Origin of the sequence: Actinoplanes sp. NPDC049599 (assembly GCF_044465625.1) — a bacterium.
In the GTDB taxonomy this organism is placed as follows: domain Bacteria; phylum Actinomycetota; class Actinomycetes; order Mycobacteriales; family Micromonosporaceae; genus Actinoplanes.
In genome coordinates this window covers 208,042-263,375 of the sequence record NZ_JBITLX010000003.1, presented here as the reverse complement: position 1 = coordinate 263,375, position 55,334 = coordinate 208,042, and the positions used below count along the sequence as shown (strand labels likewise).

Genomic DNA, 55,334 nt, shown 5'->3' with positions numbered 1-55,334 from the left:
CGGCCCCGCACCTGTTCATCGAACAATCCCTGAGCCCCCTTGAAGGGGAGGAATCGTCGTGCCCAAGTCTACTCGCCGGGCCATGTTCGGCTCGACCAACAAGGGCCAGACCGTCACGGTCATCGAGGCCCCTACCCGCTACAGCCAGCGCCGTAAGGCCATCATCGCGTTCTGGGTCACCCTGTTCACCGTCGGTCTGCTGACCGGCACGGTCGCCGCGCACTACATGCACCCGATCCTCGGTGGCCTGCTCGGCATTGTCGCCGGTGTCGTGCTCGGTGCGGTCCTGTTCGCGCTGATCGTGGCGTGGCCGGTGTTGCGGATCATCTGGCACTGGCTGCCCGAGATCGGGCTGAGCCTGGCCGTCGTGTACGGCTGGACGTGGCTGATGTCAGCCACCCCGCTGTGGCTCGCCCTGGTCCTCGTCGCCGTCGGCGTCGGCGTCCCGGCGGCGTTCGCCAAGTCTCGGTACTGGGTGCTGGCGCCGCTGTGGTGCCTGATCGTGCGGCATCGGCTGCGGATGTGCTTCGCCGCGTTCATCGCCACCAACCGCACCGGCACGCTGCCGCTGATCCTGCTCGCCCGGCCCACCCCGGCCGGTGAACGCGTGTGGGTGTGGCTGCGTCCCGGCCTGTCGATCCGTGATCTGGAGCAGGACGGCCAGGTGCAGAAGCTGGCCGTCGCGTGCTGGGCCAACGAGGCCCGCGTCACCCGGGCGTCGCGTAAGTACGCCGCGCTGCTGCGGGTGGACATCACCCGCCGTGAACCCTTGGCCGCGACGATCGTCTCGCCGCTGCCCGACTACGTCCCCGACGACATGCCGGCCACCGCGCCGGTCTCTCCCGCGCTGCCGCCGACCGGCGTGAACCTGGTCGACGTTCCGGCTCAGAGCCTCAAGCGCTCACCTGATGACAACAGCGCCGAGTCCCGGCCGCGACGCGCGCGTAAACCGGAACCGCCCGCAGACGAGTACGACGCGAGCGACTACGCCTGACCGCCCTTGACACGTAGGTGTCAAACCCCTTACCCGTGCGCTCCGGCGTGGCCTCGACAACCCGTCACCAGTGCCACGCCGGACACACCCGTCTATCCGATCGGAGCCCGACCAATGACCAACCCACTGGCCGCCCGGCCGAGTGTCCCGGTCGGCACGCTGATGTCCATCTTCGACCCGGTGTTCCTCGGCATCGACGAGTTTGGCCACCCGGTCTACCTGCCGATGATCTACAAGAACATCCTCATCGGTGGCGAGCCCGGCGCCGGTAAGTCGGCCCTGCTGAACACCATCGTCGGCACCGCCGCCCTGTGCCACGACGTGAACCTGTGCCTGCTCGACGGCAAACAGGTCGAACTCGGCCTGTACATGGACTGCGCCGACGTGTTCGTCGGCCCGGACCTGGAACTGGCCATCGCCACCCTGGAACGGGTTCAGGCGGTGATGGACAACCGATCGACGTTCCTGCTGGGCAACAAGCGCCGCAAGGTCCTGCGTGGCGACACCTTCTTCACGCAGATCCTCGTCGCCATCGACGAGATCGCCTACTTCTCGGCCACTGCGGGCGACAAGCCCCGCCGGGAACGGTTCTCCGAACTGCTCCGCGACATCGTCTCCCGGGGCCGCGCTTTCGGTGTCATCGTCGCCGCCGCCACCCAGCGCCCGTCGTCGGACATCATCCCGCCGTCGCTGCGGGACCTGTTCGCCTGGCGGTTCGCCGGCCGCTGCACCAACGACGTGTCCTCCGACATCGTCCTTGGTCACGGCTGGGCCGCCCGAGGGTTCTCCTCCAACACCGTCGACCCCAACAACCAGGGCTGCGGGCTACTCATCGCTGAAGGCGGCATCCCCGCCTTGGTCAAGGCCGCCTACATGACCGACACCGACATCATCCGCGTCGCTGACTACGCCGCCCGAGTGCGGCGCACCGCCCGCGACAACCAGCTCACCACCGAACTGAGGGCCGTCGCATGACCAGCATCGCCGCGCTGATCCCGCGCATCCGTATCGACCGGACGGCTCGCGTCGTCGCTATCCGCTGCGCGTCCTGCCGGACCTGGCGCAAGCCCTGGCACTTCGCCCGCAACACGAACACCTGCCGCCGCTGCCCGACCGGCCGCCTCGGCAGATACCTCGCCACCCGCGCGGCCACCGGCCGCTGAACCGGCACCACCAGCACGACCCCATAGGAACAGCCGACGAACCGGCCCCAAAGCCCTGAGAAAGCCGGACCGGCCCGTCGGCCACCACCACCGCCCACGAAAGGACGTGGCGTCATGCACCGTACCCAAAACCTGACCGCTCCCGCCGCCGACACCGACGGACTCGCTGCCGTCACCCCGGCTGACATCCTGCGCGGAGCAGCCCGATACCTCGAAGAGCATGGCTGGCACCGGGGCGCCTACTACGGCGGCACCGACACCAACCCGTTTCCTCCCGCCGATGTCATCGGCGCTATCGCCATGGCCGCCTACGGCGACCGTCAGGGCCTCTACCACCCACTCGCCTGTGCTGAGGCGACCCGTGACTTCCGCCGCGCCGCCAACGTGTTCTGCGACTACCTCGCCCGCACCGAACCGATGTGCCGGCTGTCCGGTGACCAAGACATCGACCTGGACCTGGAGCTGTCGCCGTTCGTCTGGAACGACGACCCGCACCGCCACGGCCTGCACGTCGTCCTGGCACTCAACGCCGCCGCCAAGGACTACGACCGCATCCACGGCGGCACCCGATGACCATCGAAATCGCTGATGTGACACGTACGTGTCAACCGACCTTCACCACCGCCGGTCTGCTCACCGCGTTGGAGACCGCCTGGGCCGCGATCCGTGCCCGTCACCCTGAGGTTCCCGACGCTGTTCTGATCGTCGGTTCCGGCTCGCCTGCCACAGGCAGCCAGTCGATGAAGTGGGGCCACTTCGCCTCACTGCGCTGGCAGTCCGGCGACACCCAACTCCCCGAAGTCCTGGTCTCCGGTGAGGGCCTGTCCCGCACCCCGGCAGAGGTCTTCACGACCCTGCTGCACGAGGCCACCCACGGCCTTGCCGACACGCGCGGCATCCAGGACACCTCCCGCCAAGGCCGGTGGCACAACAAGAAGTTCGCCACCCTCGCCGCCGAGCTCGGCCTGTCGGCTCGTAAGGACGACAAGCTCGGCTACTCACCCTGCACCCTCACCGACACGGCGTCGGCCGACTACGCCACCACCATCGGCGCTCTCGGTGCCGCTCTGCGCGCCTACCGGCACCCCGAACCGACCGGGGACGGCAAACAGCGCACGAACAACAACAACGGCGTGTCCGCCGAGTGCGAGTGCCCCCGCAAGATCCGGCTCTCCGCAACGGTTTTCGAACTCGGCCCGATCGTCTGCGGCGTCTGCGAATCCGCGTTCCTGCCCGAGGGCATCGACCGCGACACCTACGAATTCCCCTCGTTCGGCCAGCCGTGCAACCACGGCGACGACCAGGCCGACACCGCGCCGGCCGATGAATCGGAGGACCCGATGGTGTTCTACGACCCCACCGGCGAACGGTTCGGCATCCCGACCTATCCGTTCAAGTTCGCCCCCGACGGCTACGCCACCCTGCGCCAACTCCACGCCCGGAACCTGCGTCCCGGCGGGCAGTCCGTTGCCGCGCAACTGATGTGGCGTCGCGGCAAGCGCGTCGCCTACCTCTACCGCATCGACCTCGCGCTCCCCAAGCGGACCGCGACCGCCGCCCAACTGGCGGCCCTGGACAAGGCCAACCGCGCCAAGCGCGTCTGCCCAGCCTGCGACCAGCTCAAGCCCTACCAAATCCCGCGCCGGACCGGCGCCTGCCTCGACTGCACCCCCGGAGGTGTCTCATGAGCCAGCTCGTCAACCTGACCCCGCACCCGATGCACCTCTACCCCGTCGGCACCCCGGACCGGGTGGACCCCGCCACGGTCACCGCCATCGCGGTCATCCCGCCGTCCCCTGAACACCGCACCGTCCGGTTCGGACAACGCGACCTCGGCCCCGACCCTGCCGACATCGGCTACCCGGTACACCGGGTGGCCCTGGGTGTCTCCGACACCGACAACACCGTTCTACCCGAGCCGTGCACCGACACCTGGTACATCGTCTCCACCCTCGTCGCGCTGGCCCACCCCGACCGGGCCGACCTGCTCATGCCCTACGGCACCATCCGCGACCTCGACGGCAGCACCATCGGCGCTACCGGCTTCGCCCGCGCCGCACGCCCGGACGGAGACCACCGATGAGTCTCCTCAATCAGCAACGCGTCCGCGTCGCCGCGACCTACGCCTACGGCGACCCGTGGTCGCCCGCCACCTCGAAGCAATTCCTCGCCTGGACGGTCTTCTGCCCGTGCTGCGCCTTCGGCAGCGCGTTCCCGACCTGGCTGCAAGCCATGGCCGCCGGACTGCTGCACGCCCAACTCTTCCACTGCCGGTTCTGCATCGACCGGCAGATGCCCGCCGGACGCGACGACGTCCTCGGCGAACTCTACGAACGTTGCCCCGCCTGCGGTCCCGCCTGCGAGGACTGCGACGGCATCGCCGTCTACCCCGCCAACTACGACACCCCGGCCGACCTGGCCGCCGACCTCGAAACCTTCAAACTCGCCGCCGTCTTCTGCGACGGCTGCCACGGCGTTGTCGCCGTCATCCCCCTCGACCCGGAGGTCTACGCATGACCACCAACCACACCCCGCCAACGGCCGCCGACGACGGCGGACACCTCGACGTGCTCCGCGACGAACTCAAAACCCTCAAGGACGAACAACGCGACCGCATCCGCGCCCGCGACAACCTCATCTACTCCCTCATCGTGGCGATCGCCGCCGTGGCCGGCGGTACCAAGTTCGCCGGATCGTCGGTGGCGCTGCTGCTGCCACCTGTCGCCCTCGCCCTGGGCTGGACGTATCTGGTCAACGACCAGAAAGTCACCGCCATCGGCGCCTACCTGCGCACCGATCTCGCACCCCGCCTCAGCGCCCTGACCGGCGCTGACGTTCTGCGCTGGGAAACCGCGCACCGCAGCGACCACCGCCGCCGCCAACGCAAAAGCATCCAACTCGGCGTCGACCTGACCGTCTTCATCCTCCCGGCGGCCACCGCCATCGGCTGGTACTGGGCCACCGGCCCCACCCACCCCGCACTCATCGCGGCCTCTGTCATCGAGGCCATCGCCGTGGCCCTCGCCACCTGGCAAGTCATCGCCTACGCCGACCTCACCGCCTGACCGCAAGGACGGCCCACCATGCCTCGCTACTACATCTCCTTCGCCTACCAAAACGACCAGGGCTTCGGCATGGCCGGAGTCGACTTCAACTTCAAGTGGCGTATCGCCGCCATGGAAGAACTCGCCTGCGTTCACGAAGAACTCGCCCGGCAGGGCTACCACAACATCACCATTCTCGGCTTCTCCCTCTACGCCGACACCACCGACACCGCTGCCGCCCGCCCGCATAACACCCCGGCACCCCGGCCGCAGCAGCCTCCGCATCGCCGTCCGTCGCCTCGCCCCGGACGGCACACATGACCACCACACCCGTGCACCGCACGGACACCCAACCTGCCCGCGCCGACCGTCTCCAGGACGGCGTCCTGCTCCTGATCGTGCTGCTCGTCGGCCTCATGGCCGGAGCAGCCTCCTTCACCCACGTCCACGACTGGACCCTCGCCCACAGTCCCGCCGACACCCCCGACTGGTTCGGCTGGGCCAACGCCATCATCAGCGAACTCATCCCGATGGCCGCTCTGATCGAGATCGGCCGCCGACGCCGTGCCAACCGTCACGCGTCGGTGCGGTACTCGATGTGCCTGCTCGTGGCCGCCGTCGGCGTCTCGCTGACCGCGCAGCTCGCCGTCGCTGAGAAGTCCCCGTTCGGCTGGATGGTCTCCGCGCTGCCCGCGCTGGCCTTCTTCGCTCTGTCCAAGCTCGTCTTCACCGCCACCGCACCACCCCGGCCCACCCTCAACCCGGTCACGGCTGACACGCCGGCCACCTCCCCTGCCACGTCTTCCGACACCACGCAGGCACAGGTCCGCCCGGCCGCCGCACCCAAGAAGACCAGGGCCACACCCGTCAAGAAAGCAACCCCGGCGAAGAAGACACCCGCACGGACACCGGCCAAGAAGTCCACCGCACCCGCAACCGCGGACAACACCCCGGCCGCACCCGCGACCCTCCCAGCCCCGGCACCGGCCGCGCCGGTCGATCAGCGATTCCCGGAGCTACTGCTGTCCAACGCACGCACCATCGTCGCCTCGCACCGCGACGAACACGGCGAAGACATCAACCCCAACCAACTTGCGGTCCGACTCCGCGTACCCACCCCGATCGCTACCGACATTCTGACCCGACTCCGTGACAACCCGCCGACGGCGGCCACCACCCGGCCGCACAACGGCAGCACTGTCGGAGCCAATGCATGACCAGCTCGACGCTGCCTCTCGCGCCCACAACATCTGTTGTGGGCACGGGGGAGAACGCCGAGACCTGGCCGTGGGCTACCCCCACCGCCAGCACCTCGCCGCACCCGGACGCCCGGCTCGGCTTCGACCCCGGCGAAGTCATCACCGCCCGCCGCCGTGCCCGAACGAGCGACTACCCCGAATGGCTCGACCACGTCCAGGGCGCCGCCGCCTGCAAACACCCGATCCGGCTCACCGGCCAGATCGACGTGAAGAACCCCGACGGCAGCCTCATGCACTCCATCGACACCGACACCATGCCCGACGGCGCCATCTACACCCCGTGCGGCAACCGCCGCGCCAGCGTCTGCCCGTCCTGCGCCGAGGTCTACCGCCGCGACACCTACCACCTCATCGCCGCCGGACTCCGTGGCGACCGCTGGGGCCTGCCGCCACTGGGCCAGCACCTCGCCGTGTTCCTCACCGCCACCGCCCCCTCCTTCGGCACGGTGCACCACCGGGTGGTCAAGACCCACGCGGCCGACTGCCGCAGCAAGGACACCTGCACCTGCCGGCCATCGGTATGCCACCCGTTCGGCAAACCCTGCCCTCACAGCATCGAGACACGCTGCACCGCCCGGCACAAGGCATCCGATCCGACCCTCGGCCAACCGTTGTGCCTGGACTGCTACGACTACGCCGGACAGGTCGTCTGGAACCACGAAGCCCGTGAACTGTGGCGACGCACCATCCAGGAAGCCGACCGCGACCTGCAACGCCTCGGCAAGCGTCTCGGCGTCACCCTGCGCCGCCGCTACGTCAAGGTCTACGAATGGCAGGCACGCGGCGTCATCCACTACCACGCGGTGATCCGCCTCGACGGCTACCACCCGGATTGCCCCACGGCGATCGTGCCCGCCGACCAGGTCGTCACCCGGGCCATGTTCGCCGAGGTCCTGGAAACCGCGTTCCGCAAAACCTCGTATGTCAGCGCCCCGCACCCGGCCAACGGTGGCAAGGGCTGGCGCATCGCCTGGGGCAGGCAAGGCCTGGACCTCAAGCACATCAACGCCCCCGGCGGTGACGAGAACCTCGCCAAGCTGACCGGCTATCTCGCCAAGTACGTCACTAAGAGCACCGAAGTCACCGGGCAAGTGTTCCGCCGCATCGATGACCTGACCATTGAGCTGCACGCCACCCCGGACACTCACCTCGGCCGCCTCATTCAAGCGTGCTGGGACCTCGGCACCGCCGACGGCTGGCACCGGCTACGCCGCTACGCCCACCAGTTCGGCTGCGGCGGGCACATCACCACCAAGAGTCGCGGTTTCTCCGTCACCTACGGCTTCATCCGCCATCAGCGCACCATCTGGCGGCGCACCCAAGGGTTCCCGCACCTGTGGGACGAGCAGGAAGCCGACCTCGTCGTGTACCGGCTTGGCTACCACGCCACCGGCTGGATCACCACCGGCGACGCCCTGCTCGCCAACTCAGCCGCCGACGCCGCCCGCCGACGAGCCGACGCTGCCCGCGACTACGCCGACGACGACACCGTCACCTCGGCACTCCCTCTCGCAGCCTGACACGTACGTGTCAACCGTTCCTTGACAACTGCACAGCGACACAGATTAACCAGCCCACCCCATGTCTGAGGGAGAAGCCATGCCCGCACGGCCCCGACCCATCCTCGCTGTCCGGCTCATCGGCCCGGCCGATGTCGTCACCGCCCAACGGGCCGCGCTCGTCGCCCAGCTCACCACCGCCTACGGCGACCGCGCGACCTGCCGCACCAGCACCCACCACGCCAGCCGCACCGGCGAGATTCGCGTCTACATCACCGTCACCGCGAAGGGAGACGAATGACCAGACTGACCGCGCTCGAAGCGCTCTGGGACATCGACCAGGTCGCCGAATACCTCGGCGTCCCTGTCCAAACGCTCTACGCCTGGCGCAAACGCCACTACGGCCCGCCCGCCGGACGGGTTGGCCGGCACCTTCGATACGACCCCACCGCCGTCCGGGAATGGTTCGCGGCGCTGACCCGGGAGGCCGCGTAGATGGGACACATCGAAGACCGCTGGTTCAGAACCGTTGCGGTAGATGACGATAAGCCGGTAAGGGTAAAGACGGCGCTGCATGGGAAAGGGCTGCGGTATCGCGTGCGCTACCAGGGTCCTGACGGCAGGGAGCGGTCGAAATCCTTCCCCGATCGGCACAAGAAGGCCGCCGAGGACTACCTCACCGACGTTGAGTCGCGTCGACTCCGAGGTTCCTTCGTGGATCCGATCGCCGGACGGATCACATTCGCCGAGTATGCACAGCGCTGGATGGAACAACAGACGTTCGACGAGTCGACGCGAGAAGTAACCGAGCGGCGGCTACGGCGACACATCATCCCGAAGCTCGGCCATCTCGAGTTGGCCGCTGTCCGGCCCGAACATATCCGACAGTTTGACCGCAGTCTTCAAGTGGCTGGGCTGTCGGACGGGTTCCGATCGGTGGCATTCAGCAACGTCTCGTCCATCCTCAACGCTGCGGTTGACGACGACCGTATAACGAAGAACCCGTGTAGGGCGCGCAGTGCCAAACCGCCCAAGCTTCGTTCTGTCCGCGTCGTGCCCTGGAAGCTTGAGCACGTTGAAGCGCTGAGAAGCAATCTCCCTCGCCGCTACAAAGTGCTGATCGACTTGGGTGCAGGTTGCGGTATGCGGCAAGGAGAGGTCCTGGGCCTTGCTCTGGACGACATCGACTTCGACAAGGAAATCGTCCGCGTCCGGAGGCAAATCAAGATTGTTCGCGCAAAGTTGGCATTCGCGGAGCCTAAAGGCCGCAAGACCCGCGAGGTTCCGCTTCCCTCGTCGGTTGCCGAACGGCTTCGCGAACACATCGCGGAGTTTCTGCCACGATCGATCGCATTGCCGTGGGAAACGCCGACGGGTAAGCCGGTCGCGGCAGACCTGATCATCTACGGGGTCCATGGCGGGGCCATCAATCGGGGTGATCTCAATAAGAAGATCTGGTGGCCCGCCGCCACCCGGGCCGGTATCCCGCAGGACAGGAAGAACGGGATGCATGCCCTACGTCACTTCTACGCCTCCACGTTGCTTGACGCAGGTGAGTCGATCAAGGCCCTCGCGAACTACCTGGGCCATGCCGACCCCGGTTTCACACTGCGGACCTATACGCATCTCATGCCGAGCAGCGAGGAACGGACGCGCAAGGCGATCGACCAAGCGTTCGGCTACCGGTCGGCCAGGCGGCCTGATGACGGCCTGGACCCCGCCAACACGGAAGAAACCGCAGCATAGTGGCATGATCGAACCAGTTGGTCCCGTACCGGCGGCCCACCTCATGTCGGACGTGCAGCAGTCGTGACCAGTGTTACCCGCGCGCAACGCGTCGCCCGTAGGGTCAGGCCATGGCGGATCTTTTCGAGGAGTACCGCCTCGGCCCCGGCTGGGACGAGATGTTCAGCGAGCTCGGCATGCCTCGGGAGAACTACGAGGCCCTGCACGCCACGCTGCAGCCGCTGTCGAGCGCTGAGCTGGGCGTTCGGGCCGAGGTGCTGGCCCGGGCCTTCCTGGACCAGGGCATCACGTTCGCGCTCAAGGGCGTCGAACGGCCGTTCCCCCTCGACATCGTCCCGCGGATCATCGCCGCCGCCGAGTGGCGCTCGGTCGAGCTGGGCGTCGCGCAGCGCATCCGGGCCCTGGAGGCCTTCCTCGCCGACGTGTACGGCCCCGGCCAGGTGCTCGCGGACGGCGTGGTGCCCCGGCGGATCATCGCCACCAGCGCGCACTTCCTGCGTGCCGCGGCCGGCATCAACCCGCCCAACGGCGTCCGGATCCACGTCGCCGGGGTCGACCTGATCCGCGACGAGCAGGGCACCTTCCGGGTGCTGGAGGACAACGTCCGGATCCCGTCCGGGGTCAGCTATGTGATGGAGAACCGCCGGGCGATGGCCCAGGTGCTGCCGGAGGTCTTCGCCGCCAGCCGGATCCTGCCGGTGGAGTCGTACCCGGGGATGCTGCTGCGGGCCCTGCGCGCCGCCGCCCCGATCGGCGTCAGCGACCCGACCGTGGTGGTGCTCAGCCCCGGCGTCTACAACTCCGCCTACTTCGAGCACGCGCTGATCGCCCGGGAGATGGGCGTCGAGCTGGTCGAGGGCCGCGACCTGGTCTGCGTCGGCAACGACGTGGCGATGCGGACCACCGCCGGCGAGCAGCGGGTGGACGTCATCTACCGGCGCATCGACGACGACTTCCTGGATCCGGTGCACTTCCGCGCCGACTCGGTGATCGGCGTGGCCGGGCTGCTCAACGCGGCGCGGGCCGGGCGGGTCACCATCGCCAACGCGGTCGGCAACGGGGTCGCCGACGACAAGCTGCTCTACACGTACGTGCCCGACCTGATCCGGTACTACCTCAACGAAGAGCCGCTGCTGCCCAACGTGGACACGTACCGGCTGGACGAGCCGGGGGTGCTGGCGGAGGTCATGCCCCGGGTGGGCGAGCTGGTGCTCAAGCCGGTCGACGGGGCCGGCGGCGCGGGCATCGTGATCGGCTCGCAGGCCACCGAGGCCGAGCTGGCCGCGGTCAGCGCGAAGATCATCGCCGATCCGCGGGGCTGGATCGCCCAGCGCGAGGTGAAGCTGTCGATGGTGCCGACGCTGATCGGCAACCGGCTCCGCGGCCGGCACGTCGACCTGCGGCCGTTCGCGGTCAACGACGGCGACAAGATCTGGGTGCTGCCCGGCGGGCTCACCCGGGTGGCGCTGCCCGAGGGCGCCCTGGTCGTGAACTCCAGCCAGGGCGGCGGCTCCAAGGACACCTGGGTGCTGGCCGATGCCGACGACACGTCGCCGTTCGAGGTGCCGCACCTGTCGGCCGAGCCGGCGTCGCTGCCCACGGCGTCCAGCCCGGACCCGGGCCCGGGCGCCGGCGCGGCCGACTCCCAGCAGCAACAGCAACAGCAGCAACAGGAAGGGCCGCCGCGATGCTGAGCCGGATCGCCGAGTCGCTCTACTGGATCGGCCGCTACGTGGAGCGCGCCGAGGACACCGCCCGCATCCTGGACGTGCACCTGCAGCGCATCCTGGCCGACCCGTGGACCAGCGAGGACCAGGCCTGCCGGTCGTTGCTCGCGGTGATGGGCATGCCGACCGCGGACGAGCCGTTCACCGCGGCCCGGGTGGTCGGCCTGCTCGGCCTGGACGAGCGCAGCCCCAGCTCGGTGGTCGGCGCGCTGGCCGCGGCCCGGGAGAACGCCCGCGGCGCCCGCGAGACGGTCTCGTCGGAGATGTGGGAGTGTCTCAACTCGACCTGGCACGGGCTGCCCAACGCTCGCCGGCGGGTCGAGCAGCAGGGCGTGCACTCGTTCTTCCGCTGGGTCCGCGAGCGGTGCGCGGTGATGGCCGGGCTGACCGACGCCACCATGAGCCGGGACGAGGGCTGGCTGTTCCTGGTGCTGGGGCGCAGCGTGGAACGGGTGGACATGACCGCGCGGCTGCTGCGGACGCACGAGCGGGCCGGCGGGAGCATTCCGTCGTGGCTGACGCTGTTGCGGTCCTGCGGGGCCTGGGAGACGTTTCTGCGGACGTACCGTGGCTCGCTGGACGACCGCCACGCGGCGGAGTTCCTGCTGCTGGACCGGCTCTTCCCACGCTCGGTCTTCGCCGCGCTCTCCACCGCCGAGGGCTGCCTGACCGATCTGGAGCCGGACCCGGGCCGGGCCGGGGTGGCCACGGACGCGCAGCGGATCGTCGGCCGGGCCCGCACCAACCTGGAGTTCCGCGGCGCGGACGAGCTGATCGACGACCTCGGGCCGGTGCTGGCCAGCCTGGAGAAGACCTGCTCGCAGGTCAACGAGGCGGTCTCGCGGCGCTACTTCCGGCAGACGACGGCGGTCAACTGGGTCCGCGGAGTGGTGGTCACGTGAGCATTCCGGTGGTGGACAGCTGGCGGTTGAAGATCGAGCACCGCAGCGGGTTCGACTACGCCGGGCCGGTGTCGTCGTCCTACAACGAGGCCCGGATGTGGCCGCGCAACGAGACCCACCAGGCCGTGCTGGACGCCCGGGTCGAGGTGTGGCCGCCGGCGCGGACGTACCGCTACGAGGACTACTGGGGCACCGTGGTGACCGCGTTCGACGTGCACGCCAAGCATGAGGCGCTGACCGTCACGGCCACGTCCACCGTGGAGACCCTGCCGCCGGGCGACCTGATCGAGCAGGGCGAGGGCGCGGCCTGGGAGGAACTGGCGGTGGCGGAGAATATCGACCGCTGGTACGAGCTGCTGCTGGCGACCAAGCGGACCGGCCTGAACGACGAGCTGACCGGGATCGCGGCCGACATCCGCGGCGCCCACGCGACACCGCACGCCGCGGCGCTGGCCGTCTGCGAGTTCGTCCGCGGCGAGGTGACCTATCAGCCGGGCGCCACCGGCGTGCAGAGCGACGCGCTGCACGCCTGGGAGCAGCGCAAGGGCGTGTGCCAGGACATCAGCCACCTGACCGTCGGGCTGCTGCGGGAGATGGGGCTGCCGGCCCGGTACGTGTCCGGCTACCTGCACCCGAAGCCGTCGGCGGCGATCGGGGACAGCGTGGTCGGCCAGAGTCACGCCTGGGTGGAGTGGTGGGTGGGCCGCTGGACGGCCTTCGACCCGACCAACGGCGTCCCGGTCGGGGAGCGGCACGTGGTGGTCGGCCGGGGCCGGGAGTACGGCGATGTGCCGCCGCTGAAGGGCGTCTACGCGGGGCCGGCCAGCACCGGGCAAGGCGTCGAGGTGACGATCACCCGGCTGCGCTGACTGTCAGAGCCGCGGCAATCTTGTCAATGGAAAGTTTAGACTGGTGGCATGGCGAAGGAGAGCTACCACCACGGCGACCTGCGGCGTGCCCTGCTCGACGCGGCCGCGGCGGCGATCGCCGAGGACGGGCCGGCGGCGCTGAGCCTGCGGGATCTCGCGCGCCGGGCCGGCGTCTCGCACGCGGCGCCGACGCACCACTTCGGAGACAAGAAGGGACTGCTCACGGCGCTGGCGGCGGAGGGGTTCGACCAGCTGGCGACGGCCCTGCGGGAGACCCGGGCGGCGACCGGCAGCTTCCTGGAGCTGGGGGTCACCTACGTCCGCTTCGCCGCGGCGCACCGGGCCCACTTCGAGGTGATGTGGCGCCCGGACCTCTACCACGGTGACGACCCGGCGCTGACGGCCGCCCGCGAGCGGGCCGGCGACGCGCTCTACTCAGGAGTCGCCGAGCTGCCGGACGGCCACGGAGCGGCGGACGCGCAGGAGGCGGGGCTGGCCGCCTGGTCGCTGGCGCACGGATTCGCCACGCTCTGGCTCAGCGGCGCCCTGCCGGACATGCCGGACCTGCCGGACGAGGCGGCCCGCGCCGTCCTGCGCCACCTCACCCACGGCGGCTGAGCGCGGTCAGGCGATCTCGCAGATCGTGGTGCCGGCCGTCACGGTGGCGCCGACCTCAACCGACAGCTCGGAGACCGTGCCCGCCCGGTGCGCCTGGAGCGGCTGCTCCATCTTCATCGCCTCGACGACCACGATCACGTCGCCCTCCGCGACGGTGTCACCGTTCTGGGCGGCCACCTTGACGATCGTGCCCTGCATCGGGGCGGTCAGCGCGGCGGCACCGCCCGCTCCGGCGGCCTGGGCTCCGGCGCCCGAGCGGCGTGCAGGTGGGCGGGCTGGGTTGACTGTGCGCGTACCGGAAAATGCGCCTGCCGGGAGGCGCACTTCCAGGCGCTTGCCGGCGACCTCGACCACGACGGTTTCGCGTTCCGCTGTTTCGGCCGGCGGGGCGGCGCCGGCGAACGGCGGCACGCCGCCCTGCCACTCGGTCTCGATCCAGTTGGTGTGCACGGTGAAGTCGATGAACGCCTGGTCGCGGACGACCAGGCGGTGGAACGGCAGCACCGTGGCCAGGCCCGCGATGACCGTCTCGTCGAGCACCCGGCGGGCGCGCTCCAACGCCTGGGTGCGGTCGGCGCCGGTCACGATGATCTTCGCGAGCAGGGAGTCGAAGTTGCCGCCGATCACGCTGCCGGCCTCGACGCCCGTGTCCACCCGCACGCCCGGGCCGGACGGCCAGCTCAGCGTGGTGACCTGGCCGGGCGCGGGCAGGAAGTTGCGGCCCGGGTCCTCGCCGTTGATCCGGAACTCGATCGCGTGGCCGCGCGGGGCCGGATCCTCGTCGGACGGCAGGCGCTCGCCGGCGGCGATGCGGAACTGCTCGCGCACCAGATCGAGCCCGGTGGTCTCCTCGCTGACCGGGTGCTCGACCTGGAGCCGCGTGTTGACCTCGAGGAACGAGATGGTGCCGTCCTGGCCGACCAGGTATTCGACCGTGCCCGCGCCGTGATAGCCGGCCTCGCGGCAGATCGCCTTGGCGCTGGTGTGGATGCGCTCGCGCTGCTCGTCGCTGAGGAACGGCGCCGGCGCCTCCTCGACGAGCTTCTGGTGGCGGCGCTGCAGGGAGCAGTCGCGGGTGCCGACCACGATCACGGTGCCGTGGGTGTCGGCCAGGACCTGCGCCTCGACGTGCCGGGGGCGGTCCAGATAGCGCTCGACGAAGCACTCGCCGCGGCCGAACGCGGCCACCGCCTCGCGGGTCGCCGACTCGAACAGCGCCGGGATCTCCTCGAAGGTGCGGGCGACCTTGAGACCGCGGCCGCCACCGCCGAACGCCGCCTTGATCGCGACCGGCAGGCCGTGCTCGCGGGCGAACGTGATGATCTCGTCGGCGCCCCGGACCGGCTCGGGCGTGCCCGGCACCAGCGGCGCGCCCGCGCGCTGCGCGATGTGCCGCGCGGTGACCTTGTCGCCCAGGTCGCGGATCGCCTGCGGGGTGGGGCCGATCCAGGTCAGGCCCGCATCCTGGACGGCCTGGGCGAAGTCGGCGTTTTCCGACAGGAAGCCGTAGCCGGGGTGGACCGCGTCGGCGCCGCTGCGGGCGGCGACCTCGAGCAGCTTGTCGATGCGCAGGTAGGTGTCGGCCGCGGTCTCGCCCGCCAGCGCGTAGGCCTCGTCGGCGAGCCGCGCGGGCAGCCCGTCGCGATCGGCCTCCGCATAGACGGCGACACTGATCAGGCCCGCGTCCTTGCAGGCCCGGATGACTCGGACGGCGATCTCGCCGCGGTTAGCGATCAATACCTTGCGCACCGGCTGAGCCTATCGTCACGCACCGACAAAATTCGCTCAGTCAAGTTTGGCTATTAATCTGGTGGCATGTCGGCGACCCGCATGATGATCCTCGGTCTGGTCCAGTGGATGCAGCCGGTGCACGGCTACGACGTGCGCCGGGAGCTGCTGAGCTGGAGCGCCGACAAGTGGGCGAACGTGCAGCCCGGCTCGATCTACCACGCCCTGCGTAAGCTCAGCGAGGAAGAGCTGCTGCGCGAGGTGGCGACCGAGCAGGTGGGCGCGCGGCCGGCCCGCACCACGTACGAGATCACCGAGAAGGGCGCCGCCGAGTTCCAGTCGCTGCTGCGTGGCAACTGGTGGTCGGTCGCCACGCCGCCGGATCCGTTCATGGCGGCGTTCTCGTTCCTGCCCGCCCTCCCGCGCGCCGAGGCGACCGCCGCGCTGCGCAATCGCGCGGTGCAGCTGGGCGCCGGCGTCACGCAGTTGCAGGCGCTGATCGGCGCCGACTGGGCCGACAACAAGCCGGTCTACGTGAGCTGGATGTGGGAGTTGTCGATCGAGCGGGCGGAGGCGGAGATCCGCTGGTGCGAGCGCATCGCGGCGCGGATCGAGAAGGACGAGCCGTATTTCCGCGTCCCGGCGGAGCAGCCGGCCGGCTGAGTTGATCTCTGAATAATCAAGTTTGACTAGGGTCATCGACGGTCCTACGCTGCCTTTCGACCGGTGGCGGGCATCCGTCCGCCCACGACTGGGGGTCACCATGATCGAAACGCGGGGGCTACGGAAGTCCTTCATGTCCCGCCAGGGCCGCGAGAAGAAGACCGTCGACGCCGTCCGCGGCGTCGACCTGACCGTCGCCGAGGGGGAGATCTTCGGCTTCCTCGGCCCGAACGGCGCCGGCAAGACCACCACGCTGCGGATGCTCGCCACGCTCATCGAGCCGGACGGCGGCGACGCCACCATCGCCGGCGCCGACCTGCGCAAGGACCCGGGCGAGGTCCGGCGCCGGATCGGGTACGTGGCCCAGGGCGGCAGCACCTGGGACGACTCGACGGCCCGCGAGGAGCTGGTGCTCCAGGCCCGCCTCTACGGCATCTCGAAGTCGGCCGCCACCGCCCGGGCGGCGCGCGTGCTGGAGGGCTTCCAGCTCAGCGAGTATGCCGACCGCAAGTGCAAGACCTACTCCGGTGGCCAGCGCCGCCGCGTCGACATCGCGCTCGGCATCATCCACGAGCCGAAGGTGGTCTTCCTGGACGAGCCGACCACCGGCCTCGACCCGCAGAGCCGCGCGCACATGTGGGACGAGGTCCGCCGGCTGCGCGCCGAGGGCATGACGGTCTTCATCACCACGCACTACCTGGACGAGGCGGACGCGCTCTGCGACCGCATCTCGATCATGGACAACGGCGAGATCGTCGCGTCCGGCACCCCGGCGGAGCTCAAGCGCGAGATCTCCGGCGACGTGGTCCGGGTCGGCGTGGCCGCACCGGCCCGCGCGGCCGAGGCGCTGGGCTCGGCCGACTTCGTCAACAAGCTGGAGACCCACGAGGACAGCGTCCGGCTGTACGTGGACGAGGGCGCGAGCACCATCCCGCTGATCCTGCGGGCGCTGGACAACGCCGGGGTGCCGCTGGAGACGATCGAGCTGCACCGGCCCAGCCTCGACGACGTGTTCCTGACCAAGACCGGCCGATCGCTGCGGGAGAGCTGAGCCGTGAAACTGCTGCGCGACACCTACCTGATCTTCCAGCGGCAGATGCAGCTGCTGCTGCGCAACCCGGTCTGGATCCTCGTCGGCATCTTCCAGCCGGTGATGTACCTGCTGCTGTTCGCCCCGCTGCTGAAGCCGGCGCTGGGCGTGCGGACCAACGCCGAGGCGTACGAGATCTTCGTGCCCGGCCTGCTGGTGCTGCTGGCCATCTTCGGCGGCCTGTTCCAGGGCTTCGGCCTGATCGCGGAGCTGCGGGCGGGCGTGATCGAGCGCTCCCGGGTCACCCCGGTCAGCCGGTTCGCCCTGCTGCTGGGCCGGTCGCTGCGGGACACGGTGTCCCTGCTGGCCCAGGCCGTGATCATCACGCTGCTGGCGCTCGTGTTCGACCTGCGGGTGTTCATCGGCTACCTGCTGCTGGCGTACCTGATGCTGGCCCTGATCTCGCTGATGACCTCGGCGGTGTCCTACGGGGTGGCGCTGGCGGTCAAGAGCGAGGACGCGCTGGCGCCGCTGATGAACACGGTGGCCCAGCCCGTCCTGCTGCTCTCCGGGATCCTGCTGCCGTTGACCTTCGCCCCGGGCTGGCTGCAGGCCATCGCCGACTGGAACCCGTTCTCCTGGGCGGTGAACGGGGTGCGGGCGCTGTTCCTCGGCGACCTGGGCGCCCCCGCGGTCTGGCAGGGGCTGCTCATCATGGCCGCGCTGGCCGCACTGGCCCTGTTCTGGGCGGCGCGGCTGTTCGCCCGCAGCGTGCGCTGAGCCGGCTCAGCCGTTCCGGCGGCGGGCCATCGTCAGCCCGTCGGCGATCGGCAGGATGACCAGCTCGACCCGCGGGTCATCGCGGGCCAGGTCGTTGAAGGTGGTGATGGTCCGGTCGTCCTCGCTCCGCGGATCGAGGACCCGGCCGGACCACAACACGTTGTCGACCAGCAGGACACCGCCGGGCCGCACCCGGGGGACCAGCTCGTTCCAGTAGGTCGGATAACCGGCCTTGTCGGCATCGATGAAAACCAGATCCAGGTACGCCTCGGACGGCAGCTCCCGGAGCCGCTCGGCGGCCGGCCCGACCCGCAACTCGATCCGGTCCTCGACACCGGCCCGCTTCCAGTAGCGCCGGGCGATCCCGGTGAACTCCTCGGAGATGTCAAAACAGGTCACCTTCCCGCCCTCGGCGAGACCCCGCGCGATGGACAGCGAGGAAAGCCCGGTGAAGGTGCCGACCTCAACCGCCTGCCGTACGCCCATGAGCGAGGTCAACAACCGCAGAAAGGCGGCCTGCTCGGGCGCGACCTGCATGCTCGCCTCCCCGGGCAGCGCGGCCCGGGTCTCGGCAATGAGCTCAGCGGTGACCTGGTCGGGCGGCGTGCTGTGGTCCAGCAGGTACTGGTGCAGCTCAGGCGTGAGCGCCAACGGCTCGTAGCTCATGCTTCCTCGTTCCTCCACAACTGCGGCACGGTGACGCCGAAGGTCATGAGCAGCCGCCGGAACAACGGCAGCGACAAGCCGATGACGTTCCCGGCGTCCCCCTCGATCCGGTCGACGAAGGCCCCACCCTTGCCGTCGATGGTGAACGCCCCGGCAACCTGCAACGGCTCGCCGGAAGCGACGTACCTGGAGACCTCGTCATCGGTGAGATCGGCGAAGTGCACGACGGTGGCGCCGACCTCCTCGGCCTGCTTGCCGGTGACCAGATCGGTGAGGTGATGCCCGGTGTAGAGCACACCGGACCGTCCCCGCATGGCGTGCCAGCGCTTGACGGCCTCGGCGGGGGTGTGCGGCTTACCGAGGATCTCGCCACCGAAGGCGAGCACGGAATCGCAGCCGAGCACCAGAACGCCGGGATCCGCGGGAAGGGCGGCGGCGACGGCCCGCGCCTTCAGCCGCGCCAGCGCCAGACAGAGATCGGCGGGATCGTCGGTCTCCACCACGGACTCGTCAACGCCACTGACATGCACGTCAACATCGATACCGGCGGCGTGGAGCAGGGCGCGCCGAGCGGGACTGGCCGAGGCGAGCACCAGGCGGGGGGTGTTGTCGGTTTGCACGAGGAGTAACGCTACAAGCCCCGAGCCCGGCGACGGGCGAGGAGGAAGGCGACGAGGCCGCCGAGCAGGACAAGCACGGCGACGCCGCCGGCGATGAGGGGAGTGTTGCTGCCGGCGGGCTTGGTTTCGGCCTGGGGCGCGGGCGCGGCGGTCGTGGTGGGCGCCGGCGCGGGGGACGCCGACGGGGCAGCGGTGGCGGCAGGGTCACTCAGGGCGGCAACGATGTTGATGATGCCGTGCCCGTAGTCCGGATCGACGCCCGGAGCGCCCTTGTCGACTGCGGTGGACTCCAGGCGTTTGACGACCTCGGTGGCGCTCATGTTCGGGTATTTGCTGCGCAGGAGAGCGGCCGCGCCGGAAACGATGGCCGCGGCGTCGGAGGTGCCGTCCTGACCGACGATGTAGCCGCCCGTGCGGCCGGTGCTCGCGATGTCTTGTCCGGGCGCAGTGAGGTCGAGCGCCTTTCCGGAAACGGAGATTGCAGCCTTCTTGCCGTTGCGATCCACCGCGCCCACGGCGACCACACTTTCGAGGAACGCCGGCGCCGCGACGGAGACGGAGTCAGGCTTGTTGCCCGCTCCCGCGATGACCACCACATCGGCTTCCTGGGCTTCCTGGATGCCCTTGATGTCGTCCGGGTCGATGCCGCCAGCTAGGGAGATGTTGATGACCTTCGCACCATGGGCGATCGCATAGCGAAGAGCCGGGCCGAGGCTGTTCAGAGTTCGGCCTTTGCCAAGTACCCGGATCGGGATGATCTTCGCATCGGGCGCGATCCCCAGGGCGCGTTCGCGGCTGCCGCCATGCGCGGCGATCAAGCCGGCCATGCTCGTGCCGTGTCCGGTCAGATCGGTGCGCCCATCGCCGCCGGGCTTGAACAGGTCGGTGCCGCTCACCACGCCGGGAAGGTCACGGTGTTTCGCGATGCCCGAGTCGATCACGGCTACGGTGACGCCTTTTCCGGTGCTGAGGCGGTGCGCTTCCTCGATGTGCAGATAGCCGAGATGCCATTGGTCGCCCCGGAGGTCCGCGAAAGCGGGTGTCCCGTAAGCGGCGGCACCGGCTCCGGCCAGCGCCGCCGCGAACAAAGCGATGAGCTTCCGGATCATCTCGAATGGCCGATGGCGGGCCCAGGATCGATGGGGCCGTAGTCGTCCGGCGGAAGCACGACCGGATCGACGCCTTTCTCGATCGACCACGGATTGTCCGGGTCCCAGCGCTCCTGCTCGCCGTCCTGGCGTCCGCCGCGTCCGCGGCCCGGGGCACCCGCCATGGGGCCGTTCTGCGGAGGCAAACCATGGGCTGACACTCCGGCACGAGCACCCTGCTGGCCGATGACACCACCGACCGGGTTCACCCGTCCGGCGCCGGGCGCCCGACCGCCGGAAGTGTTGGCCGGCATCTGCCCGATCATTCCGCTGCCCGGGTTGGCGCCGATGACGCCTCCCGACGGCATCGTCATGCGGCCGGTGCCGGGAGGAATTCCAGGCTTGACGAGGCCGGATTGCGGCGGCCTCGTGCCGGTCGGCGGGACCCCGCCCGGCGGCAGGAGCCCGCTCGCGCCTGGGGTCCCGATGACTCCGGGCACCGGACCCAGCCCGGGAGCGGGCGGTGCGGGTGCCGGACCCGGCGCCGGCAGCCCAGGGCTGGGCGGGGAGATGACCGGCGGGTTGCCGACCCCGCCGAGAATCGGACCGGTGCCCACGCCGCCGACTGGGGTGTGCGTTGTCGGCGACGCCGGGCCTGTTGGCGACAAGGAGCCAGGGCTGACTGATCCTCCTGAGGATCCGCCGCCGGGGGCCGGGATGACCGGGGGAGCGGCGAAGCCACCGGCGCCGCCATCGGTGCCTCGGTCGTCTTCCCCGCCGCCGACCTGCCCTTGCCGAGGGTCATACGGCTTCGGCTTCTGGAGGGCGGAGTGGCCGCTCAGCACCGTGCTGCTCAGGTCGTACATGATGACGCGGGCCTGGCGGTTCAGCTCTTCCTGCTGCGCCGATGACACCGGCGGGACGTTGCGGGCACCCGACGGCGAGGGTGACGGTGTCGGCGTGGGTGACTTCTCCGCCGCCTCCTGCTTCTGCTGCCAGACGAAGTTCTGCTTGGCGTTGCTCTCGTACGTGTTGTAGAGCGCCTTCAGCTTGTGCCGGGCCAGGCTCAGGGTCAGCGTCACCGTGGAGAATGCCGTGTAGTTTGCGGACGCCGCGTCGTGGGTTGCCTGGAGGTCGGCCATCAGCTTGTCCAGGCGGGCGATGTAGGCCGCTGCGGCAGGGCTCTTCGCCGGCGGCCACACGCTGGCCAGGTTGTCGCGGTAGACCCGCACCTGCGCGAGGTGGGCGAGCGTCAGGTCTGCTGTCTTGCTCCAGCCGCCGACCACCTGGTAGTGGGCTTCGGTGTCCTGGTTGGCGATGGCCGCCCACATGGCCGGGACTTCCTTCGCGACCCAGTGGGTGCCGCCGTAGCCGCCGCCTCCGTCAGCGATCAGCATCAGCCGTTCTCCCCCGATCCGGTCTCGCTAAGCAGCGGGTTGGCCGCCGCGTCGAAGCCGTCGTTGACGTCGCGGACTCTCGCGCGGGCGAAGGCGTCGCTGGACGCGTACTCCTCGCTGATCGACTTCGCGACCACGGCGAAGTGGTTCGTGCCGTCGCGGAAGTTGAACGTGTTGGAGAAGGTCTGCTGCTGAACCTCGTGGTGCAGCTGCAGGAAGCTCTGCAGCTCGGGGAAGTCGGGGCCGGCGGCCGGCAGCTCCGTCATCATGGCCGGGATCACCTGCTGCAGGGGCGGGTCATAGCCGTTCTGGACCTCGTTCGCGAGCGTCGCGGCGAACTCCTCCATCGCGCGGATGTCCGTCTCGATCGAGCTTTCGCTGCCGATCAGTGGCGGTGGACCGTCGTCTGCGATCATGATGCGAGCCCTCCCCCGAGAGTGCGAAATCTCCCGCGAGAGTAGTCTGTGACGGCTTGTCGCTGCAGCCCCTACCCAGGGCTATGGACAGTCGCAACGTTACCGAGACCCGTCGATGGCTAGCGGGGTAACGCCGAGGATCGCCAGGACGGCCGGGTCGCGGCTGGGCGGGCGCTTCGCATCCACGCTGTCAGGCCCGGCCCCGGTGAAGGTGAATCCGCTTGCGTGGATCGGCCGGCCAGGGCGCAGACCAGCGCCGCCAGTTCTTCCGGGGTCGGTGTGCCTCGCACGACGTTGACCAGCGGTTCCTCATCCATTGATCAAGCTTACGGCCCTGCGGGAGGTTCTCGGTGACACGCGTCCCACACTCGGCTGATCGATTCGCTGCGGCTCGACATGACCGGGTATTTTCTGCGTGATGTCTACTTCCCCTCCGCTCATTGTCGCTGACCGTTACCGGCTCGTTGCGCCGCTCGGTCAGGGCGGGATGGGTCGTGTCTGGCGGGCGACCGACGTCGTCCTGCACCGCGAGGTCGCCATCAAGGAGCTCGTGCCGCCGCCGGGGCTGACCCCCGACGAGCGGCGGGAGATGCGCGAGCGTTCGCTGCGGGAAGCGCGCGCGATCGCCCGGCTCAACAACATCAACGTCGTGCGAGTCTTCGACGTGCTGCGCACCGACGCCGATCCGTGGATCGTCATGGAATACGTCCCGTCCCGGTCCCTGCAGGACATTCTCGCCGCGGACGGGCCTTTCGCCCCGGTCCGCGCCGCCGAGATCGGGCTCGGCGTGCTCAACGCCCTGCGGGCCGCGCACCGGGCCGGCGTCGTGCACCGGGACGTGAAGCCCGGCAACGTGCTGATCAGCGAGGACGGCCGGGTCGTGCTGACCGACTTCGGCCTCGCGACCGTGCCCGGCGACCCGAACGTCACGCGTACCGGTCTGGTTCTGGGTTCGCCCGCCTACATCGCGCCGGAGCGCGCCCGGGACGGCACCGCCGGGCCCGGCGCCGACCTCTGGTCGCTGGGCGCCACGCTCTATGCGGCCGTCGAGGGCGCCTCGCCGTTCGCGCGGCCGTCCGCGATCGCCACGCTGGCCGCCCTGGCCACCGAGAACCCGCCGCCGGCCCGCAACGCCGGCCCGCTCAAGCCGGTGCTCAACGGCCTGCTGCGCAAGGACCCCGCACACCGGATCAACGCCGACGAGGCCGAGCGGCTGCTGATGCGGGCGACGGGCCGCCGGTCGAAGCTGAGCTTCCCGATGAGCCCGACCATGCGCCGCCCCGGCATCGGCCGCGAACGCCCGGCCATGGGCACGCCGCCGGTCGTCCCCGGCGTGTCGGCCTCGGCGCCGGTGGTCCCGGGCCCGCGCCCGCCGATCACCCCGGCCCACCCGCTCGGCCCGCCGGTCAACCCCGGGCGCGCCGCGGCCGGCCCGCCGGTCACGTCGGGCCGCGCACCGGTCTCTCCGGCGGCGCCGGCCGGTCGCGCGCCGATCTTCGCGCCCGGCAAGGCCTCGGTGGGCCGCCCACCGGCGGAAACCCCGACGCGGGTCGATGGACCGAAGCCGCCCGAGCTGGATGCAACCCGGATCGAAAACCCCAACCGCAGCGGTACGGGCACACCACAGTCCCCGCCCCCAGGGGGAGATGCACCAGCTTCGCGCCGTCCCGCCCTGGACGCGACGATGCGCGGGTCGGGCTCCGCTTTCGGCTCGCTCACGGCCGACGAGGTAGCCGCCCACCGCAAGCGCCCACCGGCCGCACCGGGCGCCCCGGCCACCCCGCCGCCGTCCCGGGCATCGGCGGCAGCAGCCACCGCAGCCGAACACCACACCCCGGCAACGGGTCGCGCCACCGCTACTTCACCCGTAAAGCCGAGCACGCCCCGCCAACCAGGCGCTGGAACGGCAGGCCGTGGCGCAGCGGCAGCCGGCGAAGCAGCGACCGCGGCAACGGCAGCGCCCGAGAAAGCAGCGACACCCGCCGGCGCGCAGCCGACCAGGTCCGAGGCGAAAGTCGCCGCCCCGGAGGCCGAGAAGCCGTCGACAAACGCAACACCGCCCAACGCCGCAGACCAGGACGACGCAGCCAAGCCGTCATCCGACCCGCAACCGTCAGCAGCCGCAGCCGACGCCGGGCTTGCCGACGCCGGGCATGCCACTGCCGAGCCCACCACCGCCGGGCATGCCATCGCCGGGCATGCCACTGCCGAGCCCGCCACTGCTGAGCCTGCGACTGCTGAGCCTGCGACTGCTGAGCCCGCGACTGCCGGGCTTGCCGACGCTGAGCCTGCGACTGCTGAGCCCGCCGCCGCCGAGCCCGCCATCGCCGGGCTTGCCGACGCTGAGCCCGTCACCGCCTCGTTCGCCGGCGCGGAGGCGAGCGAAGCTGACTCGAAGTCCCCATCAGCGGGCCGGCAGGCAGCTCCCGCCGAGCCGGCCGAGCAGGCAGCAGCCGACGCGACCGCAGCCGGCACTCCCGCAGCAGCTCCCGAGACATCGGCCGACACGCCGGAGAAGCGACCGGCGACGGCTAAGAGCGAGCCGGAAGCGCCGCAGGCCGACGCCGACACGCCCGGCCCGGAAATCGAATCTCGTGCTGACGCGGCTGCCAAGTCCGTGACGGCAGCCCGCACCGGCGCGAGCACCAAGGCTTCCCGCAAGAAGGGCCGCGGTCGCACCGCCGCGGCTACGCCGGTCGTCGCCCCGGCCGGCGATGCATCCACCGGGCAGGGCGTGGCCGCGGGGGGCACGCCTACGCCGGCAATGGCCGAACCCGCGGCCTCCACATCCGAAACGCCGCAGTCCGTAATGTCGAAGGGCGACCCGTCAAAGGGCGAATCACCGGCTGGTGGAACGCCGACAGCCGGATCGTCGGCTGGTGGAACGCCGACGGGCGAAATGTCGGCGCGTGAAACACGGACGGATGAAACGTCGCCGGATGAAACGTCGACGGATGACCGGCCGACGGACGACCGGCCGAAGGGCAATGTCACGGACGGCGCCCTCCTAGCGGCCGACGCAGAAGCCGCCGCCGAACCAAACCCGGCCATCACCGACAAAGCGCCTACCGCCCAGGGCGAGCAGCCGAACTCTCCGGACAATGCGCCGACCGCTCAGGCCGAGGCGTTGACAGCTCTCGGCGAAGCGGAAGCCGCCGCGGGCAGGGCGTTGACAGCTCCGGGCAAGGCGGAGTCGGCCGCGGGCGCGGCGTTGACAGCTCCGGGCAAGCCGGAGTCGGCCGCGGGCGCGGCATCGACCGCTCCGGGCAAGGCGGAGTCGGCCGCGGGCGCGGCGTCGACCGCTCCGGGCAAGCCGGAGTCGGCCGCGGGCGCGGCATCGACCGCTCCGGGCAAGGCGAAGTCGGGCGCCGGTGCGGCATCGACCGCTCCGGGCAAGGCGGAAACCGCCGCAGGCAAGTCGTCGACCGCACCCGGCAAGGCGGTGACCCCCGCCGGCAAGTCGTCAACCGCTGCCACCAAGGCGGACCTCACCGTCGGCAAGGCGTCGACTGCCGTCGGTAAGACGTCGACTGCCCCCGGTAAGGCGCCAACGGCCGCCGCGGGTCAAACCCCCACCCCCAAGGAAGACGCCAGCCGCACCCGGATCATCGGGCCCACCCCCGGCGCACCCATCTCCGGCGCCCCCGGCTTCGGGAAGCCGAGCCGTCCTGCCTGGCAGCCGATGACCGTTCGCGCCCCTTCCTCCGGTGCCAGGGGCGTCACCGTTTTCGGCACCACGCTGACCCGGCGGCAGACCGTTGTCGCTGTTGCCGTGCTGGTTGCCGTACTGCTGGCTTTGGTTTTTCTTGTTCCCAAGGCGTTCGGGGACGATGGCGAGCAGGCGCGGGATGACGGCCGTAAGGCCGGCGGCGTGCCGGTTGCCAGTGCGCCCTCGGTCAAGCCTTCCGCCAGGCCGAGTTCGGCGCCCGCTGCCGCGCCCACCACGCCCAAGCCGTCGCCCACCAGCAAGGCGCCGGCCGCCGGGGGTGTGCCGAAGGGCTGGTACCTCTACAAGGGTGACGGCTACTCCGTGCCGGTGCCGGAGGGTGCTTCGGTGCGACGGCAGGGCAGCGAGGTGTACTTCACCAAGAACAACCGGTTGCTGATCATCGATCACTCCGAGCAGCCCAAGGACGACCCGGTGGCCGACTGGGAGGCGCAGGAGGCCGAGCGGCGTGGGACGAAGTATCGCGACTACGACCGGATTGATCTCCGGCCGTTGAACTACCACGGCAAGGCCGCCGACTGGGAGTTCACCTATGTCACCGACAGTGGCAACAAGCAGCATGCCGTGAAGCGGGGTTTCATCACCACGCCCGGCAAGCAGGCCTACAGCATCTCCTGGTACACCTCGCCGGGGGACTGGGCAGCCAGTCAGAAGGACCTTCAGGTGATCTACCAGGGGTTCAAGCCCACGCGGTGATCTCCAGGTGTGAGTGACAGGTGAATGGGTACTCATCGGTCACCACTGATGGAGGTGCATGATGATTCGACGACACGGCAGTAGGCCCACGATCGCTTTGTGGATGCTCGTCGCGATCGCCGATGTCGCGCTGGTCGTGGCGGCCGCCGGAGCCTTGGTGCTGACGCTGGCCGTCGCCGCCGCTCTGATCGTGGCCGGTGGCGTCTGGATGCTGCAGCGTCGTGCGGTGCCGCAGCGGGAGTCCGTGCTGCGCCGCCGCGCCTGAGGGCGCGCTGATCGACTACGCTCGCGGGCTGTGTCGATCGACTCGGTAAGTGACCTCTGGGACACCCTGCTCGGTGCCCAACCGGACCCGCCCGGCCTGCTTGTCCTGGTGACGGCGGTGATCGCGCTGGCCGTGGTCGCCTTCCGGCCGCTGTGGCGGGTCGCGCGCAATGCCATCACCATCGCCCATGAGGGTGGACATGCGCTGGTCGCGCTGCTGACGGGCCGCAAACTGCGCGGTATCCGGCTGGAGTTCGACACCTCCGGGCTGACCCTCTCGGCCGGTCGGCCGACCGGGCCCGGCATGATGTTCACCCTGCTCGCGGGCTATATCGCGCCCTCGCTGGTCGGCCTGGGCGGCGCCTGGCTGCTCGGCGGCAACCGGATCACGCTGCTGCTCTGGCTGGCGGTCGTGCTGCTGCTGCTCATGCTGATCAACATCCGGAACGTGTTCGGCGCGGTTTCCGTGCTGGTCACCGGGGCGATCGTGTTCGCCGTTTCCTGGTACGCGTCGCCGCAGGTCCAGGCCGCGTTCGCGTACGTGGGGGTGTGGTTCCTGCTGATCGGGGGCGTGCGGCCGGTCTTCGAGCTGCAGAAGCTCCGCAGCCGGGGCCGAATGCCGGAGTCGGACGCGGACCAGCTGGCCGGCGTCACGCACATTCCGGCGCTCTTCTGGGTCGGTGTGTTTCTCGCGGTGGATCTCGCCGCGCTGGTGATCGGCGGTTTCATGCTGGCCGGTCAGTGGCTACCGGCGGTCAGCACCACCCCCTGACGTGGAGTAGTGGCGGTGCTACACATTGAGTAGCCGTCCGGGGAAGGCTTACCGGCATGGCGGGCTCGCTGGGGATGGCCTGGTCCACCGCGGTGGTGGCGTTCGTCGCCGCGGTGCCACTGTGGCGGTACACCACCAACGCGATCACGATCGCGCACGAGGGCGGTCACGCGGTCTTCGGCTGGCTGTTCGGCACCACGGTCAAGCACGTGAAGATCTTCCACGCCGGTGCCGGCGAGATGCTGCCCGGCCGGGAGAACGCCGTCTCGAAGTTCGTCTCGCTGGTGGCCGGCTACCTGGGGCCGTCGATCATCGGCTTCGCCGGCGTGCAGCTGCTGGTGCACGACTTCCACCCGCGGGTGGTGCTGCTGCTCAGCCTGGTCTTCCTGGCCGGCGTGCTGATCATGGTGCGGAACCTGTTCGGCGTGTTTGTCATCCTGAGCGTCGGCGCCGTCCTGTGGGTGGTCGCCATGCGCTCGACCGAGCCGGTCCAGCTGGTCTTCGCGTACGTCTGGGTCTGGTTCCTGCTGATGGGCGGCGCCCGCCAGGTGCCCGAGCTGTTCTGGGCGATCCACGGCGGTGACGAGACGACCGACGCCGGCCAGTTGCAGGGGCAGACGCTGATCGGCGACGTGGTGTGGCTGCTGTTCTTCTGGGTGCTGTCGCTGGGCGCGCTCGTCTACGGCGGCGCGTTGCTGCTGCGGCACGCCGGCTGAGGTCTCAGAGCGGGATGTTGCCGTGCTTCTTCGGCGGCAGGGTCTCCCGCTTGCCGCGCAGCGTCCGCAGGGCCATGGTGACCTGCGCCCGGGTCGCGGACGGCGCGATGACCGCGTCCACGTAACCCCGCTCCGCCGCGATGTACGGGTTGGCCAGCGTGTCCTCGTACTCCTTGATCAGCTCGGTGCGCAGGGCCGCCGGGTCGTCGGCCGCGGCCAGCTCGCCGCGGTAGAGGATGTTGACCGCGCCCTGGGCGCCCATGACCGCGATCTGCGCCGTCGGCCAGGCGAAGTTCATGTCCGCGCCGAGGTGCTTGGAGCCCATCACGTCGTACGCGCCGCCGTACGCCTTGCGGGTGATCACCGTGACCTTGGGGACGGTCGCTTCCGCGTACGCGTAGATCAGCTTGGCCCCGCGCCGGATGATGCCGTCCCACTCCTGGCCGGTGCCCGGCAGGAAGCCGGGCACGTCCACGAAGGTGACCACCGGGATGTTGAAGGCGTCGCAGGTGCGCACGAAGCGCGCGGCCTTCTCGGACGCGGCGATGTCCAGCGTGCCGGCGAAGTGCATCGGCTGGTTCGCCACGACGCCCACCGGCCGGCCCTCGACCCGGCCGAAGCCGACCACGATGTTCTGCGCGTAGAGCGGCTGGACCTCCAGGAAGTCCGCCACCACGGCCTCCACCACCCGCTTGATGTCGTAGGGCTGGTTCGCCGAGTCCGGGATCAGCCGGTCCAGGGCCCGATCCGCTTCGCTCGGCGCGAGCTCGGCGGGCAGGTCGAAGGTGGTCGGTTCGTCCAGGTTGTTGCTCGGGAGGTACGAGAGCAGCGCGCGCACGTAGTCGATCGCGTCGTCCTCGTCGCTGGCGAGGTAGTGCGCGTTGCCGCTGCGGGTGTTGTGCGTGCGCGCGCCGCCCAGCTCCTCCATGCCGACGTCCTCGCCGGTGACCGTGCGGATGACGTCCGGGCCGGTGATGAACATGTGCGAGGTCTGGTCGACCATCACGGTGAAGTCGGTGATCGCCGGGGAGTAGACCGCGCCGCCCGCGCACGGGCCCATGATCAGCGAGATCTGCGGGATGACCCCGCTGGCCCGGACGTTGCGGAAGAAGATGTCGGCGTACAGGCCGAGCGCGACCACGCCCTCCTGGATCCGCGCGCCGCCGGAGTCGTTGATGCCGATGATCGGGCAGCCGATCTTCATGGCCAGGTCCAGCACCTTGACGATCTTGGTGCCGAACACCTCGCCCAGCGAGCCGCCGAACACGGTGAAGTCCTGTGAGAACACGCACACCGTGCGGCCGTCGACGGTGCCGTGGCCGGTGACCACGCCGTCGCCGTACGGGCGGTTCTTCTCCAGGCCGAAGGCCGTCGAACGGTGCCGGGCCAGTTCGTCCAGCTCCACGAAGGAGCCCTCGTCGAGCAGCAGCGCGATCCGCTCGCGGGCGGTCTTCTTGCCGCGGGCGTGCTGCTTCTCCACCGCCCGGGCCGAGCCGGCGTGCACGGCCTCGTCGGTGCGCCGCCCGAGGTCGGCGAGCTTGCCGGCCGTCGTGTGGATGTCATCCTGCTGCGTCACGTCCTGCTGCGCCGTCACGATGCCCCGTCCTCCGCTCGCCCACGCATGCCCACCTGCCAGGCGGCATTCACGCCGAAGAGATCGTATCGAGGGTTCCGGCCGACGGTGCGGGTGCCCGGATGCGGTGGTGCGGCAGATAGGACGTTTCGCACTCAATGCCCCATTCGTTACATCCCCCGTGACGACATGGATGACCCCCGTCGGCGTGGCGTTGATCGTCGGTGGCATCACCACGCTCATCGTCTTTCGCGCCGCCCTCTTCCGCAGCGCCCGCCGAGAACAGCGCGCCGGCGAGGCCCGCCGCCGCGCCGGCATGGCGGCGGAACCCCGAACCGGCGCCGAAGCGGTGGACCGGAAGCCGCCGGAGCAGGCGGCTCGACGCGGAGGTGCCGCCCCGCCGGTCGAGGCGTCCGCCCCGCACTCCGTGCCGGGACCGGACCGCCGTAGAAGTCGCGGCTCGGCCGGTCGTGTCCCCACCGGCCGCCCGCCTGACGAGAACCACCTGTTCGAGGCGCCCGCGGCGATCACCGCCCCGGCCCGCGACGAACCGGGCCCGGCCTACGGTCCGCCCACCGACCTCCGCCTGATGGCCCTCGGGCTGCCCGGGGACGACGGCCCGGCCGACGATCCGGGCGAGCCCGCGGACCACGGCGGCGACCCGGAACTCGACATCGACCAGGACCTCGACCGCGCCGCGGACCCCGCCCGGGCGGACGAGCGGTCGTACGCGCTGGACCTGCCGGGGTTGGCGCTGCCCGAGGCCGAGCTGTCCGGCCCCTTCGACGCCGTGGCGGGTTCGGACGGCACCGGCACCTTCCCCGGCAGCTACGACGGCTCGCTGGCCGACGCCGACGAGACCGGCTTCGTCCCCGTCGCCGAGGGCCCAGCCGGCGCCGGCTGGGCCGAGCGGTCCGACCTGCGGTACGGCGACCGCGTCGAGGGCTGGGTGCGCCCGCAGTACCAGGACGAGCCCGAGCCGGTCGCCGGCGACTACTGGACCCCGGCACCGGCCGGTTCCTACGAGACCGAGTACGGCTGGCCCACCCCGGTCGAGCGGCTGCCCGAGGTGCCGCCCTATCCGCCGGCGACCGGGTTCGACGTACCGGCGGAGGCCGACGCGGAGCCCACCCGGCCGGTGTTGCAGTGGCCGCCGGCGCGCCCCGACGACCGGATCGAGCTGCCCCGGTCCTGGTCGCGGCGCGACGACACCGGCCCCGCCTTCCGCACCCCGGTGGAGCGCGACCAGCCGGCGGATCCGCGGCCGGCGGCGGAGCTGCCGCCGGAACCCGGCAGGTTCGGCAGCGAGGCGGCCTACCAGCAGGAGAACCCGGCCGGCCGGCGCCGCTTCGAGGAGGCGGACGACCGGGTGTTCCTCGGCGAGCAGGGCCTGGTCCTGGCCGCGAACCCGCATGCCGGCGAGCCCGCGCGGCGGGACGAGCCGGCCGAAGCGCGCCCGGTGCAGCAGGAGCAGGTCACCGGCCGGGGCCGGCCCGGCCGGGTCCCCGCCCGGCGTGGCCCGAGCGCCGGCGGCCCCTACGCCGCGCGCGAGGAGAGCCTGGAGGGCCCGATCTGGACGGTTCCGGACCTGCCCGACGCGGCCATGCCCGACTTCACCTGGTCCCCGGAGGACGACGGCCGCCGGTCGAACCGGCCGACCGTGGTGATGCGCCGCCGGCGGGGTCCGGCGGGCGCGCGTGCCGGCGACGACGCCACCCAGATGCTGCCGCCGATGGACCTGTCCCACCCGGACCCGCCGCGGGCCCGTCCGCGGCCGCGCCCGCGTCCCGGCAACGGCCCGGTGGAGTCGCGCAGCACCGTCTACGTGAGCCGGCACGCGGCCGAACCCAGCTGATCAGGCCGGGGCTAGGCTGGGTTGATGGCTCCCTCGCCCTACACGGACCTGGACCGGCCGCCGCTGGGTGAGCGCTCCTTGCAGCGGGCCCTCATCGTGCCCGGCGGTTTCTGGCAGCGCCTGGAGATCCGGGCCGAGACCGGCTCCACCAACGCCGATGCCGCGGCCGCCGGCCAGGCCGGCGCCGCCGAGGGGCTGGTCGTGGTGGCCGAGCGGCAGGTGGCCGGCCGGGGCCGGCGCGACCGGCAGTGGGTCTCGCCGCCGCGGGCCGGGCTGACGCTGAGCTTCCTGCTGCGGCCCGGGGTCGCCGACGCCGAGCGGGGCTGGGCCGCGGCGCCGCAGCGCACCTGGGGCTGGCTGCCGCTGCTGGCCGGGGTGGCGTTGCGGGAGACGGTGCAGCGGCTGGCCGAGCTCGACGCCGCCCTGAAGTGGCCGAACGACCTGCTGCTGCGCACCGCGCAGGGCGAGGCGAAGGCGGCCGGCATCCTGGCCGAGGTCTCCGGCGACGCGGTGGTGATCGGCATCGGCCTCAACGTCACCACCCGGCCCGAGGAGCTGCCCGGCACGACCGGCCTGCCGGCCACGTCCCTGCAGGCCGCGGGCGCCAAGGCCACCGACCGCGATCCGCTGCTGCGGGCGCTGCTGCGCGGCGTCGCCCGGTGGTACGGCGGCTGGCGCGAGACCGGCGGCGACGCCGAGATGTGCGGGCTGCTGGCCGCGTACCAGCGGGAGTGCGCGACGATCGGGCGGGACGTGCGGGTGCTGCTGCCCAACGCCGAGGAGTTCACCGGCACGGCGACCACGGTGGACGGTGACGGCTGCCTGGTGGTCCGTACGGCTGACGGCGAGCGGCGTGTCTCGGCCGGGGACGTGCTGCACGTACGCTGAGCCCGTGGCTTTCCCGGACGAGGTGCTGACCGACGAGGAAGAGGTCGTCCTCCATCTGCATCCGCACGCGCGGGCGGCCGTACGCCCGATCCTGGTCCTGCTGGTGGCCCTGGCCGCCGTGCTGCTGGTCTGGATCATGTTGCCGCCGACCACCGGTGGCCTGATCGGGGTCTCGCTGGTGGGCGCCCTGGCGCTGTTCATGGCGGTGACCCGCGGGGTGTGGCCGCTGCTGGTCTGGCGCGGCACCCACTACGTCTTCACCGACGAGCGGATCCTGCTGCAGGACGGGGTGATCGCCCGGGAGCGCCGCGACCTGCCGCTGAATCGGGTGAACGACCACGTGATGAGCCAGTCGCTGCTCGACCGGATGCTCGGCAGCGGCACCCTGCGGATCGACTCGATCGGGGACCGGAGCGCCGTGCTGGTCGCGGTGCCCCGCGTGCAGCAGGTGCAGACGCTGCTCTACCAGCTCATCGAGACCGACCGCGAGCTGCGCGGTGACGACGACGAGGACGACGAGGAGCCGGCGCCGGCCCCGGTGCGCGGCAGGCGCCGGTGAGCCTCAGACGGCACGCCGCTGCGCGTCGATCTCCTTGGCCAGTTCCTCGTCCAGGCTGCCGTCGACCTCGGCACTGAGCTCGGCCAGCCCGGCCGCCACGTCCAGCTCGGTCACCGCGGCCTCGTGGCCGTCGACGGGCGGCTTGAGGAAGACGAAGGTGCGGTAGGCCCAGAACCGGAAGACCGTCGCGACTGCGATGCCGAGCAGCGTGACCCCCATGAACAGGATCTCGTCGTGCTCCTCGGTAAGGCCGAAGCCGTACTTGCCGATGGTCACCGCGCCGGACTGGATGATCATGCCGACCAGGTTGAAGCCGAAGAACAGCGTGTACTCCCGGCGCAGGGCGCTGCGGGTGTGCTTGCGGTAGGTCCAGTACCTGTTCGCCAGGTACGCCAGCGTCGTGGTGACGATGGTGGCGATGATGCTCGCCTTGACGGCGCCGATGGGCAACAGGGCCCAGGTGATCGCCATGTAGAGCAGCGTGTTCGCGGCGCCGATCGAGCCGAAGGCGAGAGCCTCGGGGGCGAGGTGGCGCAGGCGTTCCGCCAGCGGGCGAGCTGAAGGCATTGGTCAACCTTACGGGGGGAATGGGCGGGGACAGCGGAGCCTGAGCTGCGATAAGTCCGACGTCACAAGCGCGGGACGGCACGCGGCGCGGCCGGCGGCGCCGACTGCGGGGTGCCGGGGTCGGCCGGGGCGGTGGCCACCGGCGGCGGCTCGGCGGGAACCGGCTCCGGGAGCACGGCGTCGCCGAACACAAACCGGCGGTAGGACCAGAAGCGGAACAGGGTGCCCACGGCGGTGCCCACGAACTGGCCGGAGATGTTGTCCGCGAGCGGGCTCTGGAATTCCGGCCAGATGGCGCCCAGGCCGTAGTGGCTGATCGCCAGGCAGGTCAGCCCGATGCCCAGGCCGACCCCGTTGAGCAGGAAGAACATCGTGTACTGCCGGGCCATGTTGCGGTGCTCGCGGTGCCGCCAGGTCCAGAACCGGTTGCCGGCGAACGCCACGGTGGTGGCCAGCACGGTGGAGATGGTCTTGGCCAGCAGCGACTCGAAGCCGGCCTGCAGCAGCACGTTGAAGATGGCGAGGTCGATCGCGAAGGCGATGCCGCCGACCGTGCCGAACTTGCTCAGCTCGCGCACGAGTGCCCCGAAGCGTGCCCGCAGCGCGGGCAGGAATGCGGCAGGCACGATCCCGACAGTACCGGGGCCGGTCACGGACCGCCGTTTTCGTGAGCGACTCTTAACCCATCCGCAGCGACGTGGTCACGCTGTTTGTACGGACGGTGACCCCGTTGATTGATCTCGGTGATCTCGGCGTGCCGCCCCCGGCAGCCCGCGCAGTAGGCCAGATGGGCCTCCAGCCGGACGGCCACCCGCGGCGCCACCCGGCCCCGGACGTGCCCGCCGAGCCGGTCGCCGGTCCACCGGCACTCGGGCGGCTCGGCCTCCGCCACGTGTTGCTGCAGGTAGAGCCGGCGCAGTCCCTCCCGGGCCCGGTGGGCGAGCACCGCCACCGCGTTCGGGGTGAGGCCGAGGTGCGGCGCCACCTCCGCCGGGCTGGCCCCCTCGACCTCGGTGCGCCACAGCACGTCCCGCCAGCGGTCCGGCAGCGCCCGGAAGGCCCGCGCGGCGTAGGTGCGTTCGAGCCGGTCGAGGGCCGGGTCCAGGAACGGCTCGCCCTCGTCGTAGCGGGTCAGGTCGTCGGTGAACTCCAGCCGCCGGTCCCGCCGGGCCCGGTGGTAACAGACGTGCCGCAGCGTCGTGTGCAGGTACGCGCGGAACGCCACCAGCGGCCCCCGCCCGGCCCGCAGGCTCGCGAAGACCTTGGCGAACGTCTCGGCGACCAGGTCGTCGGCGTCGGCGGGGTCGTGGACGAGCCCGTACGCCAGCGTCCGGGCGGCGGCCCGGTGGCGCTGGTAGAGAACGCCGTACGCCGCGGTGTCGCCCGCGCGGACGGCGGCCAGCAGGTCTGTGTCGGCATCGGTGTCACTGGCCGGGATGGTCATTCCTGCCTCCTGTAGTGGGGAGTGGGAGGAAAGCCCGAGTAGCGGCCAGCTTAGGACGTTTCGTCCGTTTTGTGAAAGTAGCCGATCGGCCGAGAAGAATGCATCGGCGCGACGCGGATGCGCGCTTGTGCGTCAACCGGCGAAGGATCAATCGTCATTGAGCACCGCGGCCGAAGTTTGTGCGGTTCTCCACAGGATTCGCCGATGAACTGAACGTTCCCTCGGCTTAGGCTGATGTGACTCCCGTGACATCAGCCGGTCCTCCGGCTGCTGAGTCACTGGTCAGTGCAGACCGAAGGGAATCACATGTCAGTGCCCCCCACTGCTCACACCAAGCTGCTGACCTGGGTGGACGAGGTTGCCGCCCTGACCACCCCGGACCGTGTCGTCTGGTGCGACGGTTCCGACGACGAGTGGACCCGGCTGACCGACGCGCTCGTCGACGCCGGCTCGCTGGTCCGCCTCGATCCCGTCAAGCGGCCCAACTCGTTCTGGGCCCGTACCGATCCCGGGGACGTCGCCCGGGTCGAGGAGCGCACGTTCATCTGCTCCGTCGACCCCGCCGACGCCGGCCCCACCAACAACTGGACCGCGCCCGCCGAGATGAAGGCGACGATGACGGAGCTGTACCGCGGCTGTATGCGCGGGCGCACCATGTACGTCGTCCCGTTCAGCATGGGACCGATCGACGCGGCCCACCCGATGTTCGGCGTCGAGATCACCGACAGCGCGTACGTGGTGGCCTCGATGAAGATCATGACCAGGATGGGCGCCCCCGTGCTGGCCGCGATGGGCACCGACGCCGACTTCGTGCCGGCGCTGCACTCGGTCGGCAAGCCGCTGGCCGACGGCGAGGCCGACGTGCCCTGGCCGTGCAGCGAGACCAAGTACATCTCGCACTTCCCGGAGACCCGGGAGATCTGGTCGTACGGCTCCGGCTACGGCGGCAACTCGCTGCTCGGCAAGAAGTGCTTCGCCCTGCGGATCGCCAGCGTCGCCGCCCGCGACGAGGGCTGGCTCGCCGAGCACATGCTGATCATGAAGCTGACCTCGCCCGCGGGCCAGGTCCGCTACATCGCCGGCGCGTTCCCCTCGGCGTGCGGCAAGACCAACCTGGCCATGCTGGAGCCGACCCTGCCGGGCTGGAAGGTCGAGACCGTCGGCGACGACATCGCCTGGATGCGGTTCGGCTCCGACGGGCGGCTCTGGGCCACCAACCCCGAGTACGGCCTCTTCGGCGTCGCGCCCGGCACCGACGAGCACACCAACCCCAACGCGATGCGCACGCTGGCCCGGGGCAACTCGATCTTCACCAACGTCGCCCGCACCGACGACGGCGACATCTGGTGGGAGGGCATGGGCGAGCCGCCCGCGCACCTCATCGACTGGAAGGGCAACGACTGGACACCGGAGTCCGAGTCGACGTCCAGCCACCCGAACAGCCGGTTCTGCACCCCGATCAACCAGTGCCCGATCCTCGCCCCGGAATACGACGACCCCCGTGGCGTACCGATCGACGCGATCCTCTTCGGCGGCCGGCGTAAGACCACCGTCCCGCTGGTCACCGAGGCCCGCGACTGGGTGCACGGGGTCTACTTCGGCGCCACCCTGTCGTCGGAGACCACCGCCGCGGCGGTCGGCCAGGTCGGCGTGGTCCGCCGCGACCCGATGGCGATGCTGCCGTTCATCGGCTACCACGCCGGTGACTACTTCAACCACTGGATCGAGATGGGCAAGGCCGCTTCCGGCGACGCCGCGAAGCTGCCGAAGATCTTCTACGTCAACTGGTTCCGCCGGGACGCCGACGGCGGCTTCCTCTGGCCCGGGTTCGGCGATAACTCGCGGGTGCTCAAGTGGATCGTCGAGCGCCTGGACGGCACCGCCGACGCGGTGGAGACCCCGATCGGCCACGTGCCGACCCCGGACGCCCTGGACGTCAGCGGGCTGGACCTCAGCCGCGAGCAGCTCGAGGCCGTGCTGCGCGTGGACGCGGACGAGTGGCGGGCCGAGATCCCGCAGGTCGAGGAGTGGTTCGCCAAGTTCGGCGACAAGCTGCCGACCGTGCTCTGGTCCGAACTCGACGCACTGAAGTCCCGCCTCAACGCCGGCTGACACCCCGCGCCCGCCTCGGGAGTGAGGCGGGCGCGGCCTGGGTACCTTCGGCCCGTGACCCGTCCGACCGCCCCACCGCCGCCCCTGACCGGACTGAAGGCCATCCCCGACATCCGCCCGCCCGCGGTCCGCGTGCTGACCTGGCTGCTGGTCGCGACGGCGGCGGCGACCGTCGGGGTCGAGCTGCTCAATCTCTGGTACGCGCCGGAGCACGGTTTCGGGCTCGGCATCCGCACGGGCTGGGCGTTGCTCCGTACCCTGGGCTGGTTGATCTTGATCTGGCACGTGCGGCGCAGCCGCGCGGTGTCCCGGCCGCTCGGGCTGATCCTCGCCGTGACCACCGTCTTCGCCGTCGGCCGGCTGCTCGTGCCGCGCGACGGCGCGCCGCCCACGGCCGGCCTGATCGGGTTCGGCGTGCTGACGCTGCTCTGCCTCACCGTCGTGGTGCTGCTCTACCGGCACCCCACCGTGCGCGGTCACCTGGTGCGCTATCCCGCCAAGCTGGTCGCCACCCGCAAGGGGCTGGAGTGGCGCGAATCCGCGCCGCGGCGCCCACCGGTGGCCGCCTGGGTGATCACCGCCCGGGTCGCGGCGTTCACCTACAGCCCGCTGATCCTGGTGCCGGCGGTGATCTCGGTGGGCGAGCTGGGCCGGCGGCCCGAGTACATCCTGGCGGTGGTGTTCTGGATCTTCGTGGGCATCGGCGCCAGCTATGCGGTGCTGCTCACCACCTTCTTCCTCCAGCGCGGCAAGGCCTGGGCCCGGCAGCTGATGGTCTGGGTCAGCCTGGGCGTGCTCGTGATCGACCTGCCGCTCTGCTACCTGCTGCTCGGCGCCGACGGCCTGATCCGCGACGGCGCCCCGCTGGTCGCGGCCGCGGTGCTGGCCTGCTACGCGATCTGGCGCGCCGGCCGCACAGCCGCCGCCGCCGGCCCCACCACCCAAGACCCTGCCGCTACCCCGGCCCCGGCATGACAACCCCCGCCGGCCTGGGCCGGAGCCGGGTGGCCGGATGACGGCGGAGACGGTTGACGTCGCGGTGGTCGGGGCCGGGCCCGCCGGTGCGGCCGCCGCGCTGGCCGCGCGCCGGGCCGGTGCGTCCGTGCTGCTGCTGGACAAGGCCGACTTCCCCCGGGACAAGCCGTGCGGTGACGGCATCGCCGCCGACGCCGTCGACGTGCTCGAAGGGCTCGGGGTCACCGGTGTCACCGACGGGTATCGGCCCGTGACGGCGCTGCGGCTGATCGGTCCGGGCGGGGCCGAGGTGGCCCGGCCGCTGCCCCGCGCCGCGCACACCGTGCCGCGCCGGGTCTTCGACGAGCGGCTGGTGCGGGCCGCCGTCGCGCAGGGCGCCGAGCTGCGCAGGCACACCGTGCGCGAGGTTCGTCCCGGTCCCGGCGGCGTGACCCTCGACGGCCTGGTCACCGCGCGGGTGGTGATCGGGGCGGACGGCGCCGGTTCGGTGGTGCGGCGCGCGCTCGGCCACCCGGTCAACCCCGGCGGGCACCTGGCCATCGCGATCCGCGGGTACGCCCCCGCGATCGGCGCCGAGCAGCTCATCCGGACCACGAGCGCGCGCTGGCCCGCATACGCCTGGTCCTTCCCGATCGGCGACGGCACCGCCAACGTCGGCTACGGCGAGACGTTGCGGGGGACGCCGCTGACGAAGGCGTACCTGCTGGAGCGGCTGGGGGAGCTGCTGCCCGGCGGCACGCCGACCGGCCTGCGCGCCCACCACCTGCCGTTGTCCACCCGCCGGCCGCCGCCGGGCCGCGGCCCGGTGCTGCTGGCCGGCGACGCGCTGTCGCTGATCAACCCGTTCACCGGCGAGGGCATCTTCTACGCCGTGCTCTCCGGCGCGCTGGCCGGCGCGGCCGCCGCCGCGGGACCGGAGCGCGCGGCCGAGCGGTACGCCGCCGCCTTGACCGGCCGGCTCGGCCGGCACCTGCGGCACTCGGGGTTCGCGGCGCTGCTGACCCGCCGGCCGGGAGTGGTCGACGCCGCGGTCCGGGCCGCCCGCCGAGATGGTGCGGTTTTCCGCCGGATGGTGGATCTGGGGCTCGGTGACGGGGTTTTCGACCTTCGCACGATCGGACGCATCGGGAGCGCGCTGCTGCACCGGGGTGACTCGCCCTCTTGAGCCGCGGCGCGTGCTGGATAGGCTTGCGGGGATGAGTCTGCGGTCCCTGGTCTATTCGCTGTACGAACGACGGCTCGCCGGCAAGCTCGCCGGCAAGCCGGTGCCGCAGCATGTCGGGGTGATGTGCGACGGCAACCGCCGCTGGGCCCGCGAGATGGGCTACGTCGACCCGAACGACGGCCACCGGGTCGGCGCGGTGCGGATCAAGGAGCTGCTCGGCTGGTGCGACCAGGCCGGGATCAAGCACGTCACGCTCTATCTGCTGGCCACCGACAACCTGCAGCGCCCCGCCGCCGAGCTGGACCCGCTGGTCAAGATCATCGAGGACCTGGCGACCGAGCTGGCCGAGGACGGCAACCCGTGGCGGCTGCGCATCGTCGGCGCGCTCGACGTGCTGCCCGCACCCACCGCGACCGTCCTGAAGGCCGCCCAGGAGAAGACCGCAACCCGCACCGAGGGCGTCGAGGTCAACCTCGCGGTCGGCTACGGCGGCCGGCGGGAGATCACCGACGCCGTGCGCTCGCTGCTCTACGAGCAATCCGCGGCCGGCCGCACGCTGGAGGAGCTCGCCGAGATGCTCGACGTCGAGCACATCGCCGAGCACCTCTACACCAAGGGACAGCCCGACCCCGACCTGGTCATCCGCACGAGCGGGGAGCAGCGGCTGTCCGGTTTCCTGCTCTGGCAGTCGGCGCACTCGGAGTTCTACTTCCACGACGCAAACTGGCCGGACTTCCGCCGGACGGACTTCCTGCGGGCGCTCCGCTCGTACGCGGGACGCCAGCGGCGCTACGGCGCCTGAGGCTGTTCAGCGCGAGCACCCCGATGACGATCGTGATGCCCGCCCACTCGTGCGGGCGCAGCGCCTGGCCGAGCAGCACCAGCCCGGCCAGGGCGGCCAGCACCGGGTGCACGCTCATGAACATCCCGAAGAACCGCGCCGGCACCCGGCGCAGGGCGATCAGATCCAACGCGTACGGCAGTGAGCTGAGCACCCCGGCCCCGGCGGCATACGCCAGTCCCGTGGTGCCAAAACGCCCCTGTGCGAGAAGTGTCACAGCAACCGGCAGATAGCCCAGCGCGGAGATCGTCGTCGCCACCGCGGTCGCCTCGATCCCCGGCACCCGTGCCCCCAGCACCCGGTTCAGCACGATGTACGCCGCCCAGCACCCCGCCGCCAGCAGCGCGCACCCGATGCCGGCCCAGTCGCTGGACGGGCCCGGCCGCACCAGCACGTAGACCCCGGCACCGGCCGCGACCGCGCACACCAGGTCGAACCGGGTCCGGGAGCCGGCCAGCGCCAGCGCCAGCGGCCCGAGCACCTCCAGTGTCACCGCCAGGCCCAGCCCGATCCGGTCGACCGCCGTGTAGAGGCTCAGGTTCATCACCGCGAACACGCCGGCCAGCAGCAGCGTCGGCCACCACTGCGGCCAGGTGAAGCGGCGCACGTCCGGCCGGGCCACCGCCAGCAGTGCCGCCGCGGCGACGAACTGGCGCACCGCGACCACCCCGGCGGGCCCCACGCCGGCGAACGCGTGCGCGCCCAGCGCCGCACCGACCTGATTGCAGGCCGCGCTGCCCAGCATGACGGCGAGCCCTGTTGATCTCATGCTGCCGAGCCTTCGCCCGGCCGGCCGCGAAGAGAAATGCCGGCGACGGCGGATCGATACGCTCGGCGCATGGATTTGCGGCAGCTCAGAGCCTTTGTCGCGGTGGTGGACGCGGGCACCTTCACGGACGCGGGGGCCGTTCTGGGGATCTCGCAGGCGTCGGTCTCGCGTTCGGTCGCCGCGCTGGAGGCGGCGCTGGGCACCCGGCTGCTGCAGCGCACCACCCGGCACGTCGCGCTGACCGCCACCGGCGCCCGGGTGGCCGCCCAGGCCCGGCGCATCCTCGAGGAGTTGGCCCACCTGGAGCGGATCGTCGCGGAGGCGCGCACCGAGGTGCGCGTCGGCTTCGCCTGGGCGGCGCTGGGCCGGCACACCCGGCGGTTGCAGAAGGCGTGGGCCGCTGTGCATCCCGGCGTACCACTGGTGTTCGTGCAGGTCAACGATCCGACGGCGGGTCTGGCGGCGGGTGCGGCCGACCTCGCGGTGATCCGCCGCCCGCTCGACGACCCCCGCTTCGCCACCACCGAGATCGGCCGGGAGTCCCGGTACGCGGCGGTGGCCACGGACAGCGCGCTGGCCCGCCGCCGCTCCCTGCGGGTGGAGGACCTGTCCCGGTACACGGTGGCGATCGACAGCCGGACCGGCACCACGACGCTGGGCCTGTGGCCGGCGGACGCCCGGCCCACCTCGGTGCGGGAGACGCCGGCGGTGGACGAATGGCTGACGCTGATCGCCGCCGGGCAGGCCGTGGGGGTCACCGCCGAGGCGACGGCGCACCAGTACCCGCGCCCGGGCGTCGCCTACCGGGTGCTGCGGCAGGTGCCACCGATCTCGGTGCGGCTGGCGTGGTGGCGTGACGACCCGCCGGACCAGCTGACCGAAGTGATCACGCTGGCCCGGGCCGCCTACGGCTGGTCAGCGGCGGAAGGCGGTCAGGGCGTCGGCGAGGAAGCCGGCGACCGCCTCGGGTGACTCCAGGGTCAGGTCGGCGGCGCTGGAGACCTCTGCGCCGGTCTCCGGGTTGGCCACCGCGACGCACATGCCGAAGAAGTCGGGGTCGACGGCCTCGCGGGCGCGCAGCGCGTCGAACGCCTTGATGTCGGACATGTCGTCGCCGAAATACCAGGCGCAGCGGGCGTTCAGCACGCCCTCGCCGATCACCATGCCCTTGTCCTGGTCGACCGGCGGCTTCAGCTCGACGACCATCCGGCCGCCCTGGATCCGCAGGCCCACGCGTTCGGCCTGCTCGTGGCCCCAGCGCTCGACCGTCTGGGCCAGCTGCGGCGCGGTGCGGTAGTGCAGGGCGACCGAGAGCCGCTTGTATTCCACCAGGATCTGCTCGGGCAGCTCGGCGCGGGCGCGCTCGGCCAGCTGCTCCATCGCCGGCACCCAGGGCAGCGCGGCGGGCTCGGTGACCACCTCGCCGTCGTGCCACACCTCGAGGCCGTACAGCCCGTAGAGGTCGACGTGGGCCAGCGAGGAGAAGCGCGAGCGCAGGAAGCTCACCGGGCGGGCCGAGACGATGGCCACCCGGGCGACCGCGCCGGCCAGCTCGTCGAGCACGCCCAGCACCGACGGCACGGGCTGGGAGGCGTCGGGATCGTCGGTCACCGGCGAGAGCACGCCGTCGAAGTCGAAGAAGAGGGTCGTGTCATCGGCCCGTGAGGCAGTGAACTGCCAGGCCTCGGCGGCGCTCAGCGGGTGCGTGGGACGCGCGTGGTGCTGCTCGGACTCAGGCACGAGTACCAGCCTACCTGCAACGGAGCCCGGTGCACGTCGGCGTGACGGCGGGGAATTGGCGGATCACGCGGGTACTACCGCCGGTGGCACTTGACCGCTAGCGTTCTAGTCATGGCACGGGGTCATCCCGGGCCAACCGGTCGGCCCGGACCTGCGACAAGAGCGCCACGGGGCCCCGCATCCCGGCTCCGTGCCAGGCACGGGCGCCGGACGTGGCGGACCGCGGGCGGACCGGGTTGCACGCCCGCTGGAGCAGGCCTGTGACATCTCGCCGTACTGACGCCGGGGCTTCGCACGACCCGGCCGCCACCGTCTCCAGCAGCCGCGCCGGCACGGGACGCAGGACGTCCCGCGACCGGCACGCCGACGCGGAGCCCGCCCCAGCCGGCCGGGTCTTCGTTCTGGACACCTCGGTCCTGCTGTCCGACCCGGCGGCGTTCCGCCGGTTCACCGATCATGAGGTGGTCATCCCCCTCGTGGTGATCTCCGAGCTGGAGGACAAGCGGCACCACCCCGAGCTCGGCTGGTTCGCCCGGCAATCGCTGCGCATGCTCGACGAGCTGCGCATCAAGTTCGGCCGGCTGGACCATCCCGTGCTCTGCAACGACGAGGGCGGCACGGTCCGCGTGGAGCTCAACCACGCCGACCAGAGCGTGCTGCCACAGGGCTTCCGCAACGACTCGAACGACACCCGGATCCTGTCCGTGGCGCTCGGGCTGACCGCCGACGGCCGCGACGTCACGCTGGTCAGCAAGGACATGCCGCTGCGGGTCAAGGCCGCCTCGGTCGGCCTGACCGCGGACGAGTACCGGCACGGCCAGGCCAGCGACCCGACCTGGGTCGGCATGGCCGACCTCAAGCTGTCCGAGGACCAGGTCGCCCAGCTGTACGCGGGTGACGAGCTGGAGCTGGAGGACGCGGACGCGCTGCCCTGCCACACCGGCCTGGTGATCCACTCGGTCCGTGGCTCGGCGCTGGGCCGGGTCAACCCGGACAAGACCGTGCGCCTGGTCCGGGGTGACCGGGAGGCGTTCGGCATCCGGGGCCGCTCGGCGGAGCAGCGGGTCGCGCTGGACCTGCTGCTGGACGAGTCGATCGGGATCGTCTCGCTGGGTGGCCGGGCCGGCACCGGCAAGTCCGCGCTGGCGCTGTGCGCGGGCCTCGAGGCGACCATGGAGCGCAACCGCCACAAGAAGGTCATCGTCTTCCGCCCGCTCTACGCCGTCGGTGGCCAGGAGCTCGGTTATCTGCCGGGCAGCGAGTCGGAGAAGATGTCGCCCTGGGCGCAGGCGGTCTTCGACACGCTCGGCGCGGTGGTGCACGCCAACGTGATGGAGGAGGTCATGGCGCGGGGCCTGCTCGAGGTGCTGCCGCTGACCCACATCCGGGGCCGCAGCCTGCACGACGCCTTCGTGATCGTCGACGAGGCGCAGTCGCTGGAACGCAACGTGCTGCTCACGGTGCTCTCCCGGATCGGGCAGGGCTCCCGGGTGGTGCTCACCCACGACGTCGCCCAGCGCGACAACCTGCGGGTGGGCCGGCACGACGGCGTGACGGCGGTGATCGAGGCGCTGAAGGGTCATCCCATCTTCGCCCATGTCACCCTGACGAGGTCCGAGCGCTCGCCGATCGCAGAGGTCGTCACCGATCTCCTGGAGGACATCCCGCAGTAACGCTGCGTTGCCGGGTGAGGCGGGGATCCGAGGGGTCCCCGCCTCACGCTGCGAAGAGGGCCGACTACATAAAGTGAGATTGTCGTTACCTCGAAAGTGAGAGAAATGGCGGGTATTTGCCCGGATTAACTCCTAAACGCCCTGTGATTCATTTCACAGGTGCGCGTCGTCATTTCACATCCCCTTCACCGTGCGCCATGGTGGCTGGCGAGCATCATTCGCGTGGCCCGGCAGGTCGGAGATCGACTTGGCGGTCACCGTGACCGGCGGAAGACATGCCGGTCGCGCGACCCGAGGGGTCGACGATGCTCGCGGCGGAAATGTCGCCGGGATTCGTCCCGGTGAATGCCCGCCGCGTCATTGCCCCCAACGAAGGGATACTTCGTGAATCGGCTCTGGAGCCGGGTCGGAATCCGTGTGGCCTCGGTGGGCCTGCTTGTCGCAGGCGTGATCGGCGGGGTCTACCTCGGTCAGGACCAGGAAGTCCAGGCGCAGAGCGCCCAGGCCAGTCTCACCGTCCAGGCGGACGCGGACGAGATGCAGCTCCTCAAGGAGCGGCACGGCCAGCACGCGGCGGCTCGCGCTTACCAGCGTGAGGCCGAGGACGAGGCGGCCACCAAGGCCGCCGCGGAGGCCAAGATCGCGGCCGGCAAGGCCCGCACCGTCGAGAAGAAGCTGATCGAGAAGAAGGCGGCCGAGAAGAAGGCCGAGGAGGCCAAGAAGGCCGAATCCGGCGGTGGTTCCGGCGCGACGGTGCCGTACACCGGCCCGATCCCGGACTCCTGCAACGAGTACAGCGGCAACCGGGAGACCGGCTGCGCGCTGATGCTCAAGGCCGGCTTCAAGATCGACCAGTTCCCGTGCCTGGACAAGCTGTGGAAGAAGGAGAGCGGCTGGAACCACCGCGCCTCCAACGCCAGCTCGGGCGCGTACGGCATCCCGCAGTCGCTGCCCGGCTCGAAGATGGCCTCGGAGGGCTCGGACTGGAAGACCAACCCGGCCACCCAGATCAAGTGGGGCCTCGGTTACATCAAGGGCCGGTACAACACCCCGTGCAACGCGTGGTCGCACTCGCAGAACACGGGTTGGTACTGATCCAGACCTGACAAAAGGGGTACGCGCTTGGGCGCGTACCCCTTTTGCGGTCATGGACCGTGATCAAATGTCTGTATGGTCCGGAAAGTCGCCTCGGTGGTTGTGCTCGGAGTTCTTGCCTGCGTGCTTTCCGCGAGCCAGATAGCGGCCCGGGCCGCCGACCACAGCGAGCCGGCCCGTGCGGTCGTCGGCGGTGACCTGGCCCCGGCCGGCCGCTTCCCGTGGATGGTGCGGCTCTCGATGGGCTGCGGCGGGGTGCTGACCGCGCCCGGCGTGGTGCTCACCGCCGGTCACTGCGTCACCGGCACCGGCAAGGACAAGACCGTCGAGGTGACCGCCGGCACCACCGACCTCAAGTCGCGGGACGCGGTCAAGGCGCGCTCGGTCGCGGTGATCCGGGCCGGCGGCTTCCGCGACGAGACCCGCGGCGACGACTGGGCGCTGATCAAGCTGGACCGCACGCTCGACCTGCCGGTGCTGGACCTCAGCCGCGGCGGCGCCGAGGAGGGCGGCCCGATGACCATCGTCGGGTGGGGACAGACCAGCGAGGCCTCGCTGCACCAGCAGACCAAGCTCCGGTACGCCAGCGTGCCGATCGTCGGCGACAAGGACTGTGCCCGGGCGTACCGGAGGGTCGGGGTGAAGCTCGTCGAGAAGGAAGCGATCTGCGCCGGCGGCCCCAGCGCCGACACCTGCCAGGGTGACTCCGGCGGGCCGATGGTGCACGAGACGGCCGACCACCGGTTTGTGCAGGTCGGCATCGTGAGCTTCGGCCTCGGCTGCGCCCGCCGCGGCTACCCCGGCGTCTACACCCAGATCTCCCGGTTCCGCAACGACATCCGGGCAGCCACCCGCAAGCTGAGCTAACCGTGGCCGATCCGACACTCACCGGGTTGGCGTGGGTGGCGTCGATCGGCAACCATCGGGGGATGAGTTACCCCGGGGAGCGCGAGGATCAGGCGGCGAGATTCGGTTCCGAGGCTTTCTTCGCCTCGATCGGCCGCGCCTTCGTGGCGATGTGCGCCGTCATCCCGGTGCTGTTCCTGATCGAGGCCATCGACGTGGGCATCGGCGCCGGTCGGCTCGACGTGGCCGGCGGCATCATCCCGCACCGCATCGACGGCCTGGACGGGGTGATCTTCAGCCCGTTCCTGCACGCCGGCTGGGACCACCTCTACGGCAACAGCATCCCGCTGATCCTGGTCGGCACCTTCGCCCTGGCCGGCGGCACCCGCCGGTTCCTCTGGTCGACGCTGGTGATCGTGCTGGTCAGCGGCTTCGGGGTGTGGATCATCGGAGACCCGAGCAGCGTCGTGGTCGGCGCCAGCGGGGTCGTCTTCGGCTACCTGGGCCTGCTCGTCACCCGCGGCCTGGTGGAGCGCAGCTGGTGGAACCTCGGCGTGGCCGCGTTCATCGGCCTGCTGTACTGGTACCAGCTCTACAACGTGCTGCCGACCGACCAGCCGATCTCCTGGCAGGGGCACCTGCTGGGCCTGCTCGGCGGGGTGATCGCGGCGATCATCTTCCGGCGCCGGCGGGTCCGCCCGGTCCCGGCCCTCTACGGCCCCGGCAGCCCCACGCTCACCGACCTCTGAGCTCAGCCGGCCCGGCGCCGGGCCGGCACCACGGCGACGGCGACCGCCACCAGCGTCAGGACCGCACCGAGCACGGTGTTCCAGCCCGGCCGCCCCGCCTCGGCCGGGACGATCGTGTCCACCAGCAGCGCGCCGGTGACCTGCCCGGCGATCATGCCCAGGCCGAGCAGCAGCACGCCTGTGTAGCGCACCACGGCGGCGCCCAGCGCGATGAAGACGATGCCCAGGGTGCCGCCCACGTAGAGCCACCAGGGACCGCGGGGCAGGTGCTCCGGCAGGCCGCCGATCGCCACCGAGACCACGAACGCGACCAGCAGCACCGCCGTACCCATGAAGAAGTTGACCAGGCCCGCCACCATCGCGCTGCCGGAGACCAGCCGGACGTGGCCGTTGACCGCCTGCTGCCAGGCGATGCCGAGGCCCGCCAGCAGCGGCAGCACGGCCAGCGCCAGCGCGCTCGGGTGCCCGATCCGGTCGCCGACCGCCAGCAGCACCGCGCAGACGGTCAGCACGGCCCCGGCCAGCCGCGGCGTCGTCACCGGTTGCGGGCCGGCCGGGCCCGCGCCCGCCCGGTCGACCAGCAGGCTGCTCGACGACTGGCCGGCGACCAGGGCGACGATGAAGACCGCCACCCCGAGCGTCGGCACGGTCAGGCCCTGGGTGGCGACCAGGAAACCGCCGCACATCCCGCCGACGCACTGCCACGGGCGGATCCGTCGCTCGCGCAGGGCGGTGTGCAGGTGGCCCAGCCCGGCCCGGCCGGCCGGCAGCAACGGCACGAGCACGGCCAGCACCAGCAGGCCGGAGCCGAACGAGATGGTGGCGGCGCCGATCGGGTCGGCCAGGCGTACGGCCAGCTCGCCGTTGATCCTCGACTGCACGGCCAGCGCGACCCCGGCGACCACCGCGAGGCCCACGCCGCCGGCCTTCCGCCCGGTCGGGACAAGGGGCGGAGCAGTCGAGGTCTGGGTCACTCCCGCACCGTCGGCAGGTGCCCGTCGAAGTCCACCGCGGAGTAGAGCGCCAGCTTCTCCAGCCGGTGGTACGAGTCGATGACCCGGATCGTGCCGCTCTTGGACCGCATCACGATCGACTGGGTGTGCGCCCCACCGGACCGGTAGCGCACCCCCTTGAGCAGGTCCCCGGAGGTCACGCCGGTGGCCACGAAGAAGCAGTTGTCGCCGGTGACCAGGTCGTTGGTGGTCAGCACCCGGTCCAGGTCGTGCCCGCCGGCCCGGGCCTTCTCCCGCTCGGAGTCGTCCAGCGGCCAGAGCTTCGCCTGGATCTCGCCGCCGAGGCACTTCAGCGCGCAGGCCGCCGTGATGCCCTCGGGCGTGCCGCCGATGCCCATCAGCACGTCGACGTCGGACTCGGTCCGCGCCGCCGAGATGGCGCCGGCGATGTCGCCGTCGGAGATGAACTTGATGTTGGCGCCGGCCGCCCGGACCTCCTCGACCAGCTTCTGGTGCCGGGGCCGGTCCAGGATGCACACGGTCACGTCGGAGACGCTGGAACGCTTGGCCTTGGCGATCCGCCGCAGGTTCTCGGTGGCGCCCGCGTTGATGTCGATCACGTCGGCGCAGTCCGGCCCGACGGCGATCTTCTCCATGTAGAAGACGGCGCTCGGGTCGAACATCGCACCGCGCTCGGCGACCGCCAGCACGGCGACCGCGCCCGGCATGCCCTTGCTCATCAGCGTCGTGCCGTCGACCGGGTCGACCGCCACGTCCACCTCCGGACCGGTGCCGTCACCGACCTCCTCGCCGTTGAACAGCATCGGGGCGTTGTCCTTCTCACCCTCGCCGATCACGACGACGCCGCGCATCTGGATCGAGTTGATGAGCTTGCGCATGGCGTCGACGGCGGCGCCGTCGCCGCCCTCTTTGTCACCCCGGCCGACCCAGCGGCCGGCGGCCATCGCGGCGGCTTCGGTGACGCGGACCAGGTCCAGGGCGATGTTGCGGTCGAGATCCTGCGGGTTCTGGGCTACGGGCATGGAAAGGCCTCCTCGCGACGGTGCGGGTGTGGTGCACCGATCCTCACACGTGGCTGTGCGCGAAGTCCCGTGTCCGCGACATGGTTAACAATGGTGAGGTGGCCACCCCTGAAGCAGCACCGGCGCCCGACGCGGCCGCCGAGCCCGTCACCGTCGGCAAGCGCGGCGGCCGATCCCCGCGGGACATGGCGATGTCACTCGCCGTCCTGCTGGTGCCGATCGCGCTGCTGTTGATCTTCTACCGGGTCGTGCTGGACGGCGACAAGCCGATCAGCGTCGACGCCGGGCCGACCATCCAGCAGGCGCGCAGCGCGGCCGCGTTCCCGGTGGTCCTGCCGCAGGGCCTCGGCGACGACTGGCACACGGTGAGCGCCACCTTCAAGCGCGACGCCGACGGGGCCACGCTGCGGATCGGCTACGTCGACCCGGACAGCGACCCGATCCAGCTGGTGCAGAGCAGCACCCCGACCGCGAAGCTGCTGCCGGTCGAGCTGGGTGACGACCCGAAGGCGGTCAGCACCTACCGCGACGGCGCCCGGACCTGGCAGCGCTACGACGCCCGCGAGGGCGAGAACGCCCTGTTGCTGCTGGAGAAGGGCCGCACGATCATCGTGGTCGGGATGGCCGGCTCGGAGCGGCTGGAGAGCTTCGCCGCGTCACTCGGCTGAGCGGGCGGCCCGGGCCGCCTCGATGCGTTCCCGGGCGCCGTCCAGCCAGCGCTGGCAGACGTCGGCCAGCTTCTCGCCGCGCTCCCACAGCGCGAGCGACTCCTCGAGCGAGCTGCCGCCCTGCTCCAGCCGTTCCACCACCGTCGCCAGCTCGGTCCGGGCCTGCTCGTAACTGAGTTTTTCGTCCGTCATTCCTGCACTCCCGCTCGCAGTTCACCGTCGGCCAGCCGTACCCGGAGGATGTCGCCCGGCGCCACCTCGCCGGCCGCGCGGACCACGTGGCCGTCCTCGGCCCGTTGCACGATCGCGTACCCGCGCTCCAGCGTGGCCCGCGGCGACAGCGCCCGCAGCCGGGCCAGGGTGTGCCGCAGGTCGTCGTCGGCGCGGCGCAGCCGCTGGTCCAGGCTGCGGGTGGCCCGGTCCCGCAGCCCGTGCACGTCGGCGGCCCGCTGGTCCACCAGCACCTCGGGGCGGGCCAGCACCGGCCGCGACCGCCAGGACTCCAGCCGGTGCGCCTCCCGGTCCACCAGGGTGATCACCGCCCGGTCCAGCCGGCGGCGGGCCTGCTGGATCAGGGTGGTCTCCTCGCCCAGGTCGGGCACGATCCGCTTGGCCGCGTCGGTCGGGGTGGACGCGCGCACGTCGGCCACGTAGTCGATCAAGGGTGCGTCCGTCTCGTGGCCGATCGCGCTGACCACCGGCGTCCGGCAGCCGAACACCGCCCGGCACAGCGCCTCGTCGGAGAACGGCAGCAGGTCCTCGACGCTGCCACCGCCGCGGGCCAGCACGATCACGTCCACCGTGTCGTCGTTGTCCAGCACCTTGAGCGCGTCGATGATCTGCGGCACCGCGGTCGGCCCCTGCACCGGCACGTTGATCACCCGGAAGTCCACGGACGGCCAGCGCCGGCGGGTGTTCATCAGCACGTCGCGCTCGGCCGCGGAGGCCCGGCCGGTGATCAGCCCGACCCGCTGCGGCAGGAACGGCAGCCGGCGCTTGCGCTCGCGGGCGAACAGGCCCTCGGCGCCGAGCAGCTTCTTCAGCCGTTCCAGCCGGGCCAGCAGCTCGCCGAGGCCGACCTGGCGGATCTCGTCGGCGCGCAGGCTCAGCGAGCCGCGGGCCGGGTAGAACTCGGGCTTGGCGTGCAGGGTGACCCGGGCACCCTCGGCGAGCTCGGGGGCGCCGGCGTCGAGCACGTCGCGGTGGGCGGTGACGGTCAGGCTCAGGTCGGCCGACGGGTCCCGCAGGGTCAGGAACACCACGCTGGCCCCGGGGCGGCGGCTGATCTGCGCGACCTGGCCGTCCACCCACACCCAGCCCAGCTTGGCGACCCAGGCGCCGATCTTCTGGCTGACCACCCGGACCGGCCAGGGCTCCTCGGCGCTCGACTTCGCGGGCTGCTCGGGCTGACTCACCGGGCCAGCCTACGGGCGGCTACCCGCCGGCACCGCCGCGGTGCTGGGTGATCCGGCGCGTCAGCGTCACCAGGACCAGCACGACCAGGCCCGCATACCCCCAGAAGAGCAGATCGGCCAGCAGGTGCTGGCTGTCCAGGTGCCAGCTGCCGCCCTCGGCGCGGGCCAGGAAGGCGAACGGGTAGCCGTGCCGCACCGCGAAGCCGGACATGCAGCACGCCGCGGTGTTGACCGGCAGCGCGCTGACGAGCGTCCCGGCGATGAGCACCGCGCCACCGGTGCTGCCGGCCACCGGCCCGGTGCCGGCGGCCTCGGGGTCGACCACGATCAGCAGCGCCCCGCCGATCAGCAGCACGGCGTGGAAGAGCAGGTACGCGCGTTCGGGCGCCCGGTCCAGCTCGGTGAGCAGGTTCAGGACGGCGATGGCGACGCTGAACCAGCCGACGAGCAGCCGCAGCCCGGCGCTGATGGAGTCCCACCGGCCGGGGGCCCTGCCGGCCTCGCCCGTCGTGCCCATCGCCCGAGTATCACGCCCGGCGCCCTGGTCACGGGCCAGAACCGGCTCAGCGAGCGGGCTCCGGGGCCGGCGCCTCGCGGCGGGCGAGCCCGGCGGCGGCCACGAGCAGCACGCCGGCGAGTGCCCAGACGTACAGGTCCGCCGCGAGGTTCACCGCGTCGATCTGCCAGCCCGACTGCTCGGCGACCTGCCGGGCGGTCGCCGGGTCGCCGCCCAGCCCGCCCCGGGAGAGCCAGGCGGACGGCCAGCCCCGGCTGGCCACGTACACGTACATGCCGCCGAGCTGGGTGCTCTCGGTGAGGGCGCCGGCGAGGGTGCCGGCCGCGGCCGTGGTGGCGGTCACCGCCGCGGTGAGCCGGCCGGGCAGCGGCACGCGGTGCGGCATCAGCAGCACCAGGCCGGCGCCGGCCAGCACCCCGCCCACGATCAGGTCGGCGACCGGCCGCGGTGCGCCCAGGGTGAGCAGGATCCAGGTCAGGCCGCCGACCAGGCTCACCGCGCCGAGCACACCCCGTACGGCGGCGCCGGCCCGGCCCCGCGTCGTCTGTCGTATCGCATCCACCGCACGAGTATGCCGGGGCAGCTGTGGCGCCCGTCGCAGCTCTGCTGGTGGCTGCCGCGGGCACGTACCATGGCCGGGTGACTGCCGACCCGATCAGCCCTGTCCGCAAGCGTGTGCTCCTCGCCAAGCCGCGGGGATACTGCGCCGGCGTCGACCGCGCCGTGCAGACCGTCGAGGAGGCGCTCAAGCTCTACGGCGCACCGGTCTACGTCCGCAAGCAGATCGTGCACAACAAGCACGTGGTCACCACGCTGGAGAGCCTCGGCGCGATCTTCGTGGAGGAGAACGAGGAGGTCCCCGAGGGCTCGACCGTCGTGTTCTCCGCCCACGGGGTGGCGCCGGAGGTGCACGAGCAGGCCCGCGAGCGCAACCTCAAGGCGATCGACGCGACCTGCCCGCTGGTCACCAAGGTGCACCACGAGGCGAAGCGGTTCGCCGCCGAGGACTACGACATCCTGCTGATCGGGCACGAGGGCCACGAAGAGGTCATCGGCACCGCGGGCGAGGCGCCGGCGCACATCCAGCTCGTCGACGGCCCGGAGGACGTGGCAAACGTGGTCGTGCGCGACCCCGCCAAGGTCGTCTGGCTCTCCCAGACCACGCTGTCGGTGGACGAGACGATGGAGACCGTGGCCCGGCTCAAGACCCGGCTGCCGCTGCTCCAGTCGCCGCCGAGCGACGACATCTGCTACGCCACCTCCAACCGCCAGCACGTGATCAAGGAGATCGCCCCGGAGTGCGACGTGGTGATCGTGGTCGGCTCCACCAACTCGTCAAACTCGGTGCGCCTGGTCGAGGTGGCGCTCGGCGCCGGCGCGCGGGCCGGTCACCTGGTCGACTACGCCAGCGAGATCCAGGACGAGTGGCTGGCCGGCGCGACCACCGTGGGCGTCAGCTCGGGCGCCAGCGTGCCCGAGGATCTGGTCATGGAGGTGCTCGCGCACCTGGCCGACCGCGGCTTCGGCGAGGTGACCGAGTTCACCACCGCCGAGGAGCGGCTGACCTTCTCGCTGCCGCAGGAGCTGCGCCGCGACATCAAGGCCGCGGCCGCGCTAAAGAAGTCGGCTGCTGTCGTCGAATAGCTCCGGCGCCTGGGGCTGGCGCGGGGTCAGCTCCACCTGGGCCGGCACGGCCAGCTCGTCGTCCGAGACGCCCATCTCGGCCAGCTTGCGGGCGCTGACCAGCACCCGCGACTCCAGCGACCCGACCGCCTTGTTGTACGCCGTCACCGCCCCGCCCAGCGAGCTGCCCAGCTTGCCGACGTGCTCGCCCAGGGTGGCCAGCCGGCCGTACAGCTCGCGGGCCAGGCTGTGCACGGCCAGCGCGTTGCGGGCCAGCGCCTCCTGCCGCCACGAGTACGCCACCGTGCGCAGCAGCGCGACCAGCGTCGCCGGGGTCGCCAGCACCACGTTGCGGCTGAACGCGTGCTCCATCAGGGTGGCGTCGCGTTGCAGGGCCGCGTCCAGGAACGGGTCGGCCGGCACGAACAGCACCACGAAGTCGGGCGTCTGGTCGAAGGCCGTCCAGTAGGCCTTGGCCGACAGCGCGTCGACGTGCCCGCGCAGCACCCTGGCGTGCTGGTCCAGATGGGAGTCACGGGTGCGCTCGTCGCGGGCCTCCATCGCGGACAGGTACGAGTCGAACGGCGCCTTCGCGTCGACCACCACCGACCGCCCGCCGTGCAGCCGCACCAGCATGTCGGGGCGTACGCCCTGGTGGTCGGTGCTGCCGGTGACCTGCTCGGCGAAGTCGCAGTGCTCCAGCAGCCCGGCCGCCTCGACGATGCGGCGCAGTTGGTGCTCGCCCCAGCGGCCCCGGACCTGCGGCGCCCGCAACGCCGCGACCAGCTGTTTCGTCTCGGTGCGCAGCTCGCCGGAGACCGCGCCCATCGCGCGCACCTGCTCGCGCAGCTCCGCGTAGGCGTCGACCCGGTCGCGTTCCAGCTCGGTCACCCGCTGCTCGTAGCGGCGCAGCGTCTCGTGCAGCGGGGCCACCGCCCGGGCGACCGCCTCCTGCGACTGCGCCGTCGACTCGTAGGACAGTGACCGCAGCGACGACTCCAGCCGGGCCTCGCCGTCCCGGCCCGCCTGCAGGGTCGCCTCGAGCCGCGCGATGTCGGTGGCGGCGCGCAGCCGCGCGGCCAGCCAACCGAGCGCGGCACCGACCCCCAGACAGATGAGCACCACGGCGAGCGTCGAGAAGGTCACCCCCGGAGCTAACCAGAAGGGTGCGACGAGATCGGCGAGGGTACCGTCGAGACATGAAGGTGTTTCTGCTGCTGGCGCTGATCATCGTTGTCGTTCTCGTGATCATCGTGGCCACCCGGCGGAGCGGGGCCACCCGGGCGCAGGGCCGGCTGGAGGACGCCCGCGCCGAGGCCCAGCGCTGGTACGAGCGGCTCGGCGGCCAGGTGCTGAACCTGCACGGCGACGACCCGGCGGCCCGGCAGGCGCTGGCCGACGCGAGCGAGCGCTACAACGCGGCCGGCGGCCAGCTCCAGCAGGCCAGGTCGGTACGGCAGTTCGAGTTGGCCCGGGAGTCGGCCCTGGAAGGGCTGGCGTACGTGCGCGCGGCCCGCACCGCGATGGGCATCGACCCGGGCCCGGAGCTGCCGCCGCTGGCCAGCGCGCAGGGCGCCGGACAGCTCACCCGGGAACGTGAGGTCAACGTCCAGGGGCACCAGTACAAGGCAGGCCCGCAGCCGGGCGCCGACACGCCGTACTACTACCCGGGCGGCCGGGTGCAGGGCCGGCCGGTGCCGGCGGGCTGGTATTCCACGCCGGTCTGGAAGACGGCGCTCGGCGCCGGCGTCGGCGTGCTCGGCGGCATGCTGATCTTCGACGCGCTGCTCTCGCCGGGCTTCGGCGACATGGGCTACGGCGACGGCTACCAGGACGGCTTCCAGGACGCCGCGGGCGGCGGCGACATCGATCAGGCCGGC

58 protein-coding genes and 2 pseudogenes (1 of these 60 running past the window's edge) are annotated in these 55,334 nt (G+C 71.3%); 40 read left to right on the top strand and 20 right to left on the bottom strand.

Features of this window, described 5'->3' with window-relative positions; genetic code table 11:
• Positions 1–58: 58 nt before the first annotated feature.
• From ACIBQZ_RS07460 to ACIBQZ_RS07375, 18 genes are all read left to right on the top strand, one after another.
• Positions 59–994 carry a hypothetical protein gene (locus ACIBQZ_RS07460; RefSeq protein ID WP_396087627.1) on the top strand — a complete coding sequence of 312 codons (936 nt, stop codon included), beginning with the start codon at positions 59–61 and terminating at the stop codon, positions 992–994.
• Between the two features lie 114 nt (positions 995–1,108).
• Positions 1,109–1,969, top strand: coding sequence for an FtsK/SpoIIIE domain-containing protein (locus ACIBQZ_RS07455; RefSeq protein ID WP_396087626.1), 861 nt, complete (start codon positions 1,109–1,111; stop codon positions 1,967–1,969).
• Positions 1,966–2,157, top strand: a complete 192-nt coding sequence (locus ACIBQZ_RS07450; RefSeq protein WP_396087625.1) for a hypothetical protein — start codon at positions 1,966–1,968, stop codon at positions 2,155–2,157. The genes ACIBQZ_RS07455 and ACIBQZ_RS07450 overlap by 4 nt, the downstream gene beginning before the upstream one ends.
• Positions 2,158–2,271: 114 nt before the next feature.
• On the top strand, positions 2,272–2,730 hold the full coding sequence (locus ACIBQZ_RS07445; protein ID WP_396087624.1) for a hypothetical protein: 459 nt from the start codon (positions 2,272–2,274) through the stop codon (positions 2,728–2,730).
• A 767-nt stretch (positions 2,731–3,497) separates the two neighbouring features.
• Positions 3,498–3,845 (top strand): RRQRL motif-containing zinc-binding protein, encoded by a 348-nt coding sequence (locus ACIBQZ_RS07440; RefSeq protein ID WP_396087924.1) that lies wholly within the window; start codon positions 3,498–3,500, stop codon positions 3,843–3,845.
• Complete coding sequence (locus ACIBQZ_RS07435) at positions 3,842–4,240, top strand: hypothetical protein (RefSeq protein ID WP_396087623.1); 399 nt, start codon at positions 3,842–3,844, stop codon at positions 4,238–4,240. The genes ACIBQZ_RS07440 and ACIBQZ_RS07435 overlap by 4 nt, the downstream gene beginning before the upstream one ends.
• Complete coding sequence (locus tag ACIBQZ_RS07430; RefSeq protein ID WP_396087621.1) at positions 4,237–4,674, top strand: hypothetical protein; 438 nt, start codon at positions 4,237–4,239, stop codon at positions 4,672–4,674. Before ACIBQZ_RS07435 ends, ACIBQZ_RS07430 begins: the two co-directional genes overlap by 4 nt.
• Positions 4,671–5,222, top strand: coding sequence for a hypothetical protein (locus ACIBQZ_RS07425; RefSeq protein ID WP_396087620.1), 552 nt, complete (start codon positions 4,671–4,673; stop codon positions 5,220–5,222). The genes ACIBQZ_RS07430 and ACIBQZ_RS07425 overlap by 4 nt, the downstream gene beginning before the upstream one ends.
• A gap of 18 nt (positions 5,223–5,240) precedes the next feature.
• Positions 5,241–5,522, top strand: a complete 282-nt coding sequence (locus ACIBQZ_RS07420; RefSeq protein ID WP_396087619.1) for a hypothetical protein — start codon at positions 5,241–5,243, stop codon at positions 5,520–5,522.
• Positions 5,519–6,418: a hypothetical protein gene (locus ACIBQZ_RS07415; protein ID WP_396087618.1), complete on the top strand. Its 900-nt coding sequence runs from the start codon at positions 5,519–5,521 to the stop codon at positions 6,416–6,418. Before ACIBQZ_RS07420 ends, ACIBQZ_RS07415 begins: the two co-directional genes overlap by 4 nt.
• Positions 6,419–6,456: 38 nt before the next feature.
• Positions 6,457–7,980: a replication initiator gene (locus tag ACIBQZ_RS07410; protein WP_396087617.1), complete on the top strand. Its 1,524-nt coding sequence runs from the start codon at positions 6,457–6,459 to the stop codon at positions 7,978–7,980.
• A gap of 79 nt (positions 7,981–8,059) precedes the next feature.
• Positions 8,060–8,260 (top strand): hypothetical protein, encoded by a 201-nt coding sequence (locus ACIBQZ_RS07405; protein ID WP_396087616.1) that lies wholly within the window; start codon positions 8,060–8,062, stop codon positions 8,258–8,260.
• Positions 8,257–8,454, top strand: coding sequence for a helix-turn-helix domain-containing protein (locus ACIBQZ_RS07400; RefSeq protein WP_396087615.1), 198 nt, complete (start codon positions 8,257–8,259; stop codon positions 8,452–8,454). The genes ACIBQZ_RS07405 and ACIBQZ_RS07400 overlap by 4 nt, the downstream gene beginning before the upstream one ends.
• Entirely contained in the window at positions 8,455–9,705 is a 1,251-nt protein-coding gene (locus ACIBQZ_RS07395; protein ID WP_396087614.1) for a tyrosine-type recombinase/integrase, read from the top strand. It begins immediately after the preceding gene.
• 110 nt (positions 9,706–9,815) lie between these two features.
• Positions 9,816–11,399 (top strand): circularly permuted type 2 ATP-grasp protein, encoded by a 1,584-nt coding sequence (locus ACIBQZ_RS07390; protein WP_396087613.1) that lies wholly within the window; start codon positions 9,816–9,818, stop codon positions 11,397–11,399.
• Positions 11,393–12,334 carry an alpha-E domain-containing protein gene (locus tag ACIBQZ_RS07385; protein WP_396087612.1) on the top strand — a complete coding sequence of 314 codons (942 nt, stop codon included), beginning with the start codon at positions 11,393–11,395 and terminating at the stop codon, positions 12,332–12,334. Before ACIBQZ_RS07390 ends, ACIBQZ_RS07385 begins: the two co-directional genes overlap by 7 nt.
• Positions 12,331–13,203, top strand: coding sequence for a transglutaminase domain-containing protein (locus ACIBQZ_RS07380; RefSeq protein ID WP_396087610.1), 873 nt, complete (start codon positions 12,331–12,333; stop codon positions 13,201–13,203). Before ACIBQZ_RS07385 ends, ACIBQZ_RS07380 begins: the two co-directional genes overlap by 4 nt.
• Positions 13,204–13,251: 48 nt before the next feature.
• On the top strand, positions 13,252–13,821 hold the full coding sequence (locus tag ACIBQZ_RS07375; protein WP_396087609.1) for a TetR/AcrR family transcriptional regulator: 570 nt from the start codon (positions 13,252–13,254) through the stop codon (positions 13,819–13,821).
• 6 nt (positions 13,822–13,827) lie between these two features.
• Here the strand turns inward: ACIBQZ_RS07375 and ACIBQZ_RS07370 are convergent, their stop codons facing one another.
• Positions 13,828–15,570: an acetyl/propionyl/methylcrotonyl-CoA carboxylase subunit alpha gene (locus tag ACIBQZ_RS07370; protein WP_396087608.1), complete on the bottom strand. Its 1,743-nt coding sequence runs from the start codon at positions 15,568–15,570 to the stop codon at positions 13,828–13,830.
• Between the two features lie 66 nt (positions 15,571–15,636).
• Between ACIBQZ_RS07370 and ACIBQZ_RS07365 the strand changes: the two genes are divergently transcribed.
• The 3 genes from ACIBQZ_RS07365 (at position 15,637) to ACIBQZ_RS07355 (ending at position 18,022) form a co-directional block, all read left to right on the top strand.
• Positions 15,637–16,212, top strand: coding sequence for a PadR family transcriptional regulator (locus ACIBQZ_RS07365; protein ID WP_396087607.1), 576 nt, complete (start codon positions 15,637–15,639; stop codon positions 16,210–16,212).
• Positions 16,213–16,312: 100 nt separating this feature from the next.
• On the top strand, positions 16,313–17,263 hold the full coding sequence (locus ACIBQZ_RS07360) for an ATP-binding cassette domain-containing protein (protein WP_396087605.1): 951 nt from the start codon (positions 16,313–16,315) through the stop codon (positions 17,261–17,263).
• 3 nt (positions 17,264–17,266) lie between these two features.
• Positions 17,267–18,022: an ABC transporter permease gene (locus ACIBQZ_RS07355; RefSeq protein WP_396087604.1), complete on the top strand. Its 756-nt coding sequence runs from the start codon at positions 17,267–17,269 to the stop codon at positions 18,020–18,022.
• Between the two features lie 6 nt (positions 18,023–18,028).
• Here ACIBQZ_RS07355 and ACIBQZ_RS07350 read toward each other — a convergent pair whose 3' ends face one another.
• The 6 genes from ACIBQZ_RS07350 to ACIBQZ_RS07325 form a co-directional block, all read right to left on the bottom strand.
• On the bottom strand, positions 18,029–18,688 hold the full coding sequence (locus ACIBQZ_RS07350; protein ID WP_396087603.1) for an O-methyltransferase: 660 nt from the start codon (positions 18,686–18,688) through the stop codon (positions 18,029–18,031).
• Positions 18,685–19,308 (bottom strand): Maf family protein, encoded by a 624-nt coding sequence (locus ACIBQZ_RS07345; protein WP_396087602.1) that lies wholly within the window; start codon positions 19,306–19,308, stop codon positions 18,685–18,687. Before ACIBQZ_RS07345 ends, ACIBQZ_RS07350 begins: the two co-directional genes overlap by 4 nt.
• A gap of 11 nt (positions 19,309–19,319) precedes the next feature.
• A complete protein-coding gene (mycP, locus tag ACIBQZ_RS07340) occupies positions 19,320–20,417 on the bottom strand; it encodes a type VII secretion-associated serine protease mycosin (protein ID WP_396087601.1) in 1,098 nt (365 codons plus the stop codon).
• Entirely contained in the window at positions 20,414–21,793 is a 1,380-nt protein-coding gene (locus tag ACIBQZ_RS07335; protein ID WP_396087600.1) for a hypothetical protein, read from the bottom strand. Before ACIBQZ_RS07335 ends, mycP begins: the two co-directional genes overlap by 4 nt.
• Positions 21,793–22,209, bottom strand: coding sequence for a hypothetical protein (locus ACIBQZ_RS07330; RefSeq protein ID WP_396087598.1), 417 nt, complete (start codon positions 22,207–22,209; stop codon positions 21,793–21,795). The genes ACIBQZ_RS07335 and ACIBQZ_RS07330 overlap by 1 nt, the downstream gene beginning before the upstream one ends.
• 119 nt (positions 22,210–22,328) lie before the next feature.
• Positions 22,329–22,526 carry an acyl-CoA carboxylase subunit epsilon gene (locus ACIBQZ_RS07325; RefSeq protein ID WP_396087597.1) on the bottom strand — a complete coding sequence of 66 codons (198 nt, stop codon included), beginning with the start codon at positions 22,524–22,526 and terminating at the stop codon, positions 22,329–22,331.
• 101 nt (positions 22,527–22,627) lie between these two features.
• Here ACIBQZ_RS07325 and ACIBQZ_RS07320 point away from each other — a divergent pair.
• The 4 genes and pseudogenes from ACIBQZ_RS07320 to ACIBQZ_RS07305 form a co-directional block, all read left to right on the top strand.
• Positions 22,628–24,076, top strand: a pseudogene (locus ACIBQZ_RS07320) (protein kinase); the annotation flags it as partial.
• A gap of 2,659 nt (positions 24,077–26,735) precedes the next feature.
• On the top strand, positions 26,736–26,897 hold the full coding sequence (locus ACIBQZ_RS07315) for a hypothetical protein (protein WP_396087596.1): 162 nt from the start codon (positions 26,736–26,738) through the stop codon (positions 26,895–26,897).
• Between the two features lie 30 nt (positions 26,898–26,927).
• Complete coding sequence (locus ACIBQZ_RS07310; protein WP_396087595.1) at positions 26,928–27,668, top strand: M50 family metallopeptidase; 741 nt, start codon at positions 26,928–26,930, stop codon at positions 27,666–27,668.
• Positions 27,669–27,724: 56 nt separating this feature from the next.
• On the top strand, positions 27,725–28,384 hold the full coding sequence (locus ACIBQZ_RS07305) for a M50 family metallopeptidase (RefSeq protein WP_396087594.1): 660 nt from the start codon (positions 27,725–27,727) through the stop codon (positions 28,382–28,384).
• 4 nt (positions 28,385–28,388) lie between these two features.
• On the opposite strand, the gene ACIBQZ_RS07300 is transcribed toward ACIBQZ_RS07305, so the two are convergent.
• Positions 28,389–29,960 carry an acyl-CoA carboxylase subunit beta gene (locus ACIBQZ_RS07300; protein ID WP_396087923.1) on the bottom strand — a complete coding sequence of 524 codons (1,572 nt, stop codon included), beginning with the start codon at positions 29,958–29,960 and terminating at the stop codon, positions 28,389–28,391.
• Positions 29,961–30,150: 190 nt separating this feature from the next.
• Between ACIBQZ_RS07300 and ACIBQZ_RS07295 the strand changes: the two genes are divergently transcribed.
• From ACIBQZ_RS07295 to ACIBQZ_RS07285, 3 genes are read left to right on the top strand one after another with little or no spacing between them, the layout of a single operon-like run.
• A complete protein-coding gene (locus ACIBQZ_RS07295) occupies positions 30,151–31,812 on the top strand; it encodes a hypothetical protein (RefSeq protein WP_396087592.1) in 1,662 nt (553 codons plus the stop codon).
• Positions 31,813–31,836: 24 nt separating this feature from the next.
• The gene (locus ACIBQZ_RS07290) at positions 31,837–32,700 is read left to right on the top strand and encodes a biotin--[acetyl-CoA-carboxylase] ligase (protein WP_396087591.1); all 864 of its coding nucleotides are present in this window, start codon (positions 31,837–31,839) and stop codon (positions 32,698–32,700) included.
• Between the two features lie 4 nt (positions 32,701–32,704).
• Positions 32,705–33,259 carry a PH domain-containing protein gene (locus tag ACIBQZ_RS07285; protein ID WP_396087590.1) on the top strand — a complete coding sequence of 185 codons (555 nt, stop codon included), beginning with the start codon at positions 32,705–32,707 and terminating at the stop codon, positions 33,257–33,259.
• Between the two features lie 3 nt (positions 33,260–33,262).
• Here the strand turns inward: ACIBQZ_RS07285 and ACIBQZ_RS07280 are convergent, their stop codons facing one another.
• The 3 genes from ACIBQZ_RS07280 to ACIBQZ_RS07270 form a co-directional block, all read right to left on the bottom strand.
• Complete coding sequence (locus ACIBQZ_RS07280) at positions 33,263–33,826, bottom strand: GtrA family protein (RefSeq protein ID WP_396087589.1); 564 nt, start codon at positions 33,824–33,826, stop codon at positions 33,263–33,265.
• Between the two features lie 62 nt (positions 33,827–33,888).
• Complete coding sequence (locus tag ACIBQZ_RS07275) at positions 33,889–34,479, bottom strand: GtrA family protein (protein WP_396087588.1); 591 nt, start codon at positions 34,477–34,479, stop codon at positions 33,889–33,891.
• Entirely contained in the window at positions 34,476–35,270 is a 795-nt protein-coding gene (locus tag ACIBQZ_RS07270) for a sigma-70 family RNA polymerase sigma factor (RefSeq protein ID WP_396087587.1), read from the bottom strand. Before ACIBQZ_RS07270 ends, ACIBQZ_RS07275 begins: the two co-directional genes overlap by 4 nt.
• Positions 35,271–35,576: 306 nt before the next feature.
• Between ACIBQZ_RS07270 and ACIBQZ_RS07265 the strand changes: the two genes are divergently transcribed.
• Genes ACIBQZ_RS07265 through ACIBQZ_RS07250 form a run of 4 tightly spaced genes read left to right on the top strand, consistent with a single transcriptional unit; the run spans position 35,577 to position 40,324 of the window.
• Positions 35,577–37,382 (top strand): phosphoenolpyruvate carboxykinase (GTP), encoded by a 1,806-nt coding sequence (locus ACIBQZ_RS07265; RefSeq protein ID WP_396087586.1) that lies wholly within the window; start codon positions 35,577–35,579, stop codon positions 37,380–37,382.
• A gap of 54 nt (positions 37,383–37,436) precedes the next feature.
• Positions 37,437–38,357, top strand: coding sequence for a hypothetical protein (locus ACIBQZ_RS07260; protein WP_396087585.1), 921 nt, complete (start codon positions 37,437–37,439; stop codon positions 38,355–38,357).
• Positions 38,358–38,394: 37 nt separating this feature from the next.
• Entirely contained in the window at positions 38,395–39,522 is a 1,128-nt protein-coding gene (locus tag ACIBQZ_RS07255) for an NAD(P)/FAD-dependent oxidoreductase (RefSeq protein WP_396087584.1), read from the top strand.
• Between the two features lie 31 nt (positions 39,523–39,553).
• Positions 39,554–40,324 carry an isoprenyl transferase gene (locus ACIBQZ_RS07250; RefSeq protein ID WP_396087583.1) on the top strand — a complete coding sequence of 257 codons (771 nt, stop codon included), beginning with the start codon at positions 39,554–39,556 and terminating at the stop codon, positions 40,322–40,324.
• Between the two features lie 16 nt (positions 40,325–40,340).
• Here the strand turns inward: ACIBQZ_RS07250 and ACIBQZ_RS07245 are convergent.
• Positions 40,341–40,907: pseudogene (locus tag ACIBQZ_RS07245) on the bottom strand (EamA family transporter); the annotation flags it as partial.
• A gap of 294 nt (positions 40,908–41,201) precedes the next feature.
• On the opposite strand from ACIBQZ_RS07245, the gene ACIBQZ_RS07240 reads away from it, so the two are divergent.
• On the top strand, positions 41,202–42,104 hold the full coding sequence (locus ACIBQZ_RS07240) for a LysR family transcriptional regulator (RefSeq protein ID WP_396087582.1): 903 nt from the start codon (positions 41,202–41,204) through the stop codon (positions 42,102–42,104).
• Here ACIBQZ_RS07240 and otsB read toward each other — a convergent pair.
• Positions 42,048–42,872 (bottom strand): trehalose-phosphatase, encoded by an 825-nt coding sequence (gene otsB / locus ACIBQZ_RS07235; protein ID WP_396087581.1) that lies wholly within the window; start codon positions 42,870–42,872, stop codon positions 42,048–42,050. The two genes, ACIBQZ_RS07240 and otsB, sit on opposite strands and share 57 nt — an antisense overlap.
• Positions 42,873–43,132: 260 nt before the next feature.
• Between otsB and ACIBQZ_RS07230 the strand changes: the two genes are divergently transcribed.
• From ACIBQZ_RS07230 to ACIBQZ_RS07215, 4 genes are all read left to right on the top strand, one after another.
• Entirely contained in the window at positions 43,133–44,545 is a 1,413-nt protein-coding gene (locus tag ACIBQZ_RS07230; RefSeq protein WP_396087580.1) for a PhoH family protein, read from the top strand.
• 384 nt (positions 44,546–44,929) lie between these two features.
• Positions 44,930–45,640, top strand: coding sequence for a lytic transglycosylase domain-containing protein (locus ACIBQZ_RS07225; RefSeq protein WP_396087579.1), 711 nt, complete (start codon positions 44,930–44,932; stop codon positions 45,638–45,640).
• A gap of 123 nt (positions 45,641–45,763) precedes the next feature.
• Positions 45,764–46,507, top strand: a complete 744-nt coding sequence (locus ACIBQZ_RS07220) for a S1 family serine peptidase (protein ID WP_396087578.1) — start codon at positions 45,764–45,766, stop codon at positions 46,505–46,507.
• Positions 46,508–46,569: 62 nt separating this feature from the next.
• Positions 46,570–47,235, top strand: a complete 666-nt coding sequence (locus ACIBQZ_RS07215) for a rhomboid family intramembrane serine protease (RefSeq protein WP_396087577.1) — start codon at positions 46,570–46,572, stop codon at positions 47,233–47,235.
• 2 nt (positions 47,236–47,237) lie between these two features.
• Here the strand turns inward: ACIBQZ_RS07215 and ACIBQZ_RS07210 are convergent, their stop codons facing one another.
• A complete protein-coding gene (locus tag ACIBQZ_RS07210; RefSeq protein ID WP_396087576.1) occupies positions 47,238–48,209 on the bottom strand; it encodes a DMT family transporter in 972 nt (323 codons plus the stop codon).
• Positions 48,206–49,231: a class II fructose-bisphosphatase gene (gene glpX / locus ACIBQZ_RS07205; RefSeq protein ID WP_396087575.1), complete on the bottom strand. Its 1,026-nt coding sequence runs from the start codon at positions 49,229–49,231 to the stop codon at positions 48,206–48,208. Before glpX ends, ACIBQZ_RS07210 begins: the two co-directional genes overlap by 4 nt.
• A 98-nt stretch (positions 49,232–49,329) precedes the next feature.
• Between glpX and ACIBQZ_RS07200 the strand changes: the two genes are divergently transcribed.
• Positions 49,330–49,899: a DUF4245 domain-containing protein gene (locus ACIBQZ_RS07200; protein ID WP_396087574.1), complete on the top strand. Its 570-nt coding sequence runs from the start codon at positions 49,330–49,332 to the stop codon at positions 49,897–49,899.
• Here ACIBQZ_RS07200 and ACIBQZ_RS07195 read toward each other — a convergent pair.
• The 4 genes from ACIBQZ_RS07195 to ACIBQZ_RS07180 are packed head-to-tail and all read right to left on the bottom strand — an operon-like array spanning position 49,888 to position 52,393.
• Positions 49,888–50,091, bottom strand: a complete 204-nt coding sequence (locus ACIBQZ_RS07195; protein WP_396087573.1) for an exodeoxyribonuclease VII small subunit — start codon at positions 50,089–50,091, stop codon at positions 49,888–49,890. The genes ACIBQZ_RS07200 and ACIBQZ_RS07195 overlap by 12 nt on opposite strands.
• Positions 50,088–51,314: an exodeoxyribonuclease VII large subunit gene (gene xseA, locus ACIBQZ_RS07190; RefSeq protein ID WP_396087572.1), complete on the bottom strand. Its 1,227-nt coding sequence runs from the start codon at positions 51,312–51,314 to the stop codon at positions 50,088–50,090. The genes ACIBQZ_RS07195 and xseA overlap by 4 nt, the downstream gene beginning before the upstream one ends.
• 19 nt (positions 51,315–51,333) lie before the next feature.
• The gene (locus ACIBQZ_RS07185) at positions 51,334–51,831 is read right to left on the bottom strand and encodes a hypothetical protein (protein ID WP_396087571.1); all 498 of its coding nucleotides are present in this window, start codon (positions 51,829–51,831) and stop codon (positions 51,334–51,336) included.
• Between the two features lie 46 nt (positions 51,832–51,877).
• Positions 51,878–52,393: a hypothetical protein gene (locus ACIBQZ_RS07180; RefSeq protein WP_396087570.1), complete on the bottom strand. Its 516-nt coding sequence runs from the start codon at positions 52,391–52,393 to the stop codon at positions 51,878–51,880.
• A gap of 47 nt (positions 52,394–52,440) precedes the next feature.
• Here ACIBQZ_RS07180 and ACIBQZ_RS07175 point away from each other — a divergent pair, with 47 nt between their 5' ends.
• Positions 52,441–53,475: a 4-hydroxy-3-methylbut-2-enyl diphosphate reductase gene (locus tag ACIBQZ_RS07175; RefSeq protein ID WP_396087922.1), complete on the top strand. Its 1,035-nt coding sequence runs from the start codon at positions 52,441–52,443 to the stop codon at positions 53,473–53,475.
• Here the strand turns inward: ACIBQZ_RS07175 and ACIBQZ_RS07170 are convergent.
• The gene (locus tag ACIBQZ_RS07170) at positions 53,446–54,600 is read right to left on the bottom strand and encodes a DNA recombination protein RmuC (RefSeq protein ID WP_396087569.1); all 1,155 of its coding nucleotides are present in this window, start codon (positions 54,598–54,600) and stop codon (positions 53,446–53,448) included. The two genes, ACIBQZ_RS07175 and ACIBQZ_RS07170, sit on opposite strands and share 30 nt — an antisense overlap.
• A gap of 53 nt (positions 54,601–54,653) precedes the next feature.
• Between ACIBQZ_RS07170 and ACIBQZ_RS07165 the strand changes: the two genes are divergently transcribed.
• Positions 54,654–55,334: the 5' portion of a hypothetical protein gene (locus ACIBQZ_RS07165; RefSeq protein WP_396087568.1), read on the top strand. The gene runs 69 nt beyond the window's last position; 681 of the gene's 750 nt are visible here — the first part of the coding sequence; its start codon is at positions 54,654–54,656; its stop codon lies off the right edge, out of view.

Coding starts and splice junctions, on each gene's coding strand:
- ACIBQZ_RS07455 (WP_396087626.1), top strand. CDS start 1,109: ATGACCAACCCACTGGCCGCCCGGCCGAGTGTCCCGGTCGGCACGCTG.
- ACIBQZ_RS07450 (WP_396087625.1), top strand. CDS start 1,966: ATGACCAGCATCGCCGCGCTGATCCCGCGCATCCGTATCGACCGGACG.
- ACIBQZ_RS07445 (WP_396087624.1), top strand. CDS start 2,272: ATGCACCGTACCCAAAACCTGACCGCTCCCGCCGCCGACACCGACGGA.
- ACIBQZ_RS07440 (WP_396087924.1), top strand. CDS start 3,498: ATGGTGTTCTACGACCCCACCGGCGAACGGTTCGGCATCCCGACCTAT.
- ACIBQZ_RS07435 (WP_396087623.1), top strand. CDS start 3,842: ATGAGCCAGCTCGTCAACCTGACCCCGCACCCGATGCACCTCTACCCC.
- ACIBQZ_RS07430 (WP_396087621.1), top strand. CDS start 4,237: ATGAGTCTCCTCAATCAGCAACGCGTCCGCGTCGCCGCGACCTACGCC.
- ACIBQZ_RS07425 (WP_396087620.1), top strand. CDS start 4,671: ATGACCACCAACCACACCCCGCCAACGGCCGCCGACGACGGCGGACAC.
- ACIBQZ_RS07420 (WP_396087619.1), top strand. CDS start 5,241: ATGCCTCGCTACTACATCTCCTTCGCCTACCAAAACGACCAGGGCTTC.
- ACIBQZ_RS07415 (WP_396087618.1), top strand. CDS start 5,519: ATGACCACCACACCCGTGCACCGCACGGACACCCAACCTGCCCGCGCC.
- ACIBQZ_RS07405 (WP_396087616.1), top strand. CDS start 8,060: ATGCCCGCACGGCCCCGACCCATCCTCGCTGTCCGGCTCATCGGCCCG.
- ACIBQZ_RS07400 (WP_396087615.1), top strand. CDS start 8,257: ATGACCAGACTGACCGCGCTCGAAGCGCTCTGGGACATCGACCAGGTC.
- ACIBQZ_RS07395 (WP_396087614.1), top strand. CDS start 8,455: ATGGGACACATCGAAGACCGCTGGTTCAGAACCGTTGCGGTAGATGAC.
- ACIBQZ_RS07390 (WP_396087613.1), top strand. CDS start 9,816: ATGGCGGATCTTTTCGAGGAGTACCGCCTCGGCCCCGGCTGGGACGAG.
- ACIBQZ_RS07385 (WP_396087612.1), top strand. CDS start 11,393: ATGCTGAGCCGGATCGCCGAGTCGCTCTACTGGATCGGCCGCTACGTG.
- ACIBQZ_RS07375 (WP_396087609.1), top strand. CDS start 13,252: ATGGCGAAGGAGAGCTACCACCACGGCGACCTGCGGCGTGCCCTGCTC.
- ACIBQZ_RS07365 (WP_396087607.1), top strand. CDS start 15,637: ATGTCGGCGACCCGCATGATGATCCTCGGTCTGGTCCAGTGGATGCAG.
- ACIBQZ_RS07360 (WP_396087605.1), top strand. CDS start 16,313: ATGATCGAAACGCGGGGGCTACGGAAGTCCTTCATGTCCCGCCAGGGC.
- ACIBQZ_RS07350 (WP_396087603.1), bottom strand. CDS start 18,688: ATGAGCTACGAGCCGTTGGCGCTCACGCCTGAGCTGCACCAGTACCTG.
- mycP (WP_396087601.1), bottom strand. CDS start 20,417: ATGATCCGGAAGCTCATCGCTTTGTTCGCGGCGGCGCTGGCCGGAGCC.
- ACIBQZ_RS07335 (WP_396087600.1), bottom strand. CDS start 21,793: ATGCTGATCGCTGACGGAGGCGGCGGCTACGGCGGCACCCACTGGGTC.
- ACIBQZ_RS07330 (WP_396087598.1), bottom strand. CDS start 22,209: ATGATCGCAGACGACGGTCCACCGCCACTGATCGGCAGCGAAAGCTCG.
- ACIBQZ_RS07325 (WP_396087597.1), bottom strand. CDS start 22,526: ATGGATGAGGAACCGCTGGTCAACGTCGTGCGAGGCACACCGACCCCG.
- ACIBQZ_RS07315 (WP_396087596.1), top strand. CDS start 26,736: ATGCTCGTCGCGATCGCCGATGTCGCGCTGGTCGTGGCGGCCGCCGGA.
- ACIBQZ_RS07305 (WP_396087594.1), top strand. CDS start 27,725: ATGGCGGGCTCGCTGGGGATGGCCTGGTCCACCGCGGTGGTGGCGTTC.
- ACIBQZ_RS07295 (WP_396087592.1), top strand. CDS start 30,151: ATGACCCCCGTCGGCGTGGCGTTGATCGTCGGTGGCATCACCACGCTC.
- ACIBQZ_RS07290 (WP_396087591.1), top strand. CDS start 31,837: ATGGCTCCCTCGCCCTACACGGACCTGGACCGGCCGCCGCTGGGTGAG.
- ACIBQZ_RS07280 (WP_396087589.1), bottom strand. CDS start 33,826: ATGCCTTCAGCTCGCCCGCTGGCGGAACGCCTGCGCCACCTCGCCCCC.
- ACIBQZ_RS07270 (WP_396087587.1), bottom strand. CDS start 35,270: ATGACCATCCCGGCCAGTGACACCGATGCCGACACAGACCTGCTGGCC.
- ACIBQZ_RS07265 (WP_396087586.1), top strand. CDS start 35,577: ATGTCAGTGCCCCCCACTGCTCACACCAAGCTGCTGACCTGGGTGGAC.
- ACIBQZ_RS07255 (WP_396087584.1), top strand. CDS start 38,395: ATGACGGCGGAGACGGTTGACGTCGCGGTGGTCGGGGCCGGGCCCGCC.
- ACIBQZ_RS07250 (WP_396087583.1), top strand. CDS start 39,554: ATGAGTCTGCGGTCCCTGGTCTATTCGCTGTACGAACGACGGCTCGCC.
- ACIBQZ_RS07240 (WP_396087582.1), top strand. CDS start 41,202: ATGGATTTGCGGCAGCTCAGAGCCTTTGTCGCGGTGGTGGACGCGGGC.
- ACIBQZ_RS07215 (WP_396087577.1), top strand. CDS start 46,570: ATGAGTTACCCCGGGGAGCGCGAGGATCAGGCGGCGAGATTCGGTTCC.
- glpX (WP_396087575.1), bottom strand. CDS start 49,231: ATGCCCGTAGCCCAGAACCCGCAGGATCTCGACCGCAACATCGCCCTG.
- ACIBQZ_RS07195 (WP_396087573.1), bottom strand. CDS start 50,091: ATGACGGACGAAAAACTCAGTTACGAGCAGGCCCGGACCGAGCTGGCG.
- ACIBQZ_RS07185 (WP_396087571.1), bottom strand. CDS start 51,831: ATGGGCACGACGGGCGAGGCCGGCAGGGCCCCCGGCCGGTGGGACTCC.